52 protein-coding genes (1 of these 52 running past the window's edge) are annotated in these 57,671 nt (G+C 44.2%); 34 read left to right on the top strand and 18 right to left on the bottom strand.

Translation table 11 applies throughout. From position 1 onward, the window contains the following. Positions 1-1,383 carry the 5' portion of a hypothetical protein gene (locus FLK61_RS18905; RefSeq protein ID WP_176010895.1) on the bottom strand. It extends 615 nt beyond the left edge of the window, so the window shows 1,383 of its 1,998 coding nt (coding positions 1-1,383); the start codon lies at positions 1,381-1,383; its stop codon lies beyond the left edge, outside the window. Positions 1,384-1,971: 588 nt separating this feature from the next. Between FLK61_RS18905 and FLK61_RS18900 the strand changes: the two genes are divergently transcribed. Next, positions 1,972-2,274, top strand: coding sequence for a hypothetical protein (locus tag FLK61_RS18900; RefSeq protein ID WP_176010894.1), 303 nt, complete (start codon positions 1,972-1,974; stop codon positions 2,272-2,274). 49 nt (positions 2,275-2,323) lie between these two features. On the opposite strand, the gene FLK61_RS18895 is transcribed toward FLK61_RS18900, so the two are convergent. Continuing rightward, positions 2,324-2,848 (bottom strand): acyl-CoA thioesterase, encoded by a 525-nt coding sequence (locus tag FLK61_RS18895; protein WP_176010893.1) that lies wholly within the window; start codon positions 2,846-2,848, stop codon positions 2,324-2,326. Between the two features lie 154 nt (positions 2,849-3,002). On the opposite strand from FLK61_RS18895, the gene FLK61_RS18890 reads away from it, so the two are divergent. From FLK61_RS18890 to FLK61_RS18855, 8 genes are all read left to right on the top strand, one after another. Next, the gene (locus tag FLK61_RS18890; RefSeq protein ID WP_176010892.1) at positions 3,003-3,344 is read left to right on the top strand and encodes a CHY zinc finger protein; all 342 of its coding nucleotides are present in this window, start codon (positions 3,003-3,005) and stop codon (positions 3,342-3,344) included. Next, entirely contained in the window at positions 3,345-4,553 is a 1,209-nt protein-coding gene (locus FLK61_RS18885; protein WP_176010891.1) for an ABC transporter substrate-binding protein, read from the top strand. After that, entirely contained in the window at positions 4,546-5,403 is an 858-nt protein-coding gene (locus FLK61_RS18880) for an ABC transporter permease (protein ID WP_176010890.1), read from the top strand. Before FLK61_RS18885 ends, FLK61_RS18880 begins: the two co-directional genes overlap by 8 nt. After that, the gene (locus tag FLK61_RS18875) at positions 5,396-6,190 is read left to right on the top strand and encodes an ABC transporter permease (protein ID WP_176010889.1); all 795 of its coding nucleotides are present in this window, start codon (positions 5,396-5,398) and stop codon (positions 6,188-6,190) included. Before FLK61_RS18880 ends, FLK61_RS18875 begins: the two co-directional genes overlap by 8 nt. A 15-nt stretch (positions 6,191-6,205) precedes the next feature. Then, a complete protein-coding gene (locus FLK61_RS18870) occupies positions 6,206-7,186 on the top strand; it encodes an ABC transporter ATP-binding protein (protein WP_176010888.1) in 981 nt (326 codons plus the stop codon). Beyond that, entirely contained in the window at positions 7,183-7,764 is a 582-nt protein-coding gene (locus tag FLK61_RS18865; protein ID WP_176010887.1) for a CDP-alcohol phosphatidyltransferase family protein, read from the top strand. The genes FLK61_RS18870 and FLK61_RS18865 overlap by 4 nt, the downstream gene beginning before the upstream one ends. A gap of 13 nt (positions 7,765-7,777) precedes the next feature. After that, on the top strand, positions 7,778-8,362 hold the full coding sequence (locus FLK61_RS18860; protein WP_176010886.1) for an FMN-dependent NADH-azoreductase: 585 nt from the start codon (positions 7,778-7,780) through the stop codon (positions 8,360-8,362). A gap of 475 nt (positions 8,363-8,837) precedes the next feature. Continuing rightward, positions 8,838-9,128, top strand: coding sequence for a hypothetical protein (locus FLK61_RS18855; protein ID WP_176010885.1), 291 nt, complete (start codon positions 8,838-8,840; stop codon positions 9,126-9,128). A 139-nt stretch (positions 9,129-9,267) separates the two neighbouring features. Here FLK61_RS18855 and FLK61_RS18850 read toward each other — a convergent pair whose 3' ends face one another. From FLK61_RS18850 to FLK61_RS18835, 4 genes are read right to left on the bottom strand one after another with little or no spacing between them, the layout of a single operon-like run. Further along, positions 9,268-10,284: an ABC transporter ATP-binding protein gene (locus FLK61_RS18850; protein ID WP_176010884.1), complete on the bottom strand. Its 1,017-nt coding sequence runs from the start codon at positions 10,282-10,284 to the stop codon at positions 9,268-9,270. Further along, positions 10,250-11,293, bottom strand: a complete 1,044-nt coding sequence (locus FLK61_RS18845) for an ABC transporter ATP-binding protein (RefSeq protein WP_176010883.1) — start codon at positions 11,291-11,293, stop codon at positions 10,250-10,252. Before FLK61_RS18845 ends, FLK61_RS18850 begins: the two co-directional genes overlap by 35 nt. A 31-nt stretch (positions 11,294-11,324) precedes the next feature. Next, a complete protein-coding gene (locus FLK61_RS18840) occupies positions 11,325-12,242 on the bottom strand; it encodes an ABC transporter permease (RefSeq protein WP_176010882.1) in 918 nt (305 codons plus the stop codon). Between the two features lie 18 nt (positions 12,243-12,260). Further along, positions 12,261-13,157: an ABC transporter permease gene (locus tag FLK61_RS18835; protein ID WP_176010881.1), complete on the bottom strand. Its 897-nt coding sequence runs from the start codon at positions 13,155-13,157 to the stop codon at positions 12,261-12,263. Between the two features lie 420 nt (positions 13,158-13,577). Between FLK61_RS18835 and FLK61_RS18830 the strand changes: the two genes are divergently transcribed. The 3 genes from FLK61_RS18830 (at position 13,578) to FLK61_RS18820 (ending at position 17,445) form a co-directional block, all read left to right on the top strand. Beyond that, positions 13,578-15,242 carry a glutathione ABC transporter substrate-binding protein gene (locus FLK61_RS18830; RefSeq protein ID WP_176010880.1) on the top strand — a complete coding sequence of 555 codons (1,665 nt, stop codon included), beginning with the start codon at positions 13,578-13,580 and terminating at the stop codon, positions 15,240-15,242. A 180-nt stretch (positions 15,243-15,422) separates the two neighbouring features. After that, entirely contained in the window at positions 15,423-16,787 is a 1,365-nt protein-coding gene (locus FLK61_RS18825; protein ID WP_176010879.1) for an aspartate kinase, read from the top strand. A gap of 466 nt (positions 16,788-17,253) precedes the next feature. Continuing rightward, a complete protein-coding gene (locus FLK61_RS18820) occupies positions 17,254-17,445 on the top strand; it encodes a hypothetical protein (protein ID WP_176010878.1) in 192 nt (63 codons plus the stop codon). A gap of 364 nt (positions 17,446-17,809) precedes the next feature. Here FLK61_RS18820 and FLK61_RS18815 read toward each other — a convergent pair whose 3' ends face one another. Next, entirely contained in the window at positions 17,810-19,270 is a 1,461-nt protein-coding gene (locus FLK61_RS18815) for an alpha-amylase (protein WP_176010877.1), read from the bottom strand. 389 nt (positions 19,271-19,659) lie between these two features. Further along, positions 19,660-20,574: a homoserine O-acetyltransferase MetA gene (gene metA, locus FLK61_RS18810; RefSeq protein ID WP_176010876.1), complete on the bottom strand. Its 915-nt coding sequence runs from the start codon at positions 20,572-20,574 to the stop codon at positions 19,660-19,662. 155 nt (positions 20,575-20,729) lie between these two features. On the opposite strand from metA, the gene FLK61_RS18805 reads away from it, so the two are divergent. Then, positions 20,730-21,509 carry a Cof-type HAD-IIB family hydrolase gene (locus FLK61_RS18805; RefSeq protein ID WP_176010875.1) on the top strand — a complete coding sequence of 260 codons (780 nt, stop codon included), beginning with the start codon at positions 20,730-20,732 and terminating at the stop codon, positions 21,507-21,509. A 17-nt stretch (positions 21,510-21,526) separates the two neighbouring features. Here the strand turns inward: FLK61_RS18805 and FLK61_RS18800 are convergent, their stop codons facing one another. After that, positions 21,527-22,744, bottom strand: coding sequence for an NAD(P)/FAD-dependent oxidoreductase (locus tag FLK61_RS18800; RefSeq protein WP_176010874.1), 1,218 nt, complete (start codon positions 22,742-22,744; stop codon positions 21,527-21,529). 165 nt (positions 22,745-22,909) lie between these two features. Between FLK61_RS18800 and FLK61_RS18795 the strand changes: the two genes are divergently transcribed. Next, positions 22,910-23,491, top strand: coding sequence for a nitroreductase family protein (locus FLK61_RS18795; protein ID WP_176010873.1), 582 nt, complete (start codon positions 22,910-22,912; stop codon positions 23,489-23,491). Between the two features lie 254 nt (positions 23,492-23,745). Here the strand turns inward: FLK61_RS18795 and thrB are convergent, their stop codons facing one another. Genes thrB through FLK61_RS18780 form a run of 3 tightly spaced genes read right to left on the bottom strand, consistent with a single transcriptional unit; the run spans position 23,746 to position 27,015 of the window. After that, complete coding sequence (gene thrB, locus FLK61_RS18790; RefSeq protein ID WP_176010872.1) at positions 23,746-24,657, bottom strand: homoserine kinase; 912 nt, start codon at positions 24,655-24,657, stop codon at positions 23,746-23,748. Continuing rightward, positions 24,654-25,718 carry a threonine synthase gene (thrC, locus tag FLK61_RS18785; RefSeq protein WP_176010871.1) on the bottom strand — a complete coding sequence of 355 codons (1,065 nt, stop codon included), beginning with the start codon at positions 25,716-25,718 and terminating at the stop codon, positions 24,654-24,656. Before thrC ends, thrB begins: the two co-directional genes overlap by 4 nt. Position 25,719: 1 nt before the next feature. Further along, complete coding sequence (locus tag FLK61_RS18780; protein WP_176010870.1) at positions 25,720-27,015, bottom strand: homoserine dehydrogenase; 1,296 nt, start codon at positions 27,013-27,015, stop codon at positions 25,720-25,722. A gap of 357 nt (positions 27,016-27,372) precedes the next feature. Between FLK61_RS18780 and FLK61_RS18775 the strand changes: the two genes are divergently transcribed. From FLK61_RS18775 to FLK61_RS18745, 7 genes are all read left to right on the top strand, one after another. Beyond that, positions 27,373-28,983: a GGDEF domain-containing response regulator gene (locus FLK61_RS18775; protein WP_176010869.1), complete on the top strand. Its 1,611-nt coding sequence runs from the start codon at positions 27,373-27,375 to the stop codon at positions 28,981-28,983. Next, positions 28,980-30,014, top strand: a complete 1,035-nt coding sequence (locus FLK61_RS18770) for a HEAT repeat domain-containing protein (protein WP_176010868.1) — start codon at positions 28,980-28,982, stop codon at positions 30,012-30,014. Before FLK61_RS18775 ends, FLK61_RS18770 begins: the two co-directional genes overlap by 4 nt. Further along, positions 30,007-31,425 (top strand): glycosyltransferase family 2 protein, encoded by a 1,419-nt coding sequence (locus FLK61_RS18765; RefSeq protein ID WP_176010867.1) that lies wholly within the window; start codon positions 30,007-30,009, stop codon positions 31,423-31,425. Before FLK61_RS18770 ends, FLK61_RS18765 begins: the two co-directional genes overlap by 8 nt. A gap of 18 nt (positions 31,426-31,443) precedes the next feature. After that, the gene (locus FLK61_RS18760) at positions 31,444-31,800 is read left to right on the top strand and encodes a response regulator transcription factor (protein WP_176010866.1); all 357 of its coding nucleotides are present in this window, start codon (positions 31,444-31,446) and stop codon (positions 31,798-31,800) included. After that, positions 31,797-34,586, top strand: coding sequence for an ATP-binding protein (locus FLK61_RS18755; RefSeq protein WP_176010865.1), 2,790 nt, complete (start codon positions 31,797-31,799; stop codon positions 34,584-34,586). The genes FLK61_RS18760 and FLK61_RS18755 overlap by 4 nt, the downstream gene beginning before the upstream one ends. 1,064 nt (positions 34,587-35,650) lie before the next feature. Continuing rightward, positions 35,651-37,168: a cryptochrome/photolyase family protein gene (locus FLK61_RS18750; protein WP_176010864.1), complete on the top strand. Its 1,518-nt coding sequence runs from the start codon at positions 35,651-35,653 to the stop codon at positions 37,166-37,168. Positions 37,169-37,170: 2 nt separating this feature from the next. Beyond that, positions 37,171-37,866, top strand: coding sequence for a DUF429 domain-containing protein (locus tag FLK61_RS18745; RefSeq protein ID WP_176010863.1), 696 nt, complete (start codon positions 37,171-37,173; stop codon positions 37,864-37,866). A gap of 55 nt (positions 37,867-37,921) precedes the next feature. Here the strand turns inward: FLK61_RS18745 and FLK61_RS18740 are convergent, their stop codons facing one another. Beyond that, positions 37,922-38,674: an SDR family NAD(P)-dependent oxidoreductase gene (locus FLK61_RS18740; RefSeq protein ID WP_176010862.1), complete on the bottom strand. Its 753-nt coding sequence runs from the start codon at positions 38,672-38,674 to the stop codon at positions 37,922-37,924. Between the two features lie 150 nt (positions 38,675-38,824). On the opposite strand from FLK61_RS18740, the gene FLK61_RS18735 reads away from it, so the two are divergent. The 4 genes from FLK61_RS18735 to FLK61_RS18720 all read left to right on the top strand — a co-directional run bounded on the left by FLK61_RS18735 (position 38,825) and on the right by FLK61_RS18720 (position 42,729). Beyond that, positions 38,825-39,115 carry a hypothetical protein gene (locus FLK61_RS18735; protein WP_176010861.1) on the top strand — a complete coding sequence of 97 codons (291 nt, stop codon included), beginning with the start codon at positions 38,825-38,827 and terminating at the stop codon, positions 39,113-39,115. 16 nt (positions 39,116-39,131) lie between these two features. After that, the gene (gene yidC / locus FLK61_RS18730; protein ID WP_249777641.1) at positions 39,132-39,953 is read left to right on the top strand and encodes a membrane protein insertase YidC; all 822 of its coding nucleotides are present in this window, start codon (positions 39,132-39,134) and stop codon (positions 39,951-39,953) included. Positions 39,954-40,074: 121 nt separating this feature from the next. Further along, complete coding sequence (locus FLK61_RS18725; protein WP_176010859.1) at positions 40,075-40,482, top strand: hypothetical protein; 408 nt, start codon at positions 40,075-40,077, stop codon at positions 40,480-40,482. A 156-nt stretch (positions 40,483-40,638) separates the two neighbouring features. Further along, a complete protein-coding gene (locus tag FLK61_RS18720; protein WP_176010858.1) occupies positions 40,639-42,729 on the top strand; it encodes a DUF2157 domain-containing protein in 2,091 nt (696 codons plus the stop codon). A 156-nt stretch (positions 42,730-42,885) separates the two neighbouring features. Here FLK61_RS18720 and queF read toward each other — a convergent pair whose 3' ends face one another. Next, the gene (gene queF / locus FLK61_RS18715; RefSeq protein ID WP_249777640.1) at positions 42,886-43,374 is read right to left on the bottom strand and encodes a preQ(1) synthase; all 489 of its coding nucleotides are present in this window, start codon (positions 43,372-43,374) and stop codon (positions 42,886-42,888) included. Between the two features lie 315 nt (positions 43,375-43,689). Here queF and FLK61_RS18710 point away from each other — a divergent pair, with 315 nt between their 5' ends. The 4 genes from FLK61_RS18710 to FLK61_RS18695 all read left to right on the top strand — a co-directional run bounded on the left by FLK61_RS18710 (position 43,690) and on the right by FLK61_RS18695 (position 48,621). Next, entirely contained in the window at positions 43,690-44,892 is a 1,203-nt protein-coding gene (locus FLK61_RS18710; RefSeq protein ID WP_176010856.1) for a class I SAM-dependent rRNA methyltransferase, read from the top strand. 33 nt (positions 44,893-44,925) lie between these two features. After that, positions 44,926-46,572 carry a glutamine--tRNA ligase/YqeY domain fusion protein gene (locus FLK61_RS18705; protein WP_176010855.1) on the top strand — a complete coding sequence of 549 codons (1,647 nt, stop codon included), beginning with the start codon at positions 44,926-44,928 and terminating at the stop codon, positions 46,570-46,572. A gap of 153 nt (positions 46,573-46,725) precedes the next feature. Further along, positions 46,726-46,899 carry a hypothetical protein gene (locus tag FLK61_RS18700; protein WP_176010854.1) on the top strand — a complete coding sequence of 58 codons (174 nt, stop codon included), beginning with the start codon at positions 46,726-46,728 and terminating at the stop codon, positions 46,897-46,899. A 195-nt stretch (positions 46,900-47,094) separates the two neighbouring features. Beyond that, the gene (locus FLK61_RS18695; RefSeq protein ID WP_176011309.1) at positions 47,095-48,621 is read left to right on the top strand and encodes an alpha-amylase; all 1,527 of its coding nucleotides are present in this window, start codon (positions 47,095-47,097) and stop codon (positions 48,619-48,621) included. 51 nt (positions 48,622-48,672) lie between these two features. On the opposite strand, the gene FLK61_RS18690 is transcribed toward FLK61_RS18695, so the two are convergent. The 4 genes from FLK61_RS18690 to FLK61_RS18675 form a co-directional block, all read right to left on the bottom strand. Next, positions 48,673-49,335, bottom strand: a complete 663-nt coding sequence (locus FLK61_RS18690; RefSeq protein ID WP_176010853.1) for a type 1 glutamine amidotransferase domain-containing protein — start codon at positions 49,333-49,335, stop codon at positions 48,673-48,675. 80 nt (positions 49,336-49,415) lie between these two features. Beyond that, positions 49,416-49,778 carry a PilZ domain-containing protein gene (locus tag FLK61_RS18685; protein ID WP_176010852.1) on the bottom strand — a complete coding sequence of 121 codons (363 nt, stop codon included), beginning with the start codon at positions 49,776-49,778 and terminating at the stop codon, positions 49,416-49,418. Between the two features lie 93 nt (positions 49,779-49,871). Further along, entirely contained in the window at positions 49,872-51,044 is a 1,173-nt protein-coding gene (locus FLK61_RS18680) for a M20 family metallopeptidase (RefSeq protein WP_176010851.1), read from the bottom strand. A 30-nt stretch (positions 51,045-51,074) separates the two neighbouring features. After that, a complete protein-coding gene (locus FLK61_RS18675; protein ID WP_176010850.1) occupies positions 51,075-52,583 on the bottom strand; it encodes an FAD-dependent oxidoreductase in 1,509 nt (502 codons plus the stop codon). 149 nt (positions 52,584-52,732) lie between these two features. On the opposite strand from FLK61_RS18675, the gene FLK61_RS18670 reads away from it, so the two are divergent. The 5 genes from FLK61_RS18670 to FLK61_RS18650 all read left to right on the top strand — a co-directional run bounded on the left by FLK61_RS18670 (position 52,733) and on the right by FLK61_RS18650 (position 57,542). After that, positions 52,733-54,193: a circularly permuted type 2 ATP-grasp protein gene (locus FLK61_RS18670; protein WP_176010849.1), complete on the top strand. Its 1,461-nt coding sequence runs from the start codon at positions 52,733-52,735 to the stop codon at positions 54,191-54,193. Beyond that, on the top strand, positions 54,186-55,133 hold the full coding sequence (locus tag FLK61_RS18665) for an alpha-E domain-containing protein (RefSeq protein ID WP_176010848.1): 948 nt from the start codon (positions 54,186-54,188) through the stop codon (positions 55,131-55,133). The genes FLK61_RS18670 and FLK61_RS18665 overlap by 8 nt, the downstream gene beginning before the upstream one ends. 25 nt (positions 55,134-55,158) lie before the next feature. Beyond that, positions 55,159-56,013 carry a transglutaminase family protein gene (locus tag FLK61_RS18660; protein WP_176010847.1) on the top strand — a complete coding sequence of 285 codons (855 nt, stop codon included), beginning with the start codon at positions 55,159-55,161 and terminating at the stop codon, positions 56,011-56,013. A 194-nt stretch (positions 56,014-56,207) separates the two neighbouring features. Next, positions 56,208-57,149: a type I pantothenate kinase gene (gene coaA, locus FLK61_RS18655; protein ID WP_430708775.1), complete on the top strand. Its 942-nt coding sequence runs from the start codon at positions 56,208-56,210 to the stop codon at positions 57,147-57,149. A 12-nt stretch (positions 57,150-57,161) separates the two neighbouring features. Next, positions 57,162-57,542 (top strand): RidA family protein, encoded by a 381-nt coding sequence (locus FLK61_RS18650; RefSeq protein ID WP_176010846.1) that lies wholly within the window; start codon positions 57,162-57,164, stop codon positions 57,540-57,542. Positions 57,543-57,671: the final 129 nt, after the last annotated feature.

Below are 57,671 nucleotides of genomic sequence, written 5' to 3'. Positions count from 1 at the left end.
TGGAATGGCAATAATAGAAGCCAAAATGAGTTGCTTCATACGAGCCATTTTCGTTTTAATAGAATGAATTGCTTCTGTTTTCTCCTTACCAAGCCAATTACGTTCAAATGCTAAAGGTTGGAGCATCGTGAGGTCTGAGGTATCGACAAGAGAACCAGCTACATCAGATATAGTATTCTCATATAAGAGTGCCTCTTTATAAAAACCATCCAACGTTTGGATAATAGAATGATCTGTTACTAATTGTTCTTTTACTAAACGCATTATTTCAGATCGATAGGTAAGTAAAAATCGAATTCGCTCCATGTATTGCTCATGCGTGCGGATTAGGGAATCGCGTACGATGTCAGCCTGATCCGGGGTTAGCTCGTCACGCAAACCCGCGAGCTTTTGTTTTAGCGATTCAATGCTGTCAATGATCGACTGCTGATTGCGCAAGAATCCGTCGAGTGTGACAAGCATCTCTCCCATGGTCATTTCTCCGTTGTTTGTCGGCATGGGTAAGCGTTGAGCAAGCTCTCTCACACGCTCGGAGTCCCAATTTCTAAACAAATACTCGATTTGCCTAAATGGCCCATAGCTGAGTAAGAACGCGGTATTTACATAGAAAAATGTGTGGTGAAGCTTGTTAGCAAGTACCGGATCCGTAACTTTTTGGCCCGATTCATCAAGAAAATGAACGAGAAGGATATTGCCGGAAGGACTGCCACCAATAGCTTGATATCGTCTGCCATCAGAGCGAATTGGCATAAAAGTAGTGGATGTCCATAAAGGCGGTAGCTCCTTATATAAAAGCTTATCCGTCTTTTTGACCTGATCCGTGTAGGTTTCCTCATAGCGTCGGTCTAGAGCATCCTGCACCTCTTTATTTATATTAAAAGGATTTTGGTACTCTTCGTTTAATTGTGCAGCCTCATCGTTTTCAAAACGAGTTCGTGAAAGGTATTTATCATCTCGCTTATTTGCAGAACGAGCAAAGCCGCGCACCATACGACCAACTATTAGCTCTATAACAAGTAGAAAGATGATAGGCGTTAATAGATCGCCAGCTTCTCGTGTTCCGAAGTAAAAGACAAGGGACGTCGCTACGAGAAAGAGAAAGAAGAAAAATAATCGAATCACATGGAACTTTTCTGCAACATCCCTACCTCTAATTTGGTTATAAACTTTCCCAAAATAACAGTAGGCGGTGGCATAGAATAATCCAATCTGAGTAGCAAGTAACACATCACTTTCCTGATAAACTTCAGAAAAGATTAAGCTTGCAATCACTAAATGAATCGCGCGATAAACGAGTGCTCGATTAGGACTACGCCTTCTATACATAATGATTTGAGTAATACTAAGTACAATAATAACGATAAACATAAACAAAACAGTCATAGTGGTCTGCTCCTCTAAATAAAATACGAACGCCCTTAAGGTATAAGATGGATACGTACTTAAAAGCAATAGTGTTTCAAATTCATAGAAGAAATAGATCGAAACAAGCTGAAAGTAACACGCAACTTATGAGAACGATGCCACAAAAAAGTAGCGTAAAAAAATCGCAGAATATACGAACCAATTAAACTTTCTATTTAGAAGCTCGAAAGCAGGCAGACTCGGAGGACATTCGGAGACATCCCATAGGAATAGGCTGGAACTTAAGACCCCACAGAAAGGCGTTTAGGGTAAGGCGACAGCCGCACTCTGCCTTTCGAGGAGGCTTAAGGCCAGACCCTATGGATGTCGTAGAGTGTCCGTAGAGCTGACTGCTTTTACTACTTGCATCGAAACAAACAGAACGTAACTAGTTAGCGCTTAATTAATCAAAGCTCGAAGAGCTAAAAAAATTAGTTAGCACTTGATCAAACAAATCTCTAAGGATTAAAAATATCAGAATATTAAAACTAATTGGTTTTAATCCCTACCTAAACCGGGTATTATGGAGATACAGCAACACCTATCAACATGAGGGAGGGGTTTACCGTGACATCTATTGGGTTAGTGTTGTACATGATGCCTCTAGTCAGCTTTGTTGTAGGAGTTGGATCCGGCTATGCCATACGCGATCAGCGTTTGACACTGCTCATGATCCCACTCGCACTCGTGTCCCTTCATTCCGTTATGATCTTTGGTGCTTTTGGGTTAGCGTACAATCATTGGTTGTTTGCAGCTGCCATGCTTGCTGGAATTATCACTGTCGGAGGTACGATGCTAGGCGAAACTATCAATCAGCGTTATCCGGCAGCAGTGTTATTTAATAAAATTAATCGAATTATGAGAGGCTAGCCTCTCCATACAAAAGCGCCGCAGCGAATGTATCCACTGCGGCGTTTTGTTATTCCTTCACGTTATCCCATGGCTTTAAATCGGATACCTTAGAGGCTAGCTGCTTACTTTGCAGGCGACGCTCTTTACGAACGGCGACACGTGCTTCAGCGGATTCATATAAATACACTTCTTCTTCTGTCTCTGGAATCACCTTTGGCACAGGTGCTGGACGACCATCGTCATCAAGTGCCACAAAGGTGAGAAAACTCGTTGCTGCAAGGCGACGCTTGCCTGTTCGTAAGTCCTCTGCAATCACTTTGACGAAAACCTCCATAGAGCTTTTACCGGTAGATGATACGTGCGATTCTAAGCAGACTGAGTCCGTTTGACTGATTGGGTGGAGAAAATCGACTGAGTCTGTTGATGCCGTGACGCATTCTGTACGGCAGTGTCGTGCTGCGGAGATTGAAGCAACATCGTCGATATCTCGCATCAGCTTTCCTCCAAACAGTGTATTGTGGTTGTTCGTGTCCTGTGGGAAAACGCGCCCGGTTTTAATGACCTTTGATTCTCTGCATGTTTTGGCTTCCACAAATGATCCCTCCCAATGTTTTGTTCGTATTCTAAGTGGATGAAACGCATCGTTGTTTCTCAAGGGAAGGTGTTAGACGAATCCCCCAAAAACAGGTATTCTGATGATATAAGCATAGTTAACTTGGCGTTAGTTGTCTAGAGGGGTGTGGCGTATGCAAATTCATGGTAAAGATGTGGCTGGTGCGATTGATCGCGAGACGCGGTGTACGCATTATCACAGTGAGGTGGACCGGATTGCAATAAAATTCTATTGCTGTGACGCGATTTATCCGTGCGTTCACTGTCATGAGGAACATGCGGATCACGAGATCGTCGTGTGGCCGAAGGAGTATTTTGACGAGCAAGCGGTTCTTTGCGGTGCCTGCGGGCAGATGCATGATATACATACATATTTGACGGCAAAGGATCACTGTCCGAGCTGTGGCGCGGCCTATAATCCCTTATGCGCCAGACATAACCACTATTATTTTGAGACAGAAAAGGGAGACGAATAGATGAAGAAATTATGGCTTGGGTTTATGTCGCTTGCTATACTTGCGGCTTGCTCGAATGGAGAAGAGGACACGGCAAGTGTAGATGTAGAAGGAATGGACTGGGACGAGATTGTAGAGACTGCGTCCGGGTCTGAGGTCGGGATATACATGTGGGGTGGCGACGAAGGGGTGAATGCATACATCGATCAGTATGTGGCACCGGAGCTCGAGGAGCGCTACGACATTACGCTGACTCGTTACCCGATGGATGCGTCTGAGTTTATGTCGCGACTGTTAACGGAGCGTGAAGCGGACCAAATGAATGGTACCGCTGATATCCTGTGGATTAACGGTGAGAATTTCCGTAACGGTAAGGAGAATGATCTCCTTTATGGAGAGTTTGCGTCGAAGCTACCTGCTATGACGGACTACGTCGATCAGGCGCCATACATTGATATTGATATGGGGACGGAGATTGACGGCATGCAAGTGCCGTGGGGCAACGTGCAGTACGCGTTTCAATACAATCCGGAGCTTGTAGATACACCTCCGACGACGCTTAGTGAACTATTCACGTGGGTGGAGGATAATCCAGGGCTATTTACGTATCCGAACGTCACGGATTTTACCGGCAATGCCTTCGTGCGTCACGTGCTCTATGACGTAGCGGACGATCCAGCTGATTTAGAAACATATAACGAAGAGTGGCTAGAGGAGAACGGAGAGGAAGTGTGGGAACGCCTCCGCAGTCTTCGTGAGAACCTATGGCGTAATGGGGATACGTATCCAGAGACGCTAGCGCAACAGGATCAGCTGTTTGCAAATGGGGAAGTCGCGATGACGATGGGCTTTAACGAGCATCGCGCGGAAAGCTTGATCGAAGAAGGCACGTTCCCAGCTTCAACGGAGACGGTCGGACTTGAGTCAGGCTCGATTAGTAGTACGCACTATTTATCGATGCCGTTCAATTCACCAGAGCCAGCTGCAGCACTTGTCGCGGTTAATTTTATGTTAACGCCAGACGCGCAAATCGCAAAGCTCGATCCTGATATGTGGGGAGAAGGGCATATTTTGGACTTAAACGCACTGACAGACCAAGAGCTAGAGGCGATCGAAACCCTCAGTGGTCCCCAGTATGTAGCTCCAGACACAGCTCTTTTAGAGCTTGATGCACGCTACGTGGACTGGATTCAAGAGGGCTGGCAGCGCGAAGTGGTGCAAGGTGACTAAACGGCTTTTGCTTCTTGCGCCGATTGTCGTTATAACGCTTCTTTTTGTCGGTCAAGGACTATGGACGGCGCTCTCCCAAAGCCTAGTAACGGACGGGAGTGCGCCGGTTCTCTCTAACTACGAGGCGTTGCTATCTCGCAATGAATTTTGGAGCTCGTTTCGTGTCAGCGTCTATGTTGCCTTCACATCAACGGCGATTTCTCTCGTTTTAGGTACGCTTTTAACGAGAGCGATGTTTCGTTTATTTAAAGGTAGCGATCAACAGTGGCGGTTACTTGCCTGGTTCCCTATGTTGATCCCGCATTTTGTAGCAGCGTATATTATCGTGCTATTTTTTGCGCCGAGCGGATATTTGTCGTCCGTAACGGCTTCGATTGGTTGGATCGACTCGATCGCTAGCTTTCCCGTTATTGTAAATGATCCGCTATATATAGGCGTTATTTTAACGTACGTGTGGAAGGAGATTCCGTTTGTCGTTCTCATGCTCCTACCTGTTTATCAGGAGATCGACTGGCGCATGGAGGAGGCAAATGCCACACTAGGTGGTGGCGCATGGCAAACGTTTCGTCACGTGGAATTGCCTTACGTAGGTCCCGTGTCGGCTGAGGTGTTTTTGATCCTCTTCGTCTTTATTTTAGGCGCGTTTGAGGTCCCGGCGTTACTAGGAGTTACATTCCCATCCATGCTACCAATCCTCGCGTACGAGTGGTTTTATCAGGCCGCGTGGACGAATCGTCCGCTTGCTCAGGCGATGCTGATTCTCCTATCTGTGATGTCCCTACTTGCCGCTTGGCTACTTTTCTCCCTTTCGAGAAGAAAATGGATGAAGGGAGGACAGGCATATGAGTAAACGTGTTTTGCAGATGATCATGCTCCTGTTACTTATTGTCTTGTTTGTCCTACCTGTTGGGTTTATGTTTATCAAAAGCTTTACCTTTAGCTTGCGATGGCCAAGTCTAATTCCAGACACGTTTACGCTCCGAGCATGGGCGGTCATTTGGCAGGATCCACAGCTGACAAGCGCTCTCCAAACAACCTTAATAATTGGAGTAAGTGTGGTCGTTCTCAACATGATTTTAGCAACACCTGCAGCGTACGTGTTAAGTCATTTTTATTTCCGAGGAAAAGCGGTTGTAGAAACGATCATTTTGCTACCGCTCCTCATCCCAGTCCTCGCAATCGCCATGGGGATGCACCTTGCGATGATCCGAGTTGGTTTAGCTGATTCTATAATGGGAGTCATCCTGATTCATCTTCTGCCAACTCTACCGTATTCCGTACGAGTACTTAAAGCTGGCTTTGATCGCATTTCCCCAACCTGGATTGAGCAGGGAGCAGTGCTCGGAGTAAACGGATGGAAGTCCTTTATAACGGGCATTCTTCCTATGATGCTACCGAGCTTACGGACGATGGCTGTCTTGACGTTTGTTATTTCGTTAAGTCAATATGTGCTGACGGCCATTATTGGAGGCGGACGCGTTGCGACCTTGCCTCTCATCTATTATCCATACTTCTCAAGTACGAACGAAGCAGTTGTAGCCGGATTCTCTGTCCTTTTTGCGCTTCTGCCGATCGTCTTTCTCTTATTAATGGAGGCGACTATGCTACTATATATGCGAGTATTACGACGCGCGTAGAAAGGATATCCATACATGCTGGAAGTAACGAAACTATCTAAATCGTTTCACGAAACACCTGTTTTTAAAGACATTTCCTTCACCGTATCAGAAGGAGAGTTAGTGAGCCTTGTTGGACCATCTGGATGTGGCAAAACAACGCTTTTACGATGCTTAGCAGGGCTTGCAGAAGCTTCCTCTGGAGATATGTTGCTCGAGCAACAATCTATCAAAAACATAAAAGCAAATAAGCGGCCAATCGTCCTCATGTTCCAACAGGCACTGCTTTTCCCACACTTAACGGTAAAACAAAATGTCACGTATGGACTGACGTATGGCGCGCAAAAGGTCTCTAAGCAAAAACGCAATGCGTTAGCAGACGAGCTCTTACAAAAAGTAGAGCTTATAGATCTGAAAGACCGCTACCCAAATGAGCTATCAGGCGGTCAACAGCAACGCGTCGCTCTCGCACGTGCCCTTGCGCTAAAGCCGAAGCTCCTCCTCTTAGATGAGCCATTTAGTAGCTTAGATCCGTCGTTACGCACACAGCTACGAATCTGGTTACGCCAGTTTTTAAAAGCGGAAGGGGTAACGGCGATCTTTGTCACGCATGATAAGGAGGAGGCGGTGATGATGGGTGACAAGCTCCTCGTCATGAAGGACGGCGAGCTCAAGCAGCAGGGTGTGCCAGAGGACGTGTACAGAGAGCCGAACAACGAGCACGTCGCAGGCATGATCTCAGACGGGATTTACCGCAACGAGACGTTTATCTCCGCCGCTCGTCTATCGCTTCAAAAGGGCAACATCGCTGACAATACAAAAGCGACAACAGCCACCGTCCTCGAGCACTACGAGGCCGCCATCGACTACCAAATCCTTGCCTACGGCTATACGTTTTACCGAGTTACGTTACCAAGCCTAAACCAATCAACGGTCATCCGAGCACCGAAGCACACGCGCTTTGACGAAGGCGAGCATGTCACCGTATTTGTACATGAAAGTGAGGAACAGCTATGATCGACACAAAAGCACGTCACCTCGTCCAACCAGTCATCGAAAAAACGGCCGACCGCGCTCTAAAGCTAGGACTGACAGCAAATCAAGTCACCGTCATCGGCTTTTTAATCGGCATCTCAGCCGGTGTCGCCGTCTACTTTGGTCAGTATATGCTCGGACTCGCGCTCCTCTGGTTCTCCGGATACTTAGACGCCGTTGACGGCACGATGGCACGGAAAACCGTGTCGACTAAGTTCGGCACGGTCTTAGACGTCAGCTTTGATCGACTCGTCGAAGTCGCTGTCATCCTAGGACTCGCCTTCCGCTACCCAGATACGATGTGGGCGAGCCTATTGCTCCTTGGCTCCATTATTTACTGCATCACCATTTTTCTCACCGTCGGAGCAGTCGCAGATGAGGAGACCGAGAAGTCCTTCTACTACCAGCCGGCACTCGCCGAACGCACAGAAGGCTTCATCCTACTCTCCCTCATGATCATCTTCGTCGACTATTTACTCTTCTTTACCCTACTATTTTTAGCCGTGGAGATCATCACAGCCATCCAACGACTCCTCCACGCCAAACGACTACTCGCCTAAGGAGGCCTATGCCATGCTCTACGTCACCGCCAATCCAAAGCCACTGCACCAATCAAACAGCCTACAGATCGGCCAAGCATTTCTTGAGACCTATACCTCCCTACATCCCGGGGAGAAAATCGAGCAACTGGATTTATTCGATGTAACTGTACCAACGATGGAGGGCCAAGCGCTCGCCGCTTGGGAACGCGGAGGCTCCGTAACGGTAACTAATCCGCTCGTGGAACAGCTCCTCACACACGACAAGCTCGTCCTCGTAACCCCGCTTTGGAATATGGGCATTCCAGCTCCGATGAAGGCGTACGTCGACCAAATCGTCGTCCCAAACAAGACGTTTCGCTTTGCGGAAAAGGGGATGGAAGGCTTGCTAGGTGAGTTGAAGGTACTGCACATCCAGTCCCGTGGTGGCATTTACTCGGAAGGGAAGCTTGCAGCTTTTGAGCACGGCGACAGCTATTTACGAACGATTTTTAAGCTTGTTGGTGTGAAGCACTATGAGCATCTGTTTATTGAGGGTACGAGTACGTATCCGGAGCAGGTAGAAGAGATGTTGAAGGAGAAGGTGAAAGAGGCGAAGGTGTTGGCGGAGCGGTTTTAGTTGATTAGTTTACCTGTAGCTCTTCGAGCTTAGGATGATCAAGTGCCAACTAGTTGCATTAAATGAGGTAAGAACAGTCAGCTCTACAGACACTCTACGACATCCATAGGGCCGGCCTTTGAGCTTCCTCGTCGGCAGAGTTCGACTGCCGTCTCACTCTAAATTCCTCCTGTGGGATCTCAAAGACCTCTTTCCCCTATGGATTGTCTGCGAATGTCCTCCGAGTCTGCCAGCTCTGGAGTCATTTATAAGTGAAACCCTATAAGTATAAGAACATGTTATGTGAAGTAAGTGAGTGAATAGCTCGCTTGCTTCTTTTTAATTGAGAGAAAAGGATAAAAATGTATTGGTAATTTGATTTAAAATTACTAATATATGATAGTATATAAGTATCTTAATTAGGAATTGTTATGTCTATTCTCTTGGTTATAGTAGATGATTTGCGAGGTGGAGAAGTGATAGGGGGGATGAGAACGTGCCTATTGTATTTGGATATATTATCGCTATGTTAGGTGGGGTTATAGCTTTTTTTCTAAGTAGGGATAAGCCAAAAAAGACTAAATATAAGATATGGGGTGTAGCTCTTATGATCCCAATTTCTCCGGCTTTAGCTTTTGCTATTGGCATCACTTATGCTGTTGCTGTGGGAGATGGTTTTGTTGCATTTTTGATGGTCTATCTGTTTCCAATTTTATTTGTAAGCGGACTAGTTCTGCTTTTGGTAGGTATCTTTAAAAAAGAACACGAAGAAATAGAAAATAGCTAAGCCGTCACTGAGGACCCCGAAGGTCCTGATCTTGAACGTAAGCACTTGAACTTAAGCTTTTAATCTTCACTATTTCAAACAAAAAGCACCACATATCCTAGCACGAAGGCTACAACATGTGATGCTTTTATAAGTTGTTTTAGTACTGACGCTTCATTTCTCCAGAAGCGATTTCTTCGATATAGTGACACGCTGCCATATGGCCTTCTGCCATGCCTGCTACTTCTGTGTTGCGAAGAAGCGGCTCTTCGTTTTTACACTTGTCTGTCGCGAATGGACAACGAGTGTGGAAACGACATCCAGATGGAGGATCGATTGGAGAAGGAACGTCACCTTTGAGGATAACCTGGTCCTTCTTCTTTGTTGGATCCGGAACTGGAATAGCAGATAGTAGTGTCTGCGTATACGGATGCTTCGGATTATCAAAAAGGCTCTTCTTATCTGCAATCTCCACGATTTTACCCAGGTACATAACGAGTACGCGGTCAGAAATGTGTCGAACAACACCTAAATCGTGTGAGATGAATAGATATGTTAAATTAAGCTCTCTTTGTAGTTTTTTAAGCAGGTTGAGTACCTGTGCTTGAATCGATACGTCAAGTGCCGATACAGACTCATCACAGATGATAAGCTTTGGATCAACAGATAGGGCACGTGCGATACCAATACGCTGACGCTGGCCACCACTGAACTCGTGAGGGAAGCGGTCAAGCTGGTGAGCGCCGAGACCAACTGTCTCCATAAGCTCCTTCATGCGAGCGTCCATCTTATCTTTAGGGACAACCTTTTGAATCTCCATTGCTTCACTCAAGATCTGACGAACAGTTTGACGCGGGTTAATAGACGCATATGGATCCTGGAAAATGATCTGAAGATCCTTACGCATTTTACGCATTTGACCTTTGTTTAGGGCAAGAAGATCTTTCCCATCAAACTCGACAGAACCAGAAGTAGGTTCGTCTAAACGAAGGATCGCGCGGCCAGTTGTCGATTTACCACAACCAGACTCCCCAACGATACTTAATGTTTCACCAGCTTTAATTTCAAAGCTAATGTCGTCAACGGCTTTTACATCATTGATTTTACGTCCTAAGACACCACCTTTAATAGGGAAGTATTGCTTAAGATTCTGTACTTTGAGCAGCTGAGTAGTCATTTTGCACGTTCACCTCCGGTCCATCCCACTGGTCTGTATAGATCCAGCATCGTACTTGGTCTTTGTCATTTAAATCTCTTAAAGATGGTAACTCGTTGTGGCATAGCTCAGTTGCAAACGGGCAACGTGGAGCAAAGCGACAGCCTTCCGGTAATTCGTTAGGGCTTGGAACCATTCCTTTAATAACGTCTAGATCTTCGCCTTCCATATCAATATCGTGACGTGGTAGCGACTTCAATAGTCCAACAGTGTAAGGGTGCTTTGGATCAGCAAATAGTGTGTTTACATCTGCATATTCCACAACCTTACCTGCATACATAACTGCTACGTAATCACAAGTTTCAGCAACAACACCAAGGTCGTGAGTGATTAGTAATACAGCCATACCAAGCTCTTCTTGCAGCCCATTGATGAGTCGAAGAATCTGAGCTTGGATCGTTACGTCTAATGCGGTTGTTGGCTCATCGGCAATAAGGAGCTGAGGGCGACAAGCAAGTGCAATGGCGATCATCGCACGCTGACGCATACCTCCTGATAGTTCGTGAGGGTACGCCTTCAAACGAGCTTTAGGAGAAGGGATACCAACTAATTCAAGCATGCCTAATGCCTTTTTCAATGCTTCTTTTTTCGAAAGTCCTTCGTGAACCTGATATGCTTCCGCAATTTGGTCACCAACCGTAAATACGGGGTTTAGCGACGTCATTGGCTCTTGGAAGATCATCGAGATTTCTTTCCCGCGAATCTTGCGCATTTGCGCTTCCGATTTAGCAAGAAGATCCTCGCCGTTAAACGTAATCGATCCACCGATCGTTTCACCTGGTGACTCAATTAACCGCATGATAGATAAAGAAGTAATACTTTTACCTGAACCGGATTCTCCTACGATACCGAGTGTTTTACCGGCCGGTACGTCAAATGTAACACCATCAACAGCCTTCACTTCTCCACGTTCTGTGAAGAAGGAAGTTTGTAATTCATCTACGTGTATAATGGAATCTTTAATTTCCAACAGGTCTCCCACCTTTCTATGCTGGAATAGTTTAGTCTAATTCTACTCGCTTGTTTAAGAAGCGATACGATAAGTCGACAGCAAAGTTAACTAATACGAATAGGACAGCAAGGACTAATACGGCACCTTGTACGTTCGGGAAGTCACGGGCTGCGATGTTGTCAACAACAAAGCGACCTAAACCATTAATGGCAAATACCGTCTCAGTAAGTACGGCACCTCCTAGTAAACCACCAAACTGTAAACCTACTACTGTTACTACTGGAATAAGTGCGTTACGTAACGCGTGCTTATAAATAACGAGTCTTTCTTTTACACCCTTTGCTCGTGCTGTTCGGATGTAATCTTGGTGAATAACTTCGAGCATGCTAGATCGTGTCATTCGGGCAATAACTGCGGCACCGGCTGTACCAAGTGTGATAACAGGAAGGATTACTGCCGCTCCTCCCCAACCAGAAGGTGGAATTGCCTCAAAACGAAGTGCTACATATTGAATTAACATAAGCCCAAGCCAGAAGTTAGGCATGGAAAGTCCAAACAAGGCAATAACCATTAACGCCATATCTGCAAAGCTACCTCGACGTGTAGCGGAAATAATTCCAGCTATCAAACCGATAAAAATACTCAAAATGGTACTATATACGGCAAGCTCAACCGTAATCCAAATACGAGCTCCGATTTCGTCTGTAACTGCTCGTCCATTTCGAATCGAGTTACCTAAGTCACCTTGGACGGCATCCCCGACAAAGCGTAAATATTGCACTGGAAGTGGATCGTTTAAGCCGAGACGCTCACGCATCTGTTCGACCTGTGCTTCATCTGCTCGCTCACCAGCCATAATTTGTGCTGGATCACCAGGAATTAAGTGCATTAATAGGAAAACCATTAACGATACCCCGATTAATGTCGGAATTAACTGTAGAAGTCGTCTAATAGTATAAATTAACAACAGGCTTCACCTCTTTTCTTACGATTTAAGTTTAGGATCAAGGGCATCTCGCACACCATCACCAAATAGGTTGAATGCTAATACGACAAGTACAATAGAAATACCAGGGAAGAAGGCGATATGCGGATATTCAAAGATATAGTTACGACCTGCCGCAAGTAACGCACCCCATTCTGGAGTTGGTGGCTGAGCACCTAGACCTAAGAAGGAAAGTCCTGTCGCTGTTAGAATAGCTGTCGCCAAGAACAGTGTCGCTTGAACGATAATTGGAGACATGATATTCGGTAAAATATGTTTGAAGATAATACGAGCATCAGATGCTCCTAATGCGCGCATCGCGTCGATATACTCGAGCTTTCGCACGGAAAGAACCGAACCACGCACAATACGTGCGAAAACTGGTACGGAGAAGATCGCGATCGCAATAATTACGTTATTAATACCATTACCTAGTGCTGCAATGATACCTAACGCTAATAAAATACCAGGGAATGCAAGTAATACGTCCATAAAACGCATAATGATCGTATCCGTTAAACGACCGTAGTATCCAGAAACTAATCCTAAGAATACTCCGACAATTAACCCTATAACAACAGAGAAGAATCCGATATAGAGAGTAATTGACATTCCGTGAATGATTCTAGTAAAGATATCACGACCATGGTGGTCAGTACCAAACCAATATTCTCCAGATGGGGCCTGTAAGCGATCCGATACGTTCGGATTTAAGAGCTCATCATTTGTGAGTAGTGGTCCGATAAAGGATGTTAAAACGAAGAAGATAATTAAAAAACCGCCGGCCATCGCTAGCTTGTTCTTTTTTAGCTTGCGCCAAACCATCTTCAAGTTTTCGATTTGCGGGTTTACCCGCTTTTGCTGCTCTTGTTGAGCTGGCAACGTTGTTTCTTCCATACTCCTAACCTCACTTTCTTTATTCTCGAAATAGACTGATAATGTCGAACGTCCCTCTGTAAAATATTACATATACATATAGGAAAGAAATTTGTCGATACGAGAAAAATTATAACATTCTCAAACTTTTTCACAAGTTTTTTTCGTGAAAAGGTAAATGTTTTTACAGTATAATAATAATTCACTCTTTTGGAAAGAGAAAACACGTTCCCTTGTATAGACAGATTTTCTGACATTAAAGAAGAAACTATTTATTAGCGCGTTAATCGGTAAAAGTTAGAAAAGACATATGTTTATTTCACGATATTAGAGAAATATAATAATTTAGAACATTTTTTATCTTGTTTTTTTAGAATTATTATTGTACGTTAGTATAAGCAAGTTGTTACAAATTTCTAACAATAAAGAGGGGGAAGCTTGATGTTAAAGAGTAAAACACTTAAGGCTGTTCTTGCATCTACAGCGGTAGCACTTACTTTTGCTGCTTGTGCAAGTGAGCCAAACAACACTGGTGATACTGGTGCTGATACAAATGCTCCAGACAACGGTGCTGAGAACACAGACACTGAGACTGACGGGGAGACAAACGGAGACGCAGCTGACGTTGAAGTTGATGACAGTAACTTAGTTATCGCAACAACTTCTGATATCGTTGCATTGGACCCACACGGTTCAAACGACGTACCTTCTAGTGCTGTTCAAACGAACATTTTTGAAACACTTCTTATGCAATCAGAAGATATGGAGCTTGAGCCACTTCTAGCTACTTCATGGGAAGCGACAGAAGACAACGTATGGCGCTTTGAGCTTCGTGACGATGTTGAATTTACTGATGGAACTCCATTTAACGCAGAGGCTGTTAAAGCAAACCTTGACCGCGTCTTAGATCCAGACGTAGCTTCACAGCGTGCTTTTCTTTATGAAATGGTTGAAGAAGTTGTCGTAGTAGATGAGTTCACTGTTGATTTCGTAACAGAGTACCCATTCGCTCCACTTCCATCTCACCTTGCACACTCTGGTGGCGGTATGATTAGCCCAGAGGCTATTGCTTCTGACTACGAAGCGATGGAAGCAGGCGGACAACCTGGTGACTACCTAAACGAAAATCCAATCGGTACTGGCTTCTTCCAATTTGAATCTTGGAATCCAGGTGCTGAAGTAGTACTTACTCGTAACGATAACTACTGGGGCGAGCCTGCAGGAGTTGAGTCTGTTACATTCCGAGTTTCTCCAGAGGATCTAACTCGTATTTCTGAGCTAGAGACTGGGTCTGCTCACATTATCTACCCAGTAAGCCCAAGTGACCAAGAGCGCGTAGACGGCACTGAAGGTGTTAGCGTATATACGCAAGAAAGCTTAAGCCTTTCTTACATCGGATTCAACGTGGAAGCTGAGCCATTCGATGACCCACTAGTACGTCAAGCTGTTACTATGGCAATTGATAACGATATGCTAAACGAAGGTGTTATGCAGGGAACTGCTACACCAGCTGTTGGACCAATCGGTTCTAACGTATTTGGTTTCTCTGACGAAGTTGAAGGATTAGAATTTGACCAAGAGCGAGCTCGTGAGCTTCTTGCTGAAGCTGGATATCCAGACGGGTTTGACACAACAATCTGGACAAACGATAGCCGTGAGCGTATGGACGTTGCTGAACTTGTACAAGCTCAGTTAGCTGAAATTGGCGTTAATGCGGAAATCGAAGTTCTTGAGTGGGGTGCATACCTAGAGAACACTGCTGATGGACAGCACGACATGTTTATCTTAGGATGGGTTACTGTAACTGGTGACGCTGACTACGGTATGTACGCGCTATTCCACTCTGACAACCAGGGTGAAGCAGGTAACCGTTCTTTCTATGCGAACGACGAAGTAGATGCTCTATTAGACCAAGCACGTCAAGAGTCTGATGAAGCTACTCGTGAGGATCTTTATGAGCAAGTAATGGAGATTCTAGTTGAAGAAGCTCCTATGCTTTACCTATACCACACGCAGTACCTAGTAGGTATTCGTGATGAGGTACAAGGCTTCTGGAAGCATCCAAACGGTCTTTACCAGCTACAAGATGTAACAATCGAGAATTAATTTTTTCACAACTTGCATAGAGAAGAGGCTGCTTTTGCAGTCTCTTCTTTTCTATGTAAAAAATCTAGTTTCATACTTGTACATACGTGTGAATTCTAGTATACTAAATTTATGTATTTTTCAGGAGATCAAACGTCCTCTATATGAGGACAAATAGAGGGGTAAAGGAGACGTTTGTAGATGAAGGTAGTAAAGTTTGGTGGCAGCTCTGTAGCAAGTGCTGCACAGTTTAAAAAAGTAGCAGCAATCGTACGAGCTGACGACGAACGGCGTATTGTAGTCGTCTCCGCGCCGGGTAAACGCTATAAAGAGGATACAAAAACAACGGATTTACTTATTGCATTAGCGTACTCCGTATTAAATGGCAACAACTATGGCGATCTATTAAGCCAAGTAGTAGAACGATATGCGGATATTGTAAGGGAGCTTGAGCTTCCTGAATCGTTAATACAAGATGTGAAAGCCTCATTAGAAGAGCGAATTCAAACACATCGGTCGAATGAGGATCGATTACTGGATGCATTAAAGGCAAGCGGTGAAAATGAAAATGCGAAGCTCATGGCAGCGTATTTCACGAAGCTTGGCGAAGAGTCTCACTATGTTTCGCCCAAAGAGGCGGGAATGGTTGTAACGAATGAGCCTGGCAATGCACGAATTTTGCCAGAGGCCTACGATAATCTAAAATCGCTACGGGAGCGCACGGGTATTTTAGTTGTGCCTGGATTCTTTGGATATTCGAAGGAAGGGAATATCGTGACATTCCCACGTGGAGGGTCCGATATTACGGGATCAATCGTAGCTGCTGGTGTTGAGGCTGATGTCTACGAGAACTTTACTGACGTCAGCTCGATCTATAGCGTGAACCCGAATTTAGTCGAGCATCCACATGAGATGGAGGAGCTGACGTATCAGGAGATGCGCGAGCTTGCCTATGCCGGCTTCTCGGTTTTCCACGATGAGGCGCTGCAGCCGGTCGTAGAAAAAAAGATTCCCGTCAATGTAAAAAATACAAACGATCCAACTGCGCCTGGTACGTTTATCAGATCCGAGCGCGAGCAAAATGGACTGCCGGTTATCGGCATCTCAAGCGATAGCGGGTTCTGTAGCATCAACTTAAAAAAGTATCTCATGAACCGAGAGGTCGGCTTCGGTCGTCACCTGCTTGAGATTTTAGAAACAGAGGAGATTCCTTTCGAGCACACGCCGTCAGGTATCGATAATATGTCCGTTATCATTCGCGATCATCACTTATATAATGGAAAGGAAACGCGCATTTTAGATCGTATTCGTACGGAGCTAGGTGTGGAAAGTGTGCACGTGGAGCGTGGCCTTGCGATGGTGATGGTAGTAGGAGAAGGCATGGCAAACTCTGTTGGTGTTGCCGCTAAAGCGACGAATGCGCTGCATGAAGCGGGCATTAATATTAAGATGATTAACCAAGGTTCATCGGAGGTTAGCATGATGTTTGGTGTAGAGGCTAAAAATGCGGACCGTGCGGTGCAAAGTCTGTATCACGCGTATTTTGCGCCGGTGCCGGCGAAATAAGTTAAATGAAATGTGTAACGGCCGCTCCTAGATGGGGTGGTCGTTTTTTGTTGTGTTTAGTTTATTGAGATCAAGTGCGGTCACCTTCTGTGCCCCTGCGCGGCGGGAGCGTCTTTCCGGAGGCGCTAGTTCAACTATTTTGCCCGACCATTGGTCGTGCAAAAGGATTTTCACCTACGCGAGTGCCCCCTCTAGGAGTCCGCTCCCGCCGCTTCTGGGGTAAATTATATTGAACCCCATCCTCTTCTTTGAGTGGAGAACGAGGCGTAAGGAAGTTGCCTCGCTTTTCTCTTAATAAAGTTGAGGGTTAATGGCATTAATTTAGGGATATTCGGTTAATATAGTTCTGTTTTGTAAATGCAAGAGCGCTTTCGTATAGGAGAGGGGCGCTTTTACATCAGTTTTAGCGTTTGACGCAAACAACATACGAAGTGACACAACCAGAGTCCGGTTTGATGTATACAAGGTGCCGATTGATGCAATCAAGCACCGATTTGATGCAAAGCTATTTAAACGGACGCATATGAGGGTTGATTTGACGCACTTAGACTTCGATGTGATGCATACGAGCATCGAAGAGATACAAACGGAATTCCGTCTGACGCAAACTAAAATGCAACGATGCAAACGATTGTTAAAAGGACGCACATATCCTTGAATTTGATGCATACGATCTTCAACTTAAAGCATACTGAACTTTATTTGATGCAAACCAAATTGCCAGACGAAATTGGCAACCTGATCGATGCAACAGGAGCTAAATAAGAAACTTGTTGTTCCTCAACTAATACAAATAGACTTCTCATCTAACGCAAGAGAACTTCATTCCATAGAATAATTGCTCTATTTAATGATCAGTAACCCAAAGTCCATAAAACAGCCCTCCTACATAAGTAGGAGGGTCACAAACCTTTATAAAGGGTCAACGATGAAGAGAATGCTTAAACGTATCTCAACTAGTTGGCAATTAAGCAACAAAGCACCTATTACATTATTAGGATCTACAACCCAACAAATCTAGATTACTTCCTCACATATACCGAAACAGACCCACCGTTTACTGGAAAGACGCCTTTACCGTCTTCGCCAATCGTCACTTCTTCTTCACGGTTGCCGGTGATGTCGTACCAGACTTCGCCTTCGGTGTCGTCACCAACAAACATATGCTTGTCACCTTCTTCTCCATTAGAGAGGACGACGGCACAGCCGGAGCCTTCCACTTCTTTGATTCCGTAGCGGACCCATCCGATCGTGTTGCCATGGTCAAAGTAGTCATCCTGATCTCCGTAGGCATAGTCGCGTCTTGCGATAAGAAGAGGATCAAGGATTTCTTTTTTACCATCAATCGGATTATCTCCGTTGATTCCGAAGTAGTCCCCATAAAACACGCACGGATAGCCGTCTTTTCGTAACAAAATCATGGAATAGGCAATAGGCTTGAACCAGTCTTCGACCCATGACTCGAGCGACTCGTCAGGCTGGGAGTCGTGATTATCGACGAAAGTCACAGCGCTATAAGGGTGGTGACCTACCAACGTCTCGTCAAACATCGTACGTAAATCAAAGTCCGAGCCTTCCGTTGAGGCACGATAAAATTTATAGTGGAGAGAAACATCGAAAAGGTCGATCGCATAATCGACGTATTCTAAAAAGCGTTCTTTTGCTTCAAGGTCAGGGTGCCAAAATTCTGCGACAAAGTAGAAGTCATCGCCCTTTTCTTCGCGAAGCTTGCTAATAAACTCAGCTAAAAATTCGTGATTAATATGTTTGATCGCATCGAGTCGGAAGCCGTCCGTTTGTGTTTCGGTAGCAAACCAGTTACCCCAACGAAGCATTTCCTCGCGAACCTCTGGATGCTCGTAGTGGATATTAGCAAACATAAGGTAGTCGTAGTTACCAAATTCATCGTCTACGTGGCTGTTCCACTCCTTGTTGTCGCCTAAAATGCGGAATATCCCGACTTTATCTTCCTTCGCATCATAGTCTGTTCCGTTAAAGTGATGGAACGACCACGTGAAGTCGGAATGAGCGCCGTCACGGCCTGGGAAGGTAAAGGACGTCCAGCCTTCAATATCAAATGGCTCAGAAATCTCCTCGTGTCGGTTGTCACCATCTACTTCGATAACTTGGAATACTTCTGTGTCATCGGCACCAGCCTTGTGATTCATGACGACATCAGCGTACACTTTGACGCCGTGCTCATGGCAGGCTGCGATTGCTTCAGTGAGCTCGTCCTTTGTGCCATACTTTGTGCGGACGGTGCCCTTTTGATCAAATTCCCCTAAATCATACACGTCATAGACGCCATATCCGTTGTCTTCTTGAGAAGCACCTTTGGTCGGAGGTGGGATCCAAACAGCATCAATGCCTACTTCGCGTAGCTCTGGCGCTAACTCTTTCAATCGTTTCCAATGGTCGCCATCATTGGCAAGATGCCATTCAAAAAACTGCATCATCGTGTGGTTGCGGATTTCATGTCCCATAGATTCGTCCCTCCGAATAAAAAAATTGTGAATAATGTGAAGATAATGTTGTATACCCCTTAACATGTATTTACAAGCTCGAAATAGTTTATTCCATTACTTTTGCTGGCGAAAATGGTGTCGATGATTGGAGGAGGGCAATCGGTGGTCTTTTTAGGATGGACAGTTTGCATATGGTGGACAAATGAGGTGTGGCATGTAGGAAGTTGTACGCATTCGGTAAGAACGTGAACACACTTTGTGAAATTCGAGGAGAAGTTGAACGCATTATGCGAGAACGTGAATACATGTTGTCAAAAAACGTAAGAAGTTAAATACACCTACAAAAGGTAAGCGATAAACCGCCAAGCCCACAAAAAAGCACCTCCTATAAAGGAGGCGCGTCAGCACTACTTCCACTCATACGGCGTTTCTTGATACACGTAGTAGTTAAGCCAGTTCGAAAACAGTAAGTGCGCGTGGGAGCGCCAGCGGTTCATCGGAGGCTCATTTGGATCATTATTTGGGAAGTAATGAGCAGGTATATTCACACTTAGACCACGGTCTAAATCACGCTCGTATTCTTCTTTTAAGGTTTGCGTGTCATACTCCAGGTGACCAGTTGCCATGACGTGCTTTCCGTCTTTAGACATTAATAGGAACGGTCCGGCCTCCTTAGAAGAGGCGAGTAGCTGCAAGTTGTCCTGATCTTCTAGTGAGCCTATCGCAATGTTTGTGTAACGAGAATGTGGTGCAATAAACTCGTCGTCGAAGCCTCTTAGGAGCTCTATGTTATTGTTCCCATTAAAAACGCGATGTCGAAAAATCCCGGAGCACTTTTGCTCGAGAGGAATCTTTTGAATCCCGTAGTGATGATAAAGGGCCGCCTGAGCACCCCAGCAAATGTAGAGGGTAGAGGTAACGTTTGTCTCAGCCCAGTCCATGATTGTCGTGATCTCGTCCCAATAGGCCACCTCTTCGAACTCCAGGTGTTCAATCGGAGCGCCTGTGATGATCATGCCATCAAATTTACGATCGCGAATGGATTCGAAGTCTGTGTAGAACTCGTTCATGTGAGAGCTACTCTCGTTCTTAGGTTTGTACGTCGCAGTTGTTAAAAATGTAATATTGAGCTGAAGCGGTGTATTACCGAGTAGGCGCAAGAGATGTGCCTCCGTCTTTTGCTTTTCGGGCATGAGATTTAAAATGACAATATTTAATGGACGTATATCCTGTGTAACAGCCCGGATATCGTCCATAATAAAAATGTTTTCTTTCTCTAAAATCTCGATAGCTGGTAGGTTAGTTGGAACTCGTATTGGCACGATCGTACCCCCTCGTTGCGTTAAAAGCGTTTGAATAGTTAGATTTTATTATATCAGCTTGCACGTATCTTACAAAGGTTTTGATCGAAAATCATTGTTTTTACGAAATAGTCTCATCTATAATGTAAGAAGTGGGATTATGGAAGGAGTAGACAATGGACAAAAAACTATTTTTCTTTGATATTGATGGGACATTGTTAGATGAAGAAAAGCAACTACCAGAGGCAACAGAGGTAGCAATTGCAAGGCTTCAGGCAGATGGACACATCGTTGCAATTGCGACAGGACGTGCACCATTTATGTTTACAAAGCTTCAGGAACGGCTAAATATCAGCTCCTTTGTCTCATTTAATGGATCTTATGTATCTCATAACGGTGAGGCAATCTATACGAGACCGCTTGATTATGATGCCCTTCAAGAGCTTACGGAGCTTGCATTAGAAAAGGATCATCCGGTTGTATACTTAGATGCGGAACGAATGCGTTCAAATGTAAAACATCATAGCTACATCGAGGAAAGCATTGCATCACTAAAGTTTGACCACCCTAAGTTCGATGCAGAATACTTACACGGTAGAGATATTTATCAGTCTCTTCTTTTCTGTGTAGAAGGGGAAGAGAAGGAATATAATAAGAAATTTGATCAATTTGAATTCATCCGCTGGCATGAATTCTCTACGGATATTGTGCCGGTTGGGGGATCGAAGGCAGTCGGAATTGAAGCGTTAGCGGAGAAGTTGCAGATCGATCGGAAGGACGTTTATGTGTTTGGAGACGGACCAAACGATGTCGAAATGATGCAGTATACGACAAACAGCGTTGCGATGGGCAATGCGGTTGCTGAAACGAAGGAAGCAGCAGGCTTTATAACAAAGCATGTCTCAGAGAATGGTATTGAGCACGCCTTAAAACACTTTGGATTTTTACAGGACTAACACGAATCGGTCTCGCGTTAAACGCGGGACCGATTTTTACGTGTGTCTTTATATAATTCGATGTCTGGATTGTTCTTTCCTAAAAGATCATCTGTAATAATACGCGCTAACACCATACTGTATACGGTGCCGTTATCGCCCAATCCAAACAAAAACGTACATCCTGGATGCGACTCGTATCGCCCAATGATCGGGAGACCGTCGTGAGTGCCTCCATACGCCGCGCTGGAGAAAAAAGCGGGTGAGAGCTCTAGATGAGGGAAACGCGCAGAGAGCTCTTGCATGAGTTGCTCACGCTTGTGGTGCATATGCTTTTGTTGGGCGTTTGCATCATAGCGTGTCTCGTCTAGACCACCAATAATGATGCGATTGTCAGGAGTCGTTCTCATATAGTAATAGGGCCTCGCCGTCTCCCAAATCAAACTTCGTTCGTACCAGCCATCAAAATTTGCGACTGGGTCCGTTGTAACCGTAAAGGTACAGACAAAGGAGGCGTTTTTATCCTTATGGATATCAAGACCGTCGTACCCAGCAGCTATGATGACATGTTTGGCGTCAATTTCGTGTGAACCACATCTAGCGCTTGCTCCTTTTGGGGTACCGTGAATGTTGGACACCGGTGATTGCTCGAATATGCGAACGCCTTTGGAGGCTGCATAGTCAAATAAGCTATGTGTGAAGCGATACGGGTTGAATTCTGCGTCATCTTTAAAAAAGATCGCTCCTGACTTTGTGAAGGAGTAGCGTGACTGAATGGTTTCTTGAGAAGCATATTCAACAGGTAGTTTTAACGTCTCTAAGTAGTCCATTTCTTTTTGAAGCTTAGGTAAGTCTTGCTCTGTGCTTGCAAAGTAGGCACTCTGCCTGCGTTTATACTGAAAGTCTAATTGGCATGTTTTAGATGCTGTCTCAATATCATCGATAGCTTGTCGACATAGTGTAATGTGACGATTGACCCAGTTTTCGCCAAATTGATGAATGAGATCGGTAAAAAGCTTCTCGCCAGCATATTGTAAAAGAGCGGTGTTAGCGAGTGTACTTCCATGACCAATCTCGTTTTTTTCGACTACCACTACGTCTAGCCCTTGGTCCGCTAAATAGTAGGCACATTGAGCGGCAGAAGATCCCCCTCCGACAATTAATACATCGCAGGTGATCGGCTCCGTAACTGCTGGATACGTTTTTGGTGTTGGCAATGTCGTAGCCCAATAGGAGCTACCTGTAACTAACTTCATTCGAAATCACCTCTGAGATAGTGTTCACAGGTATGGTCAAATTTATGCGATTTTTGAGATGCTCTTGCGTAGGAATGACATTTGCGGTAAAGTAGTAGTTGATAATGATTCTCAATTGAGAAAAATAGATGATCGTATTATTAGTGAAGAAGGGGAGAATGACCCATGTTATCACCACAAACTATCACACCGATTGCAAAGGCAATTAAAGAGCGCCGCTCCATTAAAAACGGATATTTAGATAGACCAGTCCCTAGGGAGTTAGTCGTGAATCTCTTAGAAGATGCTGTCTGGGCACCAAACCATGGTTTACGCGAGCCGTGGAGATTCATCTTTGTAGGGGAGGAAGACATCGACCGTTTTGCGGATCAAATGGCAGACACATTTAAGCTTGAGATGCGCGAAAACCGTCGCACGTACTTCCGCCAGCCAAAGGCTTATTTAATCGTGATCATGAAGGCAGACCCTAGACAAAAGCAGTGGGACGAAAACTACGGAGCTGTAAGCTCCATGATTCAAAACTTCCAGCTACTAGCGTGGGAAAAGCGTCTCGGAGTAGTTTGGAAGACAAACCCACATATTTACGATCCAAAAGTATACGATATTTTAGGAGTGTCCGGTGGAGAAAAAATCGTAGGGTTCCTACAGCTAGGCTTCTTCGATCAGGACGCTATTCCAAAAAGAAAAGCACCGACGCCGGCAAAAGAGTTAATGACGGATTTTGGGGATATAAGTTCAATAGAGTAACGTCTTGAATGATTGCTGTCTTTTGGTGGTTTAGGGAGATTTCTTTAAGTTGCTGTCCCACCCAATAATGTTAAAGATGAATAGCCCACCTTCTTTTATATAGAGGAGGTGGGCTATCGTTGTTGTTTTAGTTAATGTAGTGGTGGTTGGAATGCACATGGCCAAAATAAATGCATACGAGCGAGTTTTTAAAACTAGTTAGCACTTTAGCAACTAAAAAAGCCCACCGAAGTGGGCTTAAATTTACCGTTTTCTTAATTCACTGCATTCTCCTTCACCACATTCGTGACAACACCCTCCATATCGACCTCTACTTCACAAACAAGGTGATCAGGGAAATGACGTTGTACACCTTCTCTCACACGAGTACCTTCGCCTACTGGTGCAAAGAACAATAAAATCGGACCTGCGCCACTTAACGTGACGCCGTAGGCGCCAACTTCATCGACGATCTCCTCCGATTTTTTCCACTCCGGAATAGAATCAATGCGATACGGCTTATGGAAGCGGTCCTCCTTCATCATCTTGCCAACGAGACTCCAATTGTTTTGAAGAATAGCAGCAACAAGCACGTTACTAATGCTACTCGCTTCAACGGCATCACGGTATAAGAACATCTCTGGCAAATTGCCGCGAGACACTTTTGTACTTAACTCATATGTTGGAATGATCGCGACCAAATCTACCTCAGGCTTCCCAGCATGAACGATGTGCGTATCACTTTCTAAATGACTGCCGATAATAAGCCCACCGTAAATTGATGGCACGACATTATCAGGGTGTCCTTCGTACACGCTCGCCCAGCGAGCCTTTTGCTCACGACTCATATTAAGATCTAAAAGCTGATCAGCAAGCTCAATGCCTGCGACGATCGCTGTGGCGCTACTGCCAAAACCGCGGGAGAGCGGGATCTCGCTCTCCATGACGACACGTGCAGGGGATAGTGTTTGCTCGTGCTTGGCTGCTATCCACGTTGCGATTTGGCAGATAAGGTTGTCCTCGCCTGTTGGGATTCCTTCAAGGTGCTCGGAGTCGCCTTCAAAGGACCACTCCTCGCTCTTTGTCACCGTCAGCGTTAAATATTTGCCTAGTGCAAGTCCGATCGAGTCAAAGCCAGGACCGAGGTTGGCGGTGCTTGCCGGCACTCGAATTTGCCACGTTGTCATGACGACTTCACTCTCCCTAGCATATGATCAAAGACCGTCTGCTCCTCGTTTGGTAGCACGACTGGCTTTACTGGTGCGAGGTCGATCGCTGTATTCGGATCCTTCAACCCATTTCCAGTCAGGACAGAAACAACGCGAGACCCTTTCTTAATTTCGCCAGACTCGATTTGCTTGATCAATCCAGCAACTGAAGCGGCTGACGCAGGCTCTGCAAAGACACCTTCTTCAGAGGCAAGCAACTTGTAAGCAGCTAGAATTTCTTCGTCTGTTACAAAGTCTATTTTGCCGTTTGATTCGTTCGCAGCGGCAACAGCCTTATCCCAGCTCGCCGGGTTACCAATACGAATTGCTGTCGCAATTGTTTCAGGCGCATCGATTATCTCATTACGTACAATCGCAGCGGCACCCTCTGCCTCAAAACCGCGCATCTCCGGAAGACCTGTTTGCTTTTTGTCGTTATACTCCTTGAAGCCCTTCCAATAGGCAGTGATGTTACCTGCGTTACCAACGGGAATCGTAAGTACGTCAGGTGCTGCACCTAGCGCATCGACAATCTCGAATGCAGCCGTTTTTTGTCCTTCGATTCGATATGGATTCACCGAGTTTACGAGCGTAATCGGGGACTGCTTCGCTAAATTACGGACCATTGTTAGCGCGTTATCAAAGTTCCCTTCGATACTAATGATTTCTGCACCGTAAGCAACAGCTTGCGCAAGCTTACCCATGGCAATTTTCCCGTCTGGAATAACGACGAGACAGCGTAGCTTTGCTTGAGCTGCATAAGCAGCAGCGGCGGCTGATGTGTTACCTGTAGAAGCACACATGATGGCTTCAGCACCATCTTCCTTCGCCTTTGCAACGGCCATTACCATCCCACGATCCTTAAAGGATCCAGTTGGGTTCGCTCCATCGTACTTTACATAGAGCTCGACCCCTAGTTTTTCTGACAAATGCTTTAGAGGGAGTAGTGGTGTATTGCCCTCTTGAAGGGAGATGAGTGGAGTGTTCTCGTTTACAGGTAAATATTCTTTATATTCCTCAAGTAGTCCTCGCCATAGCATATTAATTATCCCCTTCCGCACGATAGCTGCTCTTAATCTCGACAACTACGTCCTCTTCGTTTAATCGATCAATAACCGCAGCATAGTCTAACTTTGTCACCTCGTGCGTGACAACGATGATCTCTGCAAGCTTTCCTTCATTTAGCGGTACCTGAAGGATTTTTTCAAGACTAATATGATGCTCATGGAATAGAGCCGTTAAAATAGCAAATGTTCCTGGGATATCCTTCGCGTGAATGCGCAGGAAGTATTTCGAGCGGATCTCATCATCCGTTTTGAGTAATTTCTCAAACTGCGGAATCACAGCTGAATTCCCGTTAACACCAAGACGCTTGTTCTTTAATACCTCCACTAAATCCGATACAACCGCTGTAGCCGTTGGGAGCTTCCCGGCACCTGGACCGTAAAACATCGTCTCCCCAACAGCCTCACCGTACACGTACACAGCATTAAACTCATCGTCTACAGAGGCAAGCGGATGCGAGTGCGGCACAAGCGTCGGCTGCACGCTTACCTCGACCTTATCGCCGTCCCGGTTCGCAATCCCAACGAGCTTCATCGTGTAGCCAAGCTGATCGCCGTAAGCAAGATCCTGACTCGTCACATTCGAGATTCCTTGGACAGAAACATCGTCTAAATCTAAACGCATCGAGAACCCAAGTGTACCTAAGATCGCAATTTTACGTGCCGCATCAAGTCCCTCTACATCTGAGGTTGGATCAGCTTCCGCATAGCCTAACGCCTGTGCTTCTTTTAGGACTTCCTCGTAAATACGTCCTTCCTTCGACATTTGCGTTAAGATGTAGTTCGTTGTCCCGTTTACGATCCCCATAATCTTCGTAATTCGATCCGAAGCAAGACCTTCTACAATCGTTCGAAGAATCGGAATCCCACCGGCAACGCTTGCTTCATAAAAGAGGTCGCACTTTTTTTCATTAGCAAGCTGCAAAAGCTCACTACCGTAAAGTGCCATCACATCTTTGTTAGCCGTCACCACGTGCTTCCCGTGCTCTAGCGCTTTGTGGATATAGTTTCGCGCTTCTTCAATTCCGCCCATTACTTCTACGATTACATCTATGGAATCATCGGTTAAAATATCTTCTACTCGATCCGTCAGCTTTGCTCGGTCAATGTGTTCGCCACGATCTTTGTCTAGGGTTGAAACGAGGATTTTTTGTACCTCTACCCGAGCTCCGATCTGGTGAGCTAATTTATCCTGGTGCTGCTCAATAATTTCTAACACACCAGTTCCAACCGTTCCAAGTCCGAGCAATCCTACGTTCATCTGTTGTGTCATGTCCCTACCACTCCTGAGTTGTCTCTATTTTGAGTACAAATGTATTTGTATAAAGGACATTATAGAGAGATTTTAGGTATAAAACAACCAGCTAACGAAAAGTTTTTCTCTCTTATAGAAATGAATGCGTTTTCTTCGTCGGTATGAAGTGATTTGAATGGCAATTATGAAAACTTGAACTATAAATACTTTCTATAAATAATGATCGTATCCTCTCTCTCTATCGTTTTACTTATTAAAAGTCTAAAAAATTGATAGTATAGGATGACATCTGCCTATATAATGAAAGGAGAAAATAGGAAATTGATACGTACGTGGAAAGATAAAAGGGGAATTAGTCGAGAAAGTGAGGTACATATGGACAAGTATAGAAACATGCTTCGGAAACGAATCCACTCTATATTATCTACTTGGCAACAGCAACAGACAGTTACAGGCGAGGAGCTCTATCGCTTTTACCATAATATTAAAGGCACAGCTGGAACGATCGGGATGCACGATGTGCAGCACATTGCAGAGCGGGAGCTTGAGGTTTATGTAAATCAGAAAGAAGAAGCGTTCTCTCGTGAAGATTGGCAACCGATTATGAATGATCTATTATTCTTCTTTGAGGATGCAGTCGAGAAGGAAGATGAATCAACGAAGGAAGATTTTTCGGAAGATTTGCCGCTTGTTTTAATTGTTGATGACGATATTGAGTTTGGGTCTTTTTTAAAAGATAAATTAGAGAATAATGGGTATCAGGCTTTGCTTGCTTTGTCTGGCAAAAAGGGAATAGATCTCTTCTATGATATGAGCCCACGACTCATTCTTTTAGATTATCTGTTACCTGATGTAGACGGCATGGAAGTCCTTAAACAGATTTTAAAGAAGTCCATGCGAGAGTTCATCCCTGTCATCATGCTAAGTGCCTATGGTTCAGAGGATCGCCGTAATCGCGCGCTAGAGCTTGGTGCTATGGATTTCATTGACAAGCCATTGATTGGAGAAGGGTTACTCCCTTTAATTAATAACCGAATGCGATTTCAGCATCGAATTATCAGCTCCATCATGAATGACGAATTGACAGGTGTTTATAATCGTCGTTTTTTGATGCAGGAAATAAAGCGATCTGTGTCACGACTTGAGCGTAAGAGTATAGCACCCTTCTCTATAGTCCTTTGCGACTTAGATTATTTCAAAAAAGTGAACGATACGTATGGTCACTCGATTGGCGATAAAGTACTTCGAGCTTTTGCTACATCGTTTAAAGATGTTGCTCGATCAGAGGACATTATTAGCCGATACGGAGGGGAAGAGTTTGTCTTACTTCTGCCTAACACTTCCGCTAGTGATGCGTTAAAGGTAACGAATCGTTGGCGAGACGTATTGGAAAGCCGACCTGTTACAACCGAAAGTGGAGATATTACGATTCGCTTCTCTGCTGGTGTACGTGAAGTAAGAGAGGTTACGCACCATGAAGAAATTCTTAAAGAGGCTGACTTTGCCTTGTACGCTGCTAAAGCGCAAGGTCGAAATAAATCACTTATATACGATGAAGAACTCATGATGGAAGTTGCAAATAGCCCTATTCATATTATCGTTGTTGATGATGATGAGGTAGTAGGGGCGGTGTTCGCGGAGCACTTTAAGCAAAAGAAGCAAATTGCAAATCGAGAGGTTATTTTCCACTCATACATAACAGGGGAGAGTTTTTTAGAGGCCGATTGGTATGAAGAGAACGGTTATTACTTCTTGTTGTTAGACGGTATGCTACCCGACCTTGATGGAGTAGAGATTCTTCAGCGTGTACGAGCAACTTATCCAAAAGATAAAATTCTAATCTCGATGCTTACTGCTAGAAGCGAAGAAGAAGAAATTGAGCGTGCGCTGAATTTAGGAGCGGACGACTATATGGTCAAGCCATTCCGAATAAAAGAGCTAGGAGCTCGGATCGAAGGACTTGTAGAAAGGGTGTATACTCGTTGATTTTCGCATTATGGCTTTTAGCAATTTTAGTTATTACACAGCTTGTATTGCTCGTTTATACAATCATGACAAAGCGATCATCTATCCGGCAAGATAGATTATTAAATGAAGCATATGAAAAAATGCATCCTAAGCTTTATCAATACTTTATTGGTGAAGAAGCTATGGATCCGAGGCTGCCTGATCGACAAAAAACGAGAGTTGCTCTCGTTGAATTATCTGTCGATCAGTTCTTAAAAGAAGAGCATTCAGCAGATCAGTGTAGCAGAGCAAAAGCACTTGCTGAAAAGGTGCTTTCGGAACCATACAAACGTATATTACGTTCTAACCAATGGGCAGAAAGAATGAACGCCTTGTACTATATAGAGGATTTTGAAATCTGTTCATTAGAAGAAGATGTAACATCTCACTTGCGTGCAATCAAACACCCTGGCGGTGAAGAGTATCGTCAGGCTTTACGGGTGCTTGCCGTTATGCAGTCCGATATTGTTGTAGAGGAGCTAATAAAGCATCCTCATAGTATCGTGTTTTGTAAAGAAATTTTAAGAAGAATGAATCATGTATTGTTTGATGAGTTGGCAAGTCGTCTTGGAGAGGAAAGTCACCCTGAGCTATATCAAGCATTTATCGTTCACGTTGGAGAACATGGACTTGATGCCCATATGATGAAAGTAGAAAAAGCTTTTCGAGACACTCGTACAGAAACGCGCTTAAAGGCGCTTCGCGCAATTGCATTTTCTAAAAAGTTAAGAGACTCAAGTAAATTAACGCCATTCTTTACATCTGAAATATGGCAGGAGCGTATGTATGCAGCAAAAGTTGTTGGTGCCATTGAGGATAAGACGTTACTTGCTAAAGTGAAACCGCTCTTAAGTGATAGAGAATGGTGGGTTCGATATGCTGCTGCGGACACAATCGCTACCTTCGGCATTTCCGAACTCTATGAGACACTACCATCTTTAGAAGATCCTTATGCGGAAGATATGATCAGACAGATGATTACAAGGGAAGGGGGAGTCGCACATGTCTAACGAGACAATTGCATTCGCAGTAGACATTATGGCTTATATCGTGATTGGATTTATGGTGATTGTTGGACTACTGTATTTAGTTCTTTTTTTAATAGCCTCCCCTAAAATTCGTCGTGAACAGGCATTGAATAGACAAGAGCCGATCGAAGAATTAACCATGAACTCGGATACATATCCAGTTTCGATTTTGGTGCCTGCTTACAATGAAGAAGTAGGCGTAGTAACAACGATAGAGTCTTTATTAGCAGTAAGGTATTCACAGTTTGAGATTATTGTAATCAATGACGGATCTAAAGACGATACAAAGAATAAAGTAATGACATCGTTTGATATGCAACCAATTGATGTTGCGTTAAGACAACACTTTATGACAAAAGAAGTAAGGGCAATCTATCAGTCTCGCACGCATCCAACTGTTTATATGATCGATAAAGAGAATGGCGGGAAGGCAGATGCCTTAAATGCAGGCATTAACTTCTCTCACTATCCATATTTTGCAGCAATTGATGGCGATTCTATTTTAGAGCAGGACGCGTTGCTTAAAACGATGAAGCCAATCATTGATTCAACAGGTGCGGTTACGTGTACAGGAGGAACGGTTCGTATTGCAAATGGTTCCGTGATTAAAAATAGTCGTGTAGAAAAAATTGCCCTTCCTAAGCAACCAATTGCTCTGATGCAGATTATTGAATATTTCCGAGCTTTCTTAGTCGGTCGACTTGGGCTGAGTCGTATGAATGTACTCCTTATTATTTCCGGAGCCTTTGGGGTTTTTGAAAAGGAACGAGTAGTGAAGGCAGGTGGCTATTCAACCAATACAGTAGGAGAAGATATGGAGCTTATCGTCCGAATTCATCGTATGCTAAAGGATGAAAAATCGAGACAACGTATTGAATACATTCAGGATCCTGTTTGTTGGACAGAAGCGCCTTCTGATGTGAAATCCTTGAAATCACAGCGCATCCGTTGGCAAAGAGGACTTGCAGAGACTCTCTGGAAGCATAAAAAAATGATGTTTAATCCGAAGTATAAAGGAATTGGACTTTTCTCCATGCCTTATTATTTATTAGTCGAATTATTGAGCTCCATTTTTGAGCTTGTCGGATATGCTATTATTATACTAGGACTTCTCTTCTCATTTGTTCATACGGAGACAGCTATTTTAATGCTAACTGTAACGGTTATGTATGGATCCCTTCTCTCAGCACTAGCCGTGCTATTAGAGGAATGGACGTATCACAAATATGAAGATACAAAAAGTATTCTTGTGTTGTATTTCTGGGCACTTACGGAAACATTTTGGTACAGACCGTTTATGGTTTGGAATCGTGTGCTTGGAATTATTGCAGCAATCCGCAAAACAGGAGGCTGGGGTTCTATGCAACGCAAAGGGCTTGAAAAAGCCTCATGAAGTTAGGAGGAAAAAAATATGGCGCGAATTTTAGTAGCAGATGATGAAGACGTTCTTCGCATGCTAATCGTAGATACATTAGAAGACGATGGCCATGAGATTGAAGAGGCTGAAGATGGTACAGAGGCTCTCGAAAAAATTGAAAGCCAGTTTTACGATGTAGTTATCTTAGATTATATGATGCCTGGGTTAACAGGTATGGAAGTCTTAAAATCGTTAAGTGACAGTGTAAAGGAGAACTCAAAGATCGTTATGCTCACAGCAAAAGCTCAGGACCAGGATCGTCAGGAGGCATTAGACGCAGGGGCCTCGTATTTCGTGGCAAAACCGTTTAGCCCGAGCGAATTATCTATGCTTGTTGGAGACATCGTATGATGAAAAGCATCCGCTCTCGCTTTATGAGGTCGACTCGCTATGTTTTTATCTTTACGTTTGTTTTAATAACTGGGTTTATTCTCTATTCGGTTTATTATTCACAGGTTCAGTCAGAAGACCAACAGGAGCTCTCAAACCGCACGGAACAACTGAGTGGGCTACATGATGAAGTAGTATCCTTTTTCCTACACGTAAGAACGTATTACGCGTTTTTAGAAGAGGACGATTTAGAGATTGTTAACCAAGGAATTAATTCGGTTGACCGCAGGCTTACTCGTATACAACGACTAGACCTCACTCCTAACGAAGAAATTTACGTTAGTAATGTTGCGTCGTTTTTTAATGACTATGTCTCAGTGAATTTGCCGCAGGCACTTGATTTTGTTGAGGCGGAGGATTATGAGGGACTTAGAGAGTACGGGGAAAGTGGCATCAATGAGCAAATTGATGCTTTGATTGAAGAGGGGGAGACTATTCGAGTACTCTCTCAGGAAGAGGAGCGACAAAGCTATCAAAATACGATATTTATAAGCGATGTGTTAACATTCGTTGCAATAGGTGTAGGCGTTATCCTTATTCTCCTTGTATATTTCTTAGGGCTACGGCTCTTTAGACAAATCATCCCGCCGATCGAAGAGCTCACAGGGGCTTCTGAGGATCTTGCTTCGGGTAAATTTGTCACTATTACAGCGAAGAGGCGCGACGATGAACTCGGCAGATTAACCGATTCTTTTTATAAAATGGCTCGAGTTTTGCAGGATAATGAGGAGGAGCTCGTTTCTCAAAATGAGGAGCTAACCGCTCAACAGCAAGCACTAGAAGAAACGTTAGTTAACGAACAAATAGAGCGTGAGCGCGTCTCAAAATATAATTTGCTTAACCAAGCTATGTCTACCAACTTAGATAAGAAGAGTCTTGTAAGTACCATATTTGGATACTTAAATGATAGTTTTCCCGTAGATAAAAGTATGCTTTTACTTTTAGACGATTTAGATTATCGAGCGATGGGTAAAACAAGTACAGCAATTGAGCATTGGCAGCACGGTGATAAAACAGAAGTGCTGTTGCGACTAGAAAAAGAATCTGTATATGTTGTCGCTCGAGATTCTTCTGAAGCGGAACTTGGTGTTGCTGAACGACCACTTATGTCATTCGACTTATATGCTGCGGTTCGATCAGCAGAAGGTGCAATCGTCGCGATTTATACAGCTACTAAAATTGGACGCGAGTTTTCAAAAGAAGAGGTTCAAAACATCGGAGCCATGGTGAATCACGTTGGACTCGGACTCGAGCGTGTGATGATCTATGACCTAGTAGCTGAGGATAAAAAGCGTAATCAGGATATTTTGGATAACGTCAATGAAGGCCTGCAGTATATCGACGAACACGGTAAGCTTGTGCAGGATAACCGTGCGATGAAGCAGCTCGTGTACTTACATGAAGATACGTGGCTAGACGATTTGGCGGCCTCTGTGAAGGATCCAGAACCAGTTATCACGTTCTTCCGTGAATTTGCAGACGGTACGTTTGAAGGTGTAAAATCGCAACAGTATCAACTACTATCTGATAAGAACGAGCGCGTCATTAATGTTTACGGTGCAACCGTTTATGATGAGGGCGAGAAAGAAAAGCTTGGTACGGTGTTTGTGCATCGCGATATGACGCGTGAGCATGAGTTAGACACGATGAAGTCAGAGCTAGTTAGTACGGTAAGCCACGAGCTACGTACTCCATTATCAAGTGTATTAGGCTTCACAGAGCTTTTAATGACAAAAGAGCTAAAGCCTGAGAGACAGAAAAAATATTTAGAAACTATCTATAAAGAAGCACAACGCTTAACGAATCTGATCAATGATTTCTTAGACTTACAGCGGATGGAATCTGGTAAGCAGTCCTATGAGAAATCCCTCTTCCCGGTTGGTAGCTTGATCATGGATGTCATGCAACAATTCCGTATGGAAAAGAAGCATCGTCTTTCTTTTAAGGATGAAGCCTATCATACAGAGGTGTTTGCAGACCGTGATCGCATGTATCAAGTGCTCAACAATTTGATTAGCAACGCCATTAAATTTTCACCAGAGGGTGGAGAGATTGTCTTACGTTTAAAGAACGTGGGCAGTGACGTTGTCATCTCAGTAGCAGATGAAGGGTTAGGTATCCCTGCTAAGGCGTTGCCGACACTATTTAACAAGTTTACTCGAATTGATCAGTCTGATCGCCGTAAAATAGGTGGAACGGGACTTGGTTTAGCGATTACGCAGGAAATCGTGGAGTACCACCACGGAACGATCTGGGTAGATTCCGAAGAGGGAAAAGGATCAACATTTTATGTGTCCTTGCCACTTGAAGACGAAGCTGTTATAAATAAAACGATCAAAAAGGGCGAAGGTCATGTCGTTATGATCGAGGATGATACGAGCCTTGCGCTCCTTTTATCGGAAGAGCTGAAGGCGAATGGCTTTAATGTGGTTCATCATGTGAATCCAGCTCATGCCTACGAAGATATTGTGAAGAATCCTCCAGAGGCGATCGTCGTCGACCTAATGCTCGGAGAAGCAATGAGCGGATGGGACCTCATCGGTCAGCTTAAAGAAAGTAAAGAGACGAGTGCCATTCCGATTATTATCTCTTCTGCTATGGATCGATCCGAGGAAAAAATTAAAGCGTTTGGTGTGGAACAATATTTAACAAAGCCATATCCACCGCACAAACTCTCTGCGACGCTCATGCAGTATGTGCAACAAAATGAAGGGTACGTTCTCTTTCCAGAGGAACTGGACAGTTAAGTTAATAAGTAGTGTTAGAGCAAGGAGCCTATGTGGCTTCTTGCTTGTTTTTATTTAGGCAAGGTTGTTTAAGCGGAAGCTAATTTGGTAAAGGCGGAAACGAATTAAGATCGTACAACGTGCAAAAGTTTAGATTTTTATGACCTCCGGTCCTCCTATGCTCTCAGCTGGCGCTTTCCTGATGTGCTGCCGATGACTTTTCATCCGTCCAGAGGCCGGCTGAAAGGATTTTCGGTGCGCGGAAGTGTTCCTCTAGGAAACACCAGCCTTCGCTCCGGAGGGTAACGGTTCTTTACTATAACCAACACTTTTTTACATCACTAGGCGAAAGGTCGTTTCCTAGCTTTAAGAGCACTTTACCGTTTAGTAGTAGTAAACCTTGCTCACGGTACAATGATCTTGTGTATGGTATCTAGACTTCTTATACGGTAGGTAAATCTTGCATAGCGTACATGTAATCGAGAAAGTAACCCTCAAGGTACATTCATTCTGAATACGGTACATTTATCTCAAATACGGTACATAAAAACCCTAATTGCCAAAGTGCCACTTATCTAAAACTATATATCTAAACAAAATGAGAGCTTTCCCACAAAGAGGAAAACTCTTTTCTTATGCACTTTTTAAATCAAACGCAAGCTTACCGACCCGGAGGACATTCGGAGACAATCCATAGGGGAAAGAGGTTTCCCGGATCAAACAGGAGGCGCAAATTAATAGAGCATCGACCGCTAGCCTGAGAACAGCGGCAAAATCATCCTCTGTTCTCTAAGTGCAAGGCTAGCTCAGACTGCAAAGAGCGCATTCTGCGATGCTAGTTCAGACCGCAAAGTACGCGGTCCTTGCCGACGAAGAAGCTCAAAGACCGGCCCTATGGATGTCGTAGTGTGTCTGGAGGGCTGACAGCTCGAAGAGTAGATTTAAACTAATTAGCACTTAATCAATTTAGCTCGAAGAGCTGAAGCACTTGAACGAAACTAATTAGCACTTAAGCAAATATTTTAAGGACTCAAAACCACAAAATTGGGGAACAAAAAGATAGACGATAGAGGAGGGAGGTAGCAATGGCGACTCTGTGGATACTTGGACATCAGTGCTCAACCAATCAACCGTGGTTTAACGAAATTAACAAAGAAAAAGACACCATTTTATTAATAGAAGCAAGATCTAGATCAACATGGCAATCCTACCATAAACAAAAGCTCGTCCTTATATTTTCTATCATGAGGCATTTTAAGGAAGAGCTTGAGGATCAGGGGTATAAGGTGGATTATCGCAAGGCGGATAGCTTTGAGGATGGGATCACGAAGCACTGTAACCAGTACAAGACCAAGGAGCTGCTTGTACACATGCCGTCGGATGATCGCATGCGAAAGGCGATCAATAAGTGGGCGAAGGATGCGGACGTAGAGGTAAAAAAGAAAGAAGAAGGGGGCTTTTTAATCGAGCGAGACGAGTGGAAGGATCTCCTGCCTGACGGGGAAAAGTGGCAGCTTGATAAGGTATATAGAGAGCTTCGCAAGAGATTTGATATTTTGTTAACAGAGGATAAGAAGCCCATTGGGGGCAAGTGGAGCTATGATGCGGATAATCGTAAGAAGCCGAAGAAGGGAACGTCGTTTGAGGAGCCTAAGTGGGTCAAGCCTGACAAAATCACCAAGGAAGTTATTAAAGATGTAGAAGAAAACTACGGTGATCACTACGGAGAGACAGATTCGTTTGCCTATCCGGTCACGGCTAAGCAGGCGGAAAAGGCGCTTGATCATTTTATTGAGAAAAGGCTGTCGACGTTTGGTGACTATCAGGATGCGATGCTAGTCGACGATCCGTTTGTCTCACATTCCTTGTTATCCTCGTCGATCAATGCCAATCTGCTTGATCCGTTAGAGGTGATTAAAAAGGTCGAGCAGGCTTATCACGATGATAAGGCGCCACTCAATGCAGTAGAAGGCTTTATTAGGCAACTGCTCGGGTGGAGAGAATATATTCGTGGCGTCTATATTAGGCTCATGCCTAAATATAAAAACGTGAATGAGCTTAATCATAAGCGAGATTTACCGGAGTTTTACTGGACAGCAGATACAAAGATGACGTGTATGAAGCAGTCTGTGGGGGCTGTTGTTGAGCATGGGTACAGTCACCATATTCAACGCCTGATGGTGCTTGGTAACTTCGCCAATTTAGCAGGCATTTCCCCGCAGCAGGTGTCAGACTGGTTTAACGAAATGTACGTGGACGCCTATGATTGGGTGGTATTACCGAACGTTCTTGGAATGGCCTTGCATGCAGATGGTGGCGTGATGTCTACTAAGCCTTACGTATCAAGCGGGAATTATATTAATAAGATGAGTCATTACTGTGGTGACTGTGCGTATAACGTGAAGGAGAAGTACGGAGAGGATGCCTGTCCGTTTCATGCGTTATACTGGGATTTCCTCGAGCGACACGAGAAGAAATTCCGAGATAATCCACGCATGAAAATGGTGTATAAGCACGTGGATAACCGCTCAAAGGAAGATGAGAAAAAACAGAAAGAAACAGTGAAGCTAACATTTGAGCGTATGGAGAAGGGTGAGCTTTAAACGTGAAGACACTTGGGATTGATGGTTCTCGAAACGGATGGATAAGCGCCATTTTTGATGATGGAGCGTTTGTTAGCTGGGTGAATACTAGCGAGCTTCCTCGCGTGGAAGCGGACTTCATTTGGATTGATATGCCGATCGGAATACCGGATGCACGAGCCTATCCTCGCCAAACAGAAGGACTAGCACGAAAGCTACTTCCTGGCAGAGCCTCTAGCGTTTTTTCTGTCCCATGTCGAGAGGTATTGGACGTAGAGACCTACGCGGAGGCGAATGAGCTGCATAGAGAGCTGACGGGTAAGGGCTTGTCTAAGCAGTCTTGGTATCTTTTTAACAAGATGATTGAAGTAGACAAAGCGGTAAGAGAGGGAATGCCACTTTGTGAAGCACATCCAGAGGTAGTACTTGCAGGGTTAGCTGGTGGTTCGATGAAGCATAGTAAAAAGACGCTAGAAGGGCAGCGCGAGCGTATGGATGTGATGACGACGTATAGTGAACGTGCTAAGGAGCATATCGAGCTTGGCACAAGGCAGTTTATGCGCAAGGACGTTGCTGTAGACGATTTAATGGATGCGTACTGCTTGGGGCTAGCTGCAAGTCTTAATGATTTGCCACTAAAACGTGTCAATGCTCGTGAGGAAGTAGATCGATACGGCACGGCGATGAACATGGTGTATCGCGAAGGGGGGTTAAGGTAAACAAAAAGCGTTGGATAGGCTGATCCGAAGATCAAACTTTCCAACGCTTCTTCCTTTATTTTAAGGAATATCCGCCGTCGACCACAAGCTCTGTGCCATTGACGTAGGATGCAGCGTCCGATGCTAGGAAGCGAACGCAGGCTGCAATTTCGTGCGGCTGCGCGTATGATCCGCGCGGATGCTCTTTAGAAGACTTTTCAAATGTTTCTTTATTTCCATATGCCTTAATGGAAAGCTCTGACTCTGTAGGACCTGGAGAAATACAGTTAACGCGAATACCGTTACGCGCAAATCGAAGCGCTGTGCTCTTTGTCATCGCAACGATGGCCGCTTTTGTGCCACTATAGGCTGGTAGCATTGGGTTCACTTTATCGTTGCCTAAAATCGCAGCCGTATTAATGATTGTGCCACTCTTTTGCTTTTGCATATGCGTTAGCGCATGCTTCATAAATTGATACATAGCCGTTTGGTTTGTTTCAATCAATGTATCCCAGTCCTCTTCTTTAACTCGGGATAACGGACCACTACCGACTGAAAGCACGCCAGCATTATTAAACAGGATATCCACCTGCTCTTCCTGCTCAATGACATGATCAAAAAACGCAGCTATTTTAACGCGATCATGGACATCTAACTCATAAAAATGAGTATCTCCATTTGCGCTATCCTCGACTTCTTGCCCTTTTTCTTCGCGACGTCCGGTAAAATAAACCGTTGCCCCGCGCTCCGCAAATTGCTTCACGACCTCTGCGCCAATTCCTGATGTACCACCGTTAACTACAACAATCTTGCCTTTAAAGTCCTCCATGCCTGTACCTCCTCAAGTATATCTACCCTATACTCTTTTATATTTACATGTTTTGACTATCTCAAACCGCTTGGACAGAAAATCTTTTGACAATCCTACTATTATGGATGATAATAAATGTAATTTCTTGCTCGGAAGGGGGTGGAACAGATGATAATGGAGTGGACACAAGACCTGCTGCCAGTGATTTTATTCATGAGTTTGGCAATGACAGTCGCAGGAGCGGCATTTTGGCAGGTTATTACCGTAGAGGATAGTCGTTTTCGCTATACGTATACGCAGTCACGTGCAGAGCTTTCTTTAGGGCACGTAGACAATAGGCAATGCCTGCACACAACATTTGAACAAGGGCTATGGGTGACAAGGATGGCCAAACGTAAAGAGTCACCAGAGGACGATGATTCCGAGTGTCTACTCTCTTCGATTTCATATTCTAACTAAATCGAGGAGGATTCTATTGTTATCATCTGTTTTATCCATTACCCGTAAGTATCGCTCGTTATTTTTACTACTAGGTGCAGTGCTGTTGTTATCAGCCTGCTCGATGAACACGGAGCCGATTCAGTCCGATACGCCTGGACTATTCAATCACTTCATCATTTATCCATTTTCCTTTTTGATCACGTTCTTTGCGGATCTTTTCCAAGGGAGCTATGGAATCTCGATCATTATCATGACTGTGCTACTTCGTCTTGTTTTGATGCCTTTAATGATGAAACAATATAAAGGTCAGCTTACAACGAAGCATAAGATGGCACAAATGAAGCCTGATCTAGATGGGTTAAAGGAAAAGTATAAAGGTAAAACAACTCCTGAGGATCGCACGACGATGCAACAGGAAATGCTTGCTTTATACAAGCAGCATCAGTTTAATCCCATCACGTCAATCGGCTGTTTACCAATGCTTATTCAACTGCCGTTATTGCTCGGATTTTACTATGCTATTGTTCGAACACCAGAAATTGCACAGCACACGTTTCTTTGGTTTTCGCTTGGCGAATCCGACATGATTTTGCCGTTTATCGCAGGTGTAATTTATTTCGTACAAATGCGTGTTTCGCAAAGTACACTGGATGAAGCCCAGCGTAAGCAAATGCAGATCGTGAGTCTCATTATTCCAATCATGATGCTCATCTTCTCCTTAAACGTGGCAGCTGCACTTCCGCTCTACTGGTCTATCGGAGGGATTTATCTCCTAATCCAAACGCTCTTCTTCAGATGGTATTATAGAGAACAAGACACGGAGCAGAAAAAAGCCCTCGCAAGTGTATCATCTTAATTCATATGTAACCTCCTGCATGAGCTACGGCTCGTGCAGGGGGTTTATTTGTTTTAAGGCAGGGAAGGGGCTAATAAATGGTAAATGATACAGGTGATATATAGTGAAAGGAGTTCTTTACATGAATATGATGGCAAAAGTCTTTCTAGTAATCTGTTTGATCGTCGCCCCGTTTATCATGTATGCCCTTCACCTCTTTCCCTTTGTGTATTCGTATGAAAATATGAATGATAGCCTTTTAGTAGAACAAGGGAGTAGATCGTGGCTATTTAGTGAAGAAAACACGAATGAACTCACTAGATTGATGCTAGCATCCAACATAGATTCACTAAGAAGCACGTCGCTTATTTGGATGAGTAGCGCTTCTTTGATGATTGGATTATTGATCTTGAGATTTCCGGATAAGCGCGTGTACCAACTATTGAGTTTTACTACTTTAGCAGTTGTTTTAATCGGACTTACCATTCTCTATTGGATGCAGGTAACGTCTTTGTCAGATAGGATCGCAGAAGTGATGCAGGGGGAGTGAGTTATGCATCAAATAGGAGACGACGACAAGCAACAACCCGCCTCTAAAAACCCAACCACACACCAACCGAAATCCCGTCATATAGCCTATTTTTTTCAAATTAATAAGTGGTATGATTAGCACATAGTAACTACTCCTAAAAAAGGAGGAGATCGTATGATTTCCTTACCAGCACGCTATGTGAAGTGGACGTACATTATTGGCATATCCTTTATGCTCGCCGCAATCATTTATTATTTTCAGTCCAATTGGTACCTGTATCCACGACTTGTGCAAGTAAGCCTCATTACAGGACTTGTTTTCGCTTTTTTCGTCGCAGCAATCATGACACAACGCATTAGCCCACGCTTTGTTTTTTTATCAAGCGTCATGCTAACGGCAGGCTTTATTAGCTATGGAGTAGCACTTGGTGTGATTGGAGATATTTATCATTCTCAGTCGCAGCTTTACTGGTTGTTCCTCATTTGGCTGTTGCCAACCTTCCTGGCAGCAGTAGCCTCCAAGCAGCCAGCACTCCAGCTTTTAAGCTTTGCTCTTTTGCAGGCAACGATCCTGTCTTATTTAACACCAACGTACGAAACACGCTCTGATTGGGTGCTCCTACTAGGGTTTATCGTGGCATCCTTATTAAGTGTTGCTCTATTTTATCTCACTCGCAAAAATGAGCGAGTGCAGGCCATGATCCCGTACGCGTTTTTTGCTATGGCGCATGTTTACGGACTGATCATCTCCACCCGCTTCGTCCTAGAGAGTTTAAATGGCTTTGCGCACATTTACTATCTCCTGCTTCTCGGAGCGTCGTTTGCCCTATTCCGACGAGATACGTGGATTTTCCGCCTTACTATTATCGCCGGAATTTTTTATATCGCGCGTCAGATTTTATCTTATTTAATTGATATCGATGTCGCGCTAATCTTCCTTCTCATTGCAGCTGGTGCTATAGGAGTTGTAGTGGCCGGCGTTAAGGTTTTAAATCAGCATAGTGATAAAGTCATTGCGACCAAACAGGCTAGCCGTACCTTTATCCTACGGGTCATCACTGTTGGAGCGGCCGCAGTGGCAGCCGGAGCAATCACAGGCTTTCTTTTCATCGTTCTCCAAGATATCTCTGGCACTTTCCTAGGTATCCTTAGTGCCGCAAGCTTTTTCACAGCCCTGCTGTTGAGAAAAAACAGTGATAGCTACGTCCAATTTTTTGTTCTCTTCGGTAGCTTTTTTATGCTAGCGACACTTCTTGATTTTTGGGGTGTCCTTGCGATCACTTGGATTGTTCCTTTAATTTGGCTCTACCTTCGCGTCAAAGATGCGTACACGCGAACGCTCGTCTTCTTATCATTTAATATGGCGGTTGTTTTGTGGGTATCATTTACGTTTAATTCTGGTGAGCTAGCAGCAGGTATCCTTACCGTCGCAGCAGGAATTGGTGCGATTATTGCCTATAAATCTGCATTCAGACTGCCCTACTTGCATGCACTCTTTATCTTTTACGTGTACTTTTATTCCTTGCCATTTACCGTTTGGGACCGAGGTCCGCGTTACTTTATTTACGTGAGCTCATTCCTGCTCATCGTGACGGCACTCCTTTACTGGCATGTGCGCTTAAAGGATAAAGGCGGTATCGTCCTAACAGCGACTTTTTGGTTTATCTTCTTATTTTATCAATACGTTGATCTGCTGTGGGAGAACCTTCCTGCGACCTTTACGTTTGCCCTTCTCGGCGCGATTTTCCTCATAGCTGCAGTGATTCTCGATCGTGGGGAAACGATTGAGGCGGTGCGACCAAAGTTTACCGTTGTGACAATAGTGGCGATGGTGCTCACGTTTGGATTAATGGCAGTGCCAGTAGCAACAAGTGAGGCTGCACTTAGAGATGGACAGTCCATTGTGGTGGCGATCGACAATCCGTATGACAGCTACTATGGATACAATAATGTTGTCTACCTCTCCTATCCGTTTGAACGGATTGATGAGACGTCAGGTGCTACTAGTGGTAAGCCTGTGTATGTCGGGCTAGTAGACGAAGAGGATGGGCGTCACGTGTTTGATGGGGATATTAGGTACTCGTTAGACGATGCAAATCCAGACACAGTCTATCTAAGAGGGATCGACTCAGGATACGGATACGCAGACTTTGGCATCTCTAGCTATCGCGTCGAAACGGAAGATGAGGCTGAAATTGATGCTGTCGAACTTCTTGTAGGGTCCGATGGGATCGCTATTATTGAAGGACTAGTTGAAGCGGAATAACCGCATATCAATTAATTGGAAAGAAAAAACGCCTCAAAATAAATGCATACGAACAAGGGTGAAATGCAGACAGCACGAGTAAAATGCCACGTTGCACTCCATTCACATAAAAAGGATAGGATGCAATCGCGCATCCTATCCTTTTTAATCAATTAATTATCTATGATCGATTGTCTCTGGATACATGTCGTGGTTCATCATGCGATGCTCGGCCATTTTTTCGTACTTTGTGCCAGGCTGACCGTAGTTCACGTAAGGATCAATCGAAATACCGCCGCGTGGCGTAAATTTACCCCATACTTCGATGTAGCGAGGTCCCATAAGCTTAATGAGGTCGTCCATAATTGTGTTCATGCAGTCCTCGTGGAAATCTCCGTGATTGCGGAAGCTAAATAAGTAAAGCTTTAGCGACTTACTTTCGACCATCTTTTCGCCTGGAATATAGCTAATATAGATGGTAGCAAAATCGGGCTGGCCAGTTTTAGGGCACAGGCTTGTAAACTCTGGGCAGTTAAACTTAACGAAATAATCGCGGCCCTGGTGTCTATTCTCAAATGCTTCTAAGATAGCTGGATCATAGTCCATTTTATACTCAACGTTTTGGTTACCTAGTAAATGTACTTCTTCCTCACGACTTTTGCTCATCGTGATCAACTCCTTTAAGTGATTTATCAGTCGTACCTATTCTACACGGAACGGCATATTTGTGCCAATACTTGCAGATGTATTTGCAATTGGTCTTTTGCTGTGATAGATTAAAAAGCAATACGAGGTGAGAGCGATGAAAAACGCGCATACGTACATGACAATTCAACAGCAACAGTAAAAGCTTTGCCAAGCGATTAAAAAAACGCCTTGGGAAAGCTATTTATCGTTAACCGCAATGATTAAAACGCCATTAATCGCTGCGGTTTTTTATGTGTATGATGCGTGTAGTCGGTCAGGGAGGATGAGGAGTCCGTGGATAAAACGGTTAAAATTAAGCAATCTTTTGAAAAAAAATATAGACAAGGCTATCCCTTATTAACAGAAGAGGCTCTTGTATCATCTGGGAAGCTACATGAAGAAGGGGAGCTCCTACAGGTTGTAACCGAGGACGGCGACTTTATCGGCTATGGCTATCATGGGAGACAAAATAAAGGTGTTGGCTGGATTTTGACGCATCGAGAGCACGAGGCCATCGACCAGCGACTCTTCGACCGTAAGCTCATTGAAGCGGTGGGTCGTCGCAGTGCTTTCTTTTTAGACGAAACAACGACAGCGTTCCGTGTGTTTAACGGAGAGGGCGATGGCATCGGTGGAGTGACGATTGATAATTACGCTGGCTACTATGTGATTCAGTGGTATAGTCGTGGTGTTTATCAATTTAAGGATTACATCGTTCATGCGCTTCAAACGTACACAGATTGTATCGGTATTTACGAGAAGAAGCGCTTTGCTAAAAAAGGCGAATATGTCGAGGACAACGACTTTGTTAGCGGAGAAGAGGCGCCGAGCCCTCTTATTGTAAAAGAGAATGGAGTAAATCTAGCTGTCTATTTAAATGATGGTGCGATGACTGGTATTTTCCTCGATCAACGAGAGGTTAGAAAGATGTTGATGGATCACTTGGCCGCAGATCGCTCGGTATTAAATACGTTCTCCTACACAGGTGCATTCTCTGTGTTTGCAGCTATGGGAGGTGCTTCGGGGACAACGAGCGTAGATGTTGCGAATCGTAGCTTAGAGAAGACGTCGGAGCAGTTCCGCGTCAATCATTTGCCTGTTGAGTCGCAAAAAATTATCGTCGATGATGTATTTGTGTACTACAAACGTGCAACGAAGCGTGAGGAAGAATACGACGTTGTCGTGGTTGATCCGCCAAGCTTTGCGAGAACGAAAAAAACAACGTTTAGTGCAGCAAAGGATTATGCTAAGCTATTAAAGGAAACAATTGCATTAACGCGTACAGGAGGCACGATCGTTGCCTCGACCAATCACGCAGGACTATCAAGAAAGAAATTTAGAAGCTTTATCGATCAAGCCTTTGACGAAGCTGGTCACACGTATCGCATCGTCGAGCAGTTCCGTTTGCCGGAGGACTTTGTCACCTTAGAAGAGTTCCCAGAAGGCAACTATTTAAAGGTTTATGTCATCGAAAAGCTAAAAGCAAAAGAAGCCTAAATAGAATTTATTAACGAATAGAAGGGTGATAGTATGGCAGAGCACACAGAAGGCGCACACTTTATTAAACATATCGTGACAAAAGATTTATCAGAAGGATCCTATGATGGCATCATCACACGTTTCCCGCCAGAGCCGAACGGTTATTTACACATCGGGCACGCAAAATCGATCGTATTGAATTTCGAATTAGCGGATGAATTCAACGGTAAAACGCACCTGCGTTTTGACGACACGAATCCTCTTAAAGAGGACAAAGAGTATGTAGATGCGATTCGTAAAGATATTGAATGGCTTGGCTATGATTGGGAAGAGCTTCGCTTTGCATCCGACTACTTTGAGACGATGTACGAGCAAGCTGTTCATTTAATTAAGCAAGGTCTTGCGTACGTAGAGGACCTTTCTCAAGAAGAGATTCGTGAATATCGCGGTTCGCTTACTGAGCCAGGGCGCGAGAGTGCATCTAGAAGCCGTAGCGTTGAGGAGAATCTTGATCTATTCGCACGTATGCGCGAAGGAGAATTCGGTAACGGCGAGAAGACACTTCGTGCCAAGATCGACATGAGCTCACCTAACATTAACTTACGGGATCCAGTCATCTACCGTATCTCTCACACGGAGCACCACCACACGGGCGACAAGTGGTGCATCTACCCAATGTACTCCTTTGCGCACCCGCTTGAGGATGTCATTGAAGGTGTCACACACTCGATCTGTACGCTCGAGTTTGAGGATCAACGCCCGCTTTACGACTGGGTGGTCGAAAATAGTAGCTTAACGTCTACACCAAAACAAATTGAGTTTGCTCGTTTAAATTTAACAAACACAGTTATGAGTAAACGTAAGCTCAAGCAGCTTGTAGATGAGAAGCTAGTATCTGGTTGGGATGACCCGCGTATGCCAACGATTTCTGGTATGCGACGTCGCGGTTTTACTCCAGAGTCTATTAAACGTTTTTGTCGCGAGATCGGCGTATCAAAAGCAGACAACCTTGTTGACTATCGTATGCTAGAGCATTTCCTTCGCGAGGATTTAAAGCTGAAAGCACCACGTACAATGGGTATTTTAGATCCGCTAAAAGTAGTGATCACGAACTATCCAGAAGATGAAGTGGAGTGGCTTCCTGCGGAGATTAATCCGGAGAATGAAGAGATGGGTATGCGCGAAATCCCATTCTCCCGTGAGATTTATATTGAGAAGAGCGACTTTATGGAGAACCCACCAAAGAAGTACTTCCGCCTCTTCCCTGGCAATGAAGTGCGCATCAAGCACGCGTACTTTATCAAGTGTCATGATGTCATCAAGGATGAGAATGGCGAAGTAGTAGAGATCCACTGTACGTATGATGTCGAGACAAAGTCAGGCTCTGGCTTTGAGGGACGTAAAGTGAAGGGAACGTTGCACTACGTAGAAGCAACGCAAGCGATCCCAGCGGAGTTCCGTATTTACGACTCACTTATTGCAGATGACGCAAAAGGTGATGATTTCCTTGATCACGTTAACACGGATTCGTTAACGGTTATGCAAGGTTTCGTTGAGCCAAACATGGCTGACGTAGAAGGCGGCGACAAATTCCAGTTCTTCCGCCATGGCTACTTCAACGTAGATCCAGTAGATAGCACAAAGGACAAGCTAGTCTTTAATCGTATTGTAGAGCTGAAGAGCTCGTTTAAATTATAAGAGTAACGGATTAGGAAGCGGGGCCAGTGGCCTCGCTTTTTTGTGTTGGATGGCAATTTAATTTATTAGTTTTTACTACTATAGGAGTGAATGCACGTATACATAAACCAGAGTGATACATAAGTCATCTGATTTAATACAAAAGGCAGTCAAGTGATGCAAACGAGCCTTCACTTGACGCAAAGCAGAATAAAAGAGCCGCATTACGATGGGCAAAGTGATGAGGCATTTGTTCAATATATGGAGAACGAACAAGAAATCCACACAATTGACTCTGTAACGAATCAATTCCCATCTAATAAATATCTTTACAGCAGTAATAAATAAAGAAGGCCCTTCATATAAACCGTATTTAACCAAGTAACATCGATTCAGGATAAAAGTACGCGAAACGATGCGCAAAACTGTGCAACTGCTAGCACGGCTAAAGGACTAATTCACCTTTTTCCCAAAAATAACAGCATTCAATCAAATTTGTCTACCAATCACCATTTAAAGCTGTTTATGATAGATGTAAGCGTTATCATTAAAAGGAGGTATTTGATGAGAAGATGGGTAATAGCAATGTTGGCTGTGTTATTTTTATTTCCTTCAGTAGTAGTTGCAGATGGTTTGAACGGTACGATGATGCAATATTATGAATGGCATCTAGAAAACGACGGACAGCATTGGAATCGGTTGCACGATGATGCCGCAGCTTTGAGCGATGCAGGTATTACAGCTATTTGGATACCACCAGCCTACAAAGGTAATAGTCAGGCGGATGTTGGGTACGGTGCATACGATCTTTATGATTTAGGAGAGTTCAATCAAAAGGGTACTGTTCGAACGAAATACGGAACTAAGGCGCAGCTTGAACGAGCTATAGGAACCCTGAAATCTAATGACATCAATGTATACGGGGATGTTGTCATGAATCATAAAATGGGAGCTGATTTTACGGAGGCAGTGCAAGCTGTTCAAGTAAATCCTTCGAACCGTTGGCAGGACATTTCAGGTGCCTACACGATTGATGCCTGGACAGGCTTCGACTTTCCAGGGCGTAACAACGCCTATTCAGACTTTAAGTGGAGATGGTTCCATTTTAACGGTGTTGACTGGGATCAGCGCTACCAAGAAAACCACCTTTTCCGTTTTGCGAATACGAACTGGAACTGGCGAGTGGATGAAGAGAACGGTAACTATGACTACTTGTTAGGGTCGAATATTGACTTTAGCCACCTGGAGGTTCAGGAGGAATTAAAGGACTGGGGAAGCTGGTTTACTGACGAGCTAGATTTAGATGGATATCGCTTAGATGCCATTAAGCATATTCCATTCTGGTATACGTCTGATTGGGTCAGGCATCAACGCAATGAAGCAGATCAAGACTTGTTTGTCGTTGGGGAGTACTGGAAAGACGATGTTGGGGCGTTAGAATATTATCTCGACGAGATGAATTGGGAAATGTCCCTATTCGATGTTCCGCTTAATTATAATTTTTACCGGGCATCGCAACAAGGGGGAAGCTATGATATGCGTAATATCTTACGGGGATCTTTAGTAGAGTCGCATCCTATGCATGCAGTTACGTTTGTCGATAATCATGATACCCAGCCCGGTGAGTCGTTAGAATCGTGGGTCGCGGATTGGTTTAAGCCACTTGCTTATGCGACGATTTTAACGCGTGAGGGTGGTTATCCAAACGTATTTTACGGAGATTACTACGGAATTCCTAACGATAATATTTCAGCTAAAAAGGATATGATTGATGAACTGCTTGATGCTCGTCAACATTATGCCTATGGTACGCAGCATGACTATTTTGATCATTGGGATATCGTAGGATGGACAAGAGAAGGGTCATCTTCACGTCCTAATTCGGGTCTGGCTACAATTATGTCAAATGGTCCGGGGGGATCAAAGTGGATGTACGTTGGACGGCAACATGCAGGCGCAACTTGGACGGATTTGACTGGTAATAACGGAGCGTCCGTTACAATTAATAGTGATGGATGGGGCGAATTCTTTACAAATGGAGGATCCGTATCTGTTTACGTCAATCAATAACAAAAAGCCTTGAGGAGGGACGAATCCCTGCTCAAGGCTTTTTAACATCGCTTAGCTTAACGCTTCTACGACTTTATCTGCTGTACTTTGGCTTGATTGAGGATTTTGTCCAGTCACGAGATTTCCATCGCGTACCGAAAAATCTGCCCAATTATCACTGTTGACAAAGTCTGCGCCTTTATCACGTAGCGTAGATTCTAATAGGAATGGAACAACGTTCTCAAGACCCATTTCCTTCTCTTCAGAGTCTGTAAATGCTGTTACCTTTTTACCTTTTACGATCGGTGTTCCGTCTGCATAAGTGGCATGAATGAGTCCACTAGGTCCGTGGCATACAGATCCGATAACGCGATCATTTTCAGCTGTCTCTCTGAGAAGTCGCTGTAGTAAGAGGTTGTCCGGATAGTCGTAAACCGTACCGTGACCGCCTGGTAAAAAGACAGCATCGTAGCCTGCTGATACGTCTTCTTCAGATAGCTTTTCTGTGTTAGCAAGCTTAGATTCTGCCTCCTGCCATTCTAACTGACTTTCTTCAGGTAAGCTGTTAGGATCTAAAGGAACCTGACCTCCAGCAATACTTACCACTTTTACATCAAAACCAGCTTTTACGAACGTGACGTAAGGAGCTGCAAACTCTTCTAGCCATAGGCCTGTGTTATTGTCTCCGCCCATCTTTGCTTCGCTTGTAAGTACCATTAATACTTTCTTTGTCATGATTCATTACCTCCTAAAGTGCGTTACTCTAACCCTTCTTTCCCGGGTATTCCTTTAGATAAACGTCACAAGAGGTATGATTAGCGTTTCTTTGTATGTGTCTTTGCATATTCCTTCAATTCTTTCATGATCGTATCTTTATGGTCCTCTGTAGTGAAATCAATGCCGTAGGTAAAAACCTCACCAGCTTTTTCTTTCCACATAATGACGCCTTCAGGCTGGATGGTTTGTTCTTGGATCGTGACATCAAACGTGAGCTCACAACTGTCCTCGGGTAAAGAGAGTGCTGTTTGAAGGCGAAGACCTCCGGGACTAATGTTTAAGACGACGCCTTTCGCCGTTTTAGATTTGTACGATTTCCCATTTACCTTACTGATAAAGAAGGTTGTGTCGAGTGGAGTGCCAAATTCATAGCGTAGTGCTTCCTGTCTGCGTCGTACCATAGTCTCAGTCCTCCTAAAGCATTCATTTTTTCCATTATATAGCTTTTGTAGGAAAGAAGAAATGAGATTTTCATAAAAAAGAGAAAAGATTCTTTACGAACGCACGAATGGCACGAACTCTGACTTGATCTGGTGAAGCTTGTGGGTGTCCGTAAGCACCTCATAACCTGTTAGCGCTAATGCCTTCGCTCCGATCATCATACCTTCAAAGCCTTGTGAGCTTAACGCTGCATCCCGAAATTCGACGGTGTGAGCAGAGATCGGACGGTGAGAAATACGAATGTAAGGGTGAATAGCCGGGCAACGCTGACTGACATTCCCCATGTCTAAAGAGCCTGTGCCACCTTCATGATCAAGTATTTCGTCAGGACGAATACCGAGTGATACTAGCTGGTCGGTAAAAATGTTAGAGAGAGGCTCGTTTGTTTTCATATCATCATAGGAATATTCGTAGTTTGTGACTTCTAGTTTAGCGCCAGTTGATAGTGCTGCTGCACGAGCGCAGTCAATGACCTTTTCTGTAACAGGATTAACGGTTTGACGACTTTTAGCGCGTGCGTAAAATTGCGCTACAGCATAGTCAGGAACAATGTTTGCTGCTTGGCCGCCCTCTTTAATAATGCCGTGAATACGGACATCCGAGCGAACGTGCTGACGAAGTGCATTAATACTATTAAACGTCTGGATCACTGCATCTAAAGCGTTGATGCCTTCTTCTGGTGCTGCAGCTGCATGTGCTGTTCGGCCCCTAAAGGCGAATTGAATGGCGTCCATTGCAAGCGAGGAGCCACTCTTCACGTATTCAGCAGAGGGATGTGCCATCAATGCGACGTCTAACTCATCGAATAAGCCGGCATCTGCCATTGTCACTTTTGCTCCTTTTGTTTCTTCAGCTGGCGTCCCAAAAACCTTGATCGTGCCTCCTGTCTCGTCTAGTACCTCTTTAAGTCCAATTGCTGCTGCGACGCCTTGCGTCCCAATTAAATTATGTCCGCACGCATGCCCGATTTCAGGGAGTGCATCATACTCACACATAAATCCGATTGTTGCACCAGGCTTGTTGCTTTCATATGTAGCGATAAATGCTGTTGGCGCGTCAACCATTCCTGTTTCCACAGAAAATCCGTGTTTGTGTAGAAGTGTTGTCAGTGCTTCACACGCTTTGAATTCTTCGTTTCCAAGCTCTGGATTATTTCCGATGTACTGACTCGTCTCATAAAATGTATGCTTATGTGCATCAATGGTTTGTGTAATGGTCTCTCTCACTATTATTTCCCCTCTCCGTGCGTTGGCTTTTTATCTAAGCTTTTTTAGTGGCTGCTTTGCTGGGCCTTCTATGACGCTCCCGTTATAGTGAAAGCGTGAGCCGTGGCATGGGCAGTCCCATGTATTATCTCCATTATTCCACTCTACCTCACAGCCCAAATGTGTACAAGTCGTATCCACTACATGGAGTCTTCCAACTTCATCTCGGTACGCGCCTGCTCTGCGCCCGTCGCAGGAGACGATCGCGCCTTCACCTTTTTTGACTTCCTCTTGCTGTTTCGTCGCAAAGCTGAGCTTCCCTTTAATAAATTTATACGCTACATTCGCATTCTCTTTAAGAAACGTCTTAAGGCTTGGATCAATAATCCAACGTTCTGGATCAAATAACGCCATTTCATCGGTCTCAGACCCCAGCACATAGTCTTTTAACATATGAGCAGCCATCGTTCCGTTTGTCATGCCCCACTTTCTAAAGCCAGTTGCAAGAAAAGTGTGGGGGTAAACCTGACTTAATACACCGATGAAGGGGAGGTTATCCACTGTGTATAAGTCTTGGGCGGACCATCGATAAGAGATGATGTCTGATTTAAAGACGTCCTTCGCATAGTTCTCTAACGCAAGATAATGCTCGATCTCAGGTAAGCCTTGACCAGTTTTATGACCCTCTCCACTAACTAGCAGATGCGATTCTCCGTTAATCGTCACAGAACGGATGGAACGCTTTGGTTCATCCACACTTAAATACATTCCTTCTACAGAAGGGGCCTTTACCGCTAGCACATAAGAACGTTCTGCGTGCATTCTTGTAAAATATAGGTTCTCTCGGTCGTAAAAAGGGAAGTGAGTACAAGAGAGAACAAAGTTAGCAATGACTTTATGACCTTTGTCGCTTACAACCACAGGGTATGTTTCCTCCACAAACTCAACGATAGGAGTTTGTTCAAAGATTGTCCCGCCGGCAGATAAAAACTCTTCCGCGAGAAAGCTCAAATAACGAAGCGGATGAAACTGTGCTTGATCAGGCATGATGAGCGCATGCTCAATAGGTTCATTGAAGGGTAGAGTTTGTGAGACGGTAAAAGGTATATTCAGACGTTTATATGCTGCCTGCTCTTTTTGTAGGGTCTCTAATCCTTTTTTAGTTCGTGCGTATAAAATAGCTGATTCCTTTGATAGTCCACACTCTAGCTCATTTGATTTGATTGTGTCTTCGATGAAGGATTTTGCGTTCATTTGTAGGTCATAATAAAGGCGAGCGCTATCTGGCCCAAAGTGACCGATTAATTCATCGTAAATGGCATCGTGCTGAGCCGTTATTTTGGCCGTCGTGTATCCGGTCGTTCCAGCAAATAATCGATCTGCTTCTAAAAGGACGCATTTCTTACCTGCCTTTTGGAGAAGATAGGCTGCTGTAATCCCTGTAATACCACCGCCAACAATAGCCACATCAAATTGGCAATCGTTCGATAATTGGTCAAACGTGGTTGGGTCCGTTGAGGATCTCCAATAGGAATTTGTTTCTGGTGGAAGCTTTGTCATGATAGACACTCCTTTATTATCTTGATAAGGATAGTGTTGGATAGTCTGTAACGAACTATTCTTCCTGGTAGTGGGAAGTTTCGACAAATAGGTGTATAATAATTGTTAGAATATTCTTTCATTCTTATTTAATCAAAGGAGGCCTATCCATGCTTAAGAACTATGATCCAGCTACATACTATGATGAAATGATGCAAGGTAAGAATTCGGCAAGAAGGCACTACGAAACGTTCCATCGGTTACTTGAGAACTTTACACTGGAAGAGTTGCACGAAAAGCATGAGACGGCCCAACTGAGCTTTTTACGACAAGGAATTACGTTTACCGTATACCACGAAGAGGGTGGAACAGAGCGTACAATGCCGTTTGATCTCGTGCCAATTATTATTCCAAGTGATGACTGGGAAAGAATTGAGGCAGGTATTAAACAGCGGGTTAAAGCACTCAATTTATTTTTAGAGGATATTTATAACGAGAAAAAGATTGTATTGGATGGGGTTATTCCAAAAGAGCTTGTAGAAAACAACCAGTATTATTATGAAAAGCAAGCTTCAGGGTTAAAAATTCCACACGATAACCACATTTTTTTAGCTGGTATTGATTTAATTCGTGATAATGAAGGTACGTATAGGGTATTAGAAGATAACCTGCGTAATCCATCTGGTATGTCCTATGTTTTTCAAAATCGTTTTGTCATGAGAAAAGTGTTTCCTGAGCTTTTCTTCGAGCATGAGATTAGGACATTGGAGCATCAAGCTTCCCATTTACACTGTGCTTTGTTGAGTCATGTGCCAGAAGGTTCAGAATCGAAGGACGCCCCTGTTGCGGTCCTGTTGACACCTGGGATGTATAACTCCGCATACTATGATCATATTTTCTTAGCACAGCAAATGGGGATTGAGCTTGTAGAAGGGCAGGATTTATTGGTAAAGGACGATAAAGTTTATATGAAAACACTTCGCGGTTTGCACCGCGTTGATATTATTTATCGTCGTATTGATGATGACTATTTGGACCCAGAGGAATTCAATGCAGATTCGGAACTAGGAGTTCCAGGGCTTATGCGGGCTTACCGGGCAGGGAACGTCGCAATCTGTAACGGTGTGGGAAATGGAGTGGCTGACGATAAAGCGATGTATGTGTATGTACCAGATATGATTCGCTATTATTTAGGTGAAGAGCCACTCATTCCAAACGTTGAAACCTACTTTTTAACAGATCCAGAGGTACGAAAGGACGTTTTAAGTAGACTTGACGAGCTCGTAGTTAAAAATGTTGGTGCTTCAGGTGGATATGACATGCTGATTGGACCTCAAGCAACACCAGAGCTTATCGAGATATTTAGACAAAAGATTCTCGAGTCACCGGAGCAATATATTGCCCAGCCAACGATTCAGCTTTCGAGAGCACCAGCCTTTCAGGATGAGCGATTTTACCCTTGCCATGTTGATTTACGCGTGTTTGCTATTGGGGGAGAGGATATTCATGTACTCCCAGGAGGTTTATCGCGAGTCGCATTAAAAGAAGGGTCGCTTGTCGTCAACTCATCTCAGGGTGGCGGCGGAAAGGATACGTGGGTGCTACGAAAGGGGGATGACGCACATGCTTAGTCGCGTTGCATCGAGCTTATTTTGGTTATCACGTAATATCGAGCGCGCAGAAAACAATGCGAGAGTGTTAGAAGCGCGGCTTATTAATGCGTTAGAATCATCTGACCAAAGTGCGGTTGCTGATAGTGATTGGGAGGCTGTATTAGACATTTGTTCTTCGGTAGAGGAGTACCGTGAAACGTACGATGATTATATTGCAGAGACTGTTGCGCACTTCCTTATTTTTGACCGAAACAATATAAACTCTATTATTAATTGTATGGAATATGCACGTAATAACGCACGGTCGGTTCGCGATATTATTCCAGAAGAAATGTGGGAAGTAATCAATGGCCATTACTTGCAAATGATGGAAAGTGATCCCGCCTCTTGGTCCATACGAAAAACATACAATTTTCTCAAAGAAATAAAGATCCTGTCGTTTACGTTGCAAGGCGTGATCGAGTCGTCTATGCTACGAGAAGAGGCATATAGTTTTCTTAAGATTGGAAAATGGCTGGAGCGGGGTGAGAAGACTGCGAGAGTACTAAATGTCGTCTGCGAAAAAACAAAGGAAGCGCAGGAGGAAGTGCAGGCGCAGTATTACTATTGGTTGAGTGCCCTGCAGTTTTTAAATGGTTATGATGCATATCTGAAGCGATTCCCGCCGACAATGGATCCTAGTCAGGTATTGCCATTTTTAATTTCTTACGAACAGTTCCCAAGGTCGATCGAGTATTGTGTAGAACATATTCGAGAGGCGGTTATGAAGATAGAAGGGGGCAAGGTCTCCCATTATTCCGCAGAGCTATTTGATGCACTAGATGAGGTCACGCGTGAGTTTACAAAAATTAAATTTCAAGAGATGACCTCTGATGAAATGGTGCCGTTTTTAGATAATTTCCAAAACAGCTGTAATCGGATTGGATATGTATTTGCAAAAACGTACTACTTCATTTGAGGCAGCATAGAGAGGATGACGCTTTGTGAAATACCAAATCGAGCATTTAAACGTACTTAACTATGAGGCACCAGTCGATCAAAGCTTAAATCAAATCCGCTTAAAGCCACGTACAGATGAGTGTCAGAGACTTCTCACATACAGACCCGAGATTACTCCAGTATCGCTAACAAAGGAATTTAGCGATTTATGGGGAAATAATGTGGAAAGCTTTTTCATTGCAGAGCCTCATAAGGAGCTGATTGTAAAGTCTACTTCTGTTGTGAGCATTCAAAAGAGTCCATTTATTCGTATGGTTCAATTCTCAGATGAAATGGATAAGATTTTTAAATCGGACTTATTCCATAATCACTATTTATCATTTTTGAATGATACGGACTCTACTTTTTTAACAAAACAACAAATGGATGAGGCGAATGCAGAGATTGGCGAGGAGTCAAATCCTGTTGAATATATGTTAAAGGTTATGAATTATATGTATGAAAAGTTTACGTATGATCCAGATGCAACGGTAGTGAATACGAGGGCAACTGAAGCGTTTGACTTAAAGCGTGGCGTTTGTCAGGATTTAACGCACGTGATGCTCGGTTTGCTTCGAGCTAAAGGTATTCCATCTCGATATGTGAGTGGATATTTATACGTCGGTGAGAACTCCGCGTTAGTCGGGGATTCCGCTACTCATGCTTGGGTAGAGTGTATGGTACCTGGCATTGGTTGGACAGGACTTGATCCAACGAATAACGTAGAGGCGTTAGAGCAGCACATTCGAGTGGGGATTGGACGCGATTATCAGGATGTTAGCCCACTGCAAGGCGTATATCGTGGTGGTAAACACACATTAGATGTAAAAGTATCGGTCACTCTCTTAGAGCAAAACTAATAAAAGAGTAGCAGTTGAGTGTCTGCTCCCTTCCTGCTTTACATCCTTCTCCTTTCCATTTCGGGTTTAGAAAGATATAATCGAGAAAGCGGAAACATTCGCCATTGACCTTTTTGGTAGAAGGAGTAAACTTGCAGGAGGGACGCAGGGCTCAAAAGCTTTTCTGCGATCATTGCTTGAACGAGGGATGAAGGATGACTATGGGAATTATCGATAACGTATCACCGTTTTTATCGTTTACTCGCAAAGAGTGGGCGGCGCTTCGAGAGTCGTATCCGATGGAGGTTACACAAGAAGAAGTCGAACGTTTAAAGGGAGTTAACGTTGCACTAAATTTAGATGAAATTGCTGATATATATTTGCCGTTAACACGGCTTTTACACCTGCATGCTATCGCATCGCAGGAGCTTTATCGTAGCCGAAATGTCTTTTTAAAAAAGCAGGAGAAGAAGGTCCCGTATATTATTGGGATTGCGGGAAGCGTTGCAGTTGGTAAAAGTACGTTTGCCCGTGTTTTACATACGCTTATGTCTCGCTGGGATCGTCATCCTCGCGTTGACTTAGTGACGACAGACGGCTTTTTATATCCGAATGCAGAGCTTGAGAAGCGCGGAATTATGAATAAAAAAGGGTTCCCTGAGAGCTATAACGTTCAGGAGCTTTTACGTGTGTTAGCGGAGATTAAGTCTGGCAAATCGGTTGTAGAAGCGCCTGTTTACTCTCACTTAACCTACGATATTATTCCAGGCGAAAAACAAGTTGTGGAGCAGCCTGATATTGTTATTATCGAAGGGATTAATGTGTTGCAACCTCCAAAGCAGCAGGGCGGTGTTTACGTCTCTGACTACTTTGATTTTTCGATTTATGTTGATGCTGCGGAAGAGGATATTTTTACTTGGTACGTGGAACGTTTTAAGTCGTTACGACAGACGGCTTTCCGTAACCCGGAGTCTTATTTTAGGAAGTACGCCGAGCTTACGGACGAAGAAGCGGATGCAACCGCTAAGGACATTTGGCAACGAATCAATCAGCCGAATCTTCGTAATAATATACTACCAACAAGACAGCGCGCTGATTTAATTCTGCGCAAGGGAGATCATCACTTTGTCAGCGAGATTTTAATGCGCAAAATATAGGAGGTATGTGAGATGACGACAAAACCAATTAAAACAACAGAAGCACCAGGAGCAATCGGTCCATATTCACAGGCAATTGATACTGGAGAATTCATTTATACTTCCGGTCAAATCGGTTTAGACCCTGCGACGGGAGAAATGGTAGAAGGTGGAGTAGAAGCACAGGCTCATCGTGTTATGCAAAACGTCGAGGCCGTGTTGAGGGCTGGCGGGGTAGAGATGAGTAACATCGTGAAGACGCTGATCTTTTTACAGGACATCAATGACTTTGCTAAGGTCAATGAGATTTATGCTTCATACTTAAGCGAGCCATACCCAGCTAGAAGTGCTGTTGAGGTAGCGAAGATGCCGAAGGGTGCTTTAGTTGAAGTAGAGGTAATTGCGAAGAAGTAAATAAAGATAAAAGTAAGAATCGCGGTGGAGAGCTGCGGTTCTTTTTTTCATGTTTTGGGAGAGGGAGGTAGGAGAAAGCACAAAGAGGTAGGTAGGAGGCGCAAACGGAGTGCGAGGAGGAACAAACAG

Source organism: Paenalkalicoccus suaedae, assembly GCF_006965545.2.
Lineage (GTDB): Bacteria > Bacillota > Bacilli > Bacillales > Salisediminibacteriaceae > Paenalkalicoccus > Paenalkalicoccus suaedae.
This window is presented reverse-complemented; position numbering and strand designations above follow the sequence as displayed.

Excerpts from the sequence above, each read along its gene's own strand:
- thrB (WP_176010872.1), bottom strand. The coding sequence starts at position 24,657 with ATGACAACGTGGCAAATTCGAGTGCCGGCAAGCACCGCCAACCTCGGT.
- FLK61_RS18780 (WP_176010870.1), bottom strand. The coding sequence starts at position 27,015 with ATGACACAACAGATGAACGTAGGATTGCTCGGACTTGGAACGGTTGGA.
- FLK61_RS18670 (WP_176010849.1), top strand. The coding sequence starts at position 52,733 with ATGCTTAAGAACTATGATCCAGCTACATACTATGATGAAATGATGCAA.
- FLK61_RS18740 (WP_176010862.1), bottom strand. The coding sequence starts at position 38,674 with ATGGAGGACTTTAAAGGCAAGATTGTTGTAGTTAACGGTGGTACATCA.
- FLK61_RS18750 (WP_176010864.1), top strand. The coding sequence starts at position 35,651 with ATGGCGACTCTGTGGATACTTGGACATCAGTGCTCAACCAATCAACCG.
- FLK61_RS18825 (WP_176010879.1), top strand. The coding sequence starts at position 15,423 with ATGAAGGTAGTAAAGTTTGGTGGCAGCTCTGTAGCAAGTGCTGCACAG.
- FLK61_RS18865 (WP_176010887.1), top strand. The coding sequence starts at position 7,183 with ATGATCGACACAAAAGCACGTCACCTCGTCCAACCAGTCATCGAAAAA.
- FLK61_RS18890 (WP_176010892.1), top strand. The coding sequence starts at position 3,003 with ATGCAAATTCATGGTAAAGATGTGGCTGGTGCGATTGATCGCGAGACG.
- FLK61_RS18805 (WP_176010875.1), top strand. The coding sequence starts at position 20,730 with ATGGACAAAAAACTATTTTTCTTTGATATTGATGGGACATTGTTAGAT.
- FLK61_RS18860 (WP_176010886.1), top strand. The coding sequence starts at position 7,778 with ATGCTCTACGTCACCGCCAATCCAAAGCCACTGCACCAATCAAACAGC.
- FLK61_RS18755 (WP_176010865.1), top strand. The coding sequence starts at position 31,797 with ATGATGAAAAGCATCCGCTCTCGCTTTATGAGGTCGACTCGCTATGTT.
- FLK61_RS18795 (WP_176010873.1), top strand. The coding sequence starts at position 22,910 with ATGTTATCACCACAAACTATCACACCGATTGCAAAGGCAATTAAAGAG.
- FLK61_RS18685 (WP_176010852.1), bottom strand. The coding sequence starts at position 49,778 with ATGGTACGACGCAGACAGGAAGCACTACGCTATGAATTTGGCACTCCA.
- FLK61_RS18815 (WP_176010877.1), bottom strand. The coding sequence starts at position 19,270 with ATGGGACATGAAATCCGCAACCACACGATGATGCAGTTTTTTGAATGG.
- FLK61_RS18705 (WP_176010855.1), top strand. The coding sequence starts at position 44,926 with ATGGCAGAGCACACAGAAGGCGCACACTTTATTAAACATATCGTGACA.
- FLK61_RS18870 (WP_176010888.1), top strand. The coding sequence starts at position 6,206 with ATGCTGGAAGTAACGAAACTATCTAAATCGTTTCACGAAACACCTGTT.
- FLK61_RS18830 (WP_176010880.1), top strand. The coding sequence starts at position 13,578 with ATGTTAAAGAGTAAAACACTTAAGGCTGTTCTTGCATCTACAGCGGTA.
- queF (WP_249777640.1), bottom strand. The coding sequence starts at position 43,374 with ATGAGCAAAAGTCGTGAGGAAGAAGTACATTTACTAGGTAACCAAAAC.
- FLK61_RS18850 (WP_176010884.1), bottom strand. The coding sequence starts at position 10,284 with ATGACTACTCAGCTGCTCAAAGTACAGAATCTTAAGCAATACTTCCCT.
- FLK61_RS18735 (WP_176010861.1), top strand. The coding sequence starts at position 38,825 with ATGATAATGGAGTGGACACAAGACCTGCTGCCAGTGATTTTATTCATG.
- coaA (WP_430708775.1), top strand. The coding sequence starts at position 56,208 with ATGACTATGGGAATTATCGATAACGTATCACCGTTTTTATCGTTTACT.
- FLK61_RS18800 (WP_176010874.1), bottom strand. The coding sequence starts at position 22,744 with ATGAAGTTAGTTACAGGTAGCTCCTATTGGGCTACGACATTGCCAACA.
- FLK61_RS18765 (WP_176010867.1), top strand. The coding sequence starts at position 30,007 with ATGTCTAACGAGACAATTGCATTCGCAGTAGACATTATGGCTTATATC.
- FLK61_RS18690 (WP_176010853.1), bottom strand. The coding sequence starts at position 49,335 with ATGACAAAGAAAGTATTAATGGTACTTACAAGCGAAGCAAAGATGGGC.
- FLK61_RS18835 (WP_176010881.1), bottom strand. The coding sequence starts at position 13,157 with ATGGAAGAAACAACGTTGCCAGCTCAACAAGAGCAGCAAAAGCGGGTA.
- FLK61_RS18875 (WP_176010889.1), top strand. The coding sequence starts at position 5,396 with ATGAGTAAACGTGTTTTGCAGATGATCATGCTCCTGTTACTTATTGTC.
- FLK61_RS18650 (WP_176010846.1), top strand. The coding sequence starts at position 57,162 with ATGACGACAAAACCAATTAAAACAACAGAAGCACCAGGAGCAATCGGT.
- FLK61_RS18760 (WP_176010866.1), top strand. The coding sequence starts at position 31,444 with ATGGCGCGAATTTTAGTAGCAGATGATGAAGACGTTCTTCGCATGCTA.
- FLK61_RS18775 (WP_176010869.1), top strand. The coding sequence starts at position 27,373 with ATGGACAAGTATAGAAACATGCTTCGGAAACGAATCCACTCTATATTA.
- FLK61_RS18720 (WP_176010858.1), top strand. The coding sequence starts at position 40,639 with ATGATTTCCTTACCAGCACGCTATGTGAAGTGGACGTACATTATTGGC.
- thrC (WP_176010871.1), bottom strand. The coding sequence starts at position 25,718 with ATGCTATGGCGAGGACTACTTGAGGAATATAAAGAATATTTACCTGTA.
- FLK61_RS18675 (WP_176010850.1), bottom strand. The coding sequence starts at position 52,583 with ATGACAAAGCTTCCACCAGAAACAAATTCCTATTGGAGATCCTCAACG.
- FLK61_RS18885 (WP_176010891.1), top strand. The coding sequence starts at position 3,345 with ATGAAGAAATTATGGCTTGGGTTTATGTCGCTTGCTATACTTGCGGCT.
- FLK61_RS18725 (WP_176010859.1), top strand. The coding sequence starts at position 40,075 with ATGAATATGATGGCAAAAGTCTTTCTAGTAATCTGTTTGATCGTCGCC.
- FLK61_RS18665 (WP_176010848.1), top strand. The coding sequence starts at position 54,186 with ATGCTTAGTCGCGTTGCATCGAGCTTATTTTGGTTATCACGTAATATC.